Consider the following 54,711-nt stretch of genomic DNA (forward strand, 5'->3'; position numbering starts at 1 on the left):
TGCGGGTGTTTCGTCCGCTATCCGGTAACGGGTTGCCCGGCCCTGCCCCTCGCGCAGTATCGCGCCGGCTTTGCGCAGGTTTTCCAATTGGCGCTTCACCGTGGACCAACTGACGCCGGTTCGGTAGGCCAGTTCGCTGGAACTTACCCAGGGGAGATTCTCGCGCTGCTGAGCGCGCAGAAACTGAAGGATGTCTTCGCGGATGGTCATGGCAAGAGCCGAAGGTGTTGAATCAGCTCAATTTAGCAGTAATCAGCTCAAGAAATGAGCTGATTTGGTCTGGTTTTGAGCTGATTCCCAATCCGTCCGCCCGAGGAAATCGATTGCCACGATTTTGTCACTCACACATCAACGCCCAAACGAGTACTTTGCCGCCAACAGAGATGATCGCCACATTCCGACGTGGTTGTTATCCGAGGTGAGGCTGGTCCGATACGCCACCACGGCGTCCCAACGGCTGTAGCCGGGGCGGAGCACGTTGTATGCGGGCAAGCGAGTGCTATGCGCGTATGGCTCCGCCGATGCGCGAAGCATTCAGCGAGCCGGCGGAAAATTGTAGTCTGACACTGAGGTTTCCCCACGAATTCACCGGCATCCTCCGATGGATTCGGCGGTGTCGTGAGGTGCTTGCAATAGCCCAAGCATTGACGGTTGAGTTAAAGCCAGAGCCCTCTCGGTATAGATCATGGCACCTAGCGTAAGCAACGAGATGGTCGGCCGGTCTTTGCGGTTGTTGGATTCATAGGCCGGCCTTAGTTGCCGGCTCTCAGCCAGCTTGCCGACCAGCCACAGCATGAACGTGGCCAACGGGTGGATCAACAACAGGATCTGCAGACGCGCAGCGCCTGCGCTTTGACTGTCCTCGAAGGAGAACCCGAACTGATGGGATTTCAAACTTCGGAAGGTGCATTCAATGCTCATGCGCTTGCGGTAGACCTCGACGATCTCGCGCGCATCCGTGTCGACCAACCCCGGCGAGGCGCACAGCAACCAGGGTTCGCTTTCTCGCCTGGCGCAGACCTCGCTGTGGCTGCTGCGTTTGCGTTGTTTGAACTGAGTCAGGGCCTGGCGCTGTTGAGGCGGCTTTCGATACAGCACAAGCCTAGTTTGCACCGGGCAGGAACGTACCATTTGCTGTTCGCCCAGATCCTTGGGACGCGAGTTGGCGTACGCATAATCAGTTGTGCAGCGCCGCCATGGCCCATCGCCCGACCGAAGAAACGTGCGGCCGCGGATGCGTCCTACCCAGTACCAGCCCAGTTGATTCAGATAGGTAAACCACGGACCGCGGAACCCCGCGTCGGTCACCACAATCGGCCGCAGGCCTTCGGGCAATATCGATTTGAGCTTGGTCAGAAATGTCTGCTCAACGCCCGGCGAGTTCTGGTCGCGCAAGGGATGAACACTCTCGTAAATGGGCACCGCAGCACCGCGTATCCATAGGGTTGCGCGCAAGACCAACCAACTCCGATCCGCCTTCAAATCGGACCAATCCACCAAGATAACGGGGCGCTTGGACCCCGCCATGAACTGCCGGCACAGGAGTTGATAGAACATGGGCCGCTCGTTATGCAGATGACGGTTGCCCAGCAGCCGGTCCACACGTTTGATGCGATGCCTGATTGCCTGCCCCACGGGCAAGCCCCGCGCCAGTCCACTGAGCGTCAGCCGTCGTGTTGTCATTGCACTTCGCACCGTGCATATCAAGGCTTTGAGCCGGTTCACATGTAGGCTGGGGATCGAATCCTGGAGCAGTTTCTGCAATACTCCGACTGCGTGCATGGCCTGTCTTCCTTCAAACGGTTTGGTCGCCTGATGAAGGGTATAAGACGGGCGCCATGCACGCCCTGATCACCTGCAAGCTAAAAGCTTGCCCCGTCCTGCGCGACAAGCTATTGATTCAGAATGAGTTTCCCTGGGAATTCGTGGGGAAACCTCAGAGTCTGACACCATTATTAATTGGATATTCTTGTGGCGGTCGCCGATCTCCTCGGCGACGTGATCGTCTATTGCCGTTCTGAAGCGCTAAAGTATGGCATTCCGCTTGAAGAGGTTTTGGCGATTATTATGGATAGCAATGAGAACAGGCTCGGCGCAGATGGTAAGCCGATCTATGATGAGAACGGTAAGTTTCTGAAGGGATCGAATTACTGGAAGCCCGAACCTAAGATCAAGGAACTCCTGCAAACTGAAATGGCTCAAGCGGTTACGGCGGGACCCGAGGCCGCCGACATGTTATCGCGCTCAATCATTACCGTGAATCGGTGCCATACGTCGACACCGGACGACCGCTTTTTCTTTCGACGCGGGTGATCAAACAGTAAGCCTACCTGCTCGGGATAGACACTTGCAAAAATCGCAGCCGCGATACCGCAGGGCTTCGGACCGATAGGCGCAACGAACATCCGTTTGTCGAGACCGAGTGTGTCCCGAGTGCGTTCGAGGCATTCGAACGCCGCCTCGGGGTCATTGGCTGAACAGTAGTCGGGCTGAAGCTTGTGTCCCTCCAACGCTGCGAGGTGCGGAATAATGGCATCGAGCTCCCAGCCAGGGCGAAAGGCAGGGATTCCGAATACTACCTTTACGTCCTTGGACGCAATCATCTGATATTCCTCGAGCGCACGGTCTAGTCGCTCAGGCTCGAAGCCGAGAAAGAAGACACCAGCCTCCACCTCCTCGCTTGCAAGGTCTACGATAGCATTCGGAATAGCTACATAGCCGCGGGTCGGTTCTGATAGCGCGAACAGGTCCGCGCCCTTGCCCTCACGCGTGTACTCAGCCGGCTCTACGTAGATGATATTGATCGATGTGGCGCCGGTCGCAAGCAGCGCGTTCGTAGCGCAGAAGAGTTCGGCGAAACCAAGTGTGGTCGCTTCCAGTACGACATTGCGCCAGTCATATTCCGCCAGCAGCTCCACAGCCAAATCGCCGGATTCCTTCCGTGTGCCGACAGTCAAAGACATGTCGTCCACATCGAAGTGGAGAGGAATCCGGGCATCTTCCCGGGCGCTCTTGCATGCCGATACCCCTCTATCATCGAGCTCTTCACCGTGCAGCAGAATCATGTTCTGTGGCAGCCGAAGGTCCGCAGCACTGTTTCCTTTTTCCGAGAAAAATTTTACTCTCATGACAATTGGAGGCCCAGTTGCTGCACGTCGGTATCCGACAGTTGCCGTGCAAGCCCACGCGCCAATGCTTTGTATTCGTTCTCGTTTCCTAAGACGAGAATGTGGAACTGTTCCACCGACAGTTCAATTTTGCGTTTGCGCCTATAGCTGATTTGAAAATAAGGCGAGTAAATTGGGTTGAGCTGGTAGTCGACGATATCCTGGCCAACGCCCGATTTCGATTTGGTTTCCAACTGCTCTACCAAGATGCCATAGCGCAAAGCCTCCGCGATGAAAGCCAACTCTTCTTCATCGAGGGCGCGTCCGCCAGAATTTATCGTGAACTGATTCTGTTCGGGCTCGCTCATGGTTAGGCTAGCCTGCATAGCGCGGAAGATATTGCCCAGCCTCAATACGAACATTCGCAGCGGCTCTCCAAACCGTCCAAAGGTTCGAATTTCTTTGATCAACTGCTCTGAAGCGTCGTAGGCCGCGCGGCATTGGATTTCTACCGCGTAAGGCGGATCGGGCTCGTCTCGCAATTCCGCAACCTCGAGGGTCTTGTAGCAGAGAATCAGGAAGTTTCGAAGGTTGTTGTTGGACATCGTGCATAGGGTTTCGAAGCCGCTGTACAGTGGACACTCCCGCCCGAAAGGCCGATACAACTCTAGCAGAGCTCCGAACAAGTTGTTGTGCACCCAACTCGTGTTGAACTGGCCTTTCTGATGGACAGCAAAACCCTTGAGCTCGGCTAAGACCTTGGCGGGCTGAAGTGTCTCCCGGTTCAAGAGCGCCGGCAATGCCACAATGGCTTCTGCCGGGGCTCCTTCAAACAGAAAATCATCAACAGTCAGCGCGCTTTTGCGGTCTTTCAGCGCCTTGCTTATTCGCTCGTGAATGCTCTTGCGCAACGGGGCCTGCTGCAAGGCTTGAACTGCGATCTCTTTGTCCGTCATGTGTGGAAAACGCTGACGCATTTCCGCGAGCACAGCCTTTTGATACGCTTGAGTCTGGCGCTCCGCCAGCTGCGCAGGTGACCTGACGATTCCCAGGCGCTCACTGTCCGGATGGCCAGCGGCAATGTCTACGTTGCCGAGGAAGACCTCGGCAAAAAAAGGCATTGCCGCTCCGCTCAGAGTGAGGAGGTAATCTAAATCTATCAATCGATAGTCGTGAGTCGCGCTGATTGATTCGGCTCCCGTCGTATCGTTGTTCGAAGGGTGTTCCTTCGAAGTGAAACTTACAACCAAGGGGCGCTGGCTGTGTTTCAAGAATGAATTTAGTACGTGACGCTGGTAGGGCACCAAATTTTCGACTTCATCGACGTACACGAATACTGCAAGTGTCGAAAGCGCTTCGTTGGTCTGCAAGTCGGCGATTAAAGACTGAATGAACTCACGCCCAGGCGGCAGCGTCGGGCAGCTCATAGTTGTCACGTTGGATACCCATGTCGTGAACCTGCGACGCAGCGACTCGAGGAATTTGGCAAGCTCGCGAACGCCGGTGGGTGCCTCTACCAGATAGTCCGAAGCGCTAAGTAATTTCAGGGCAGCAAGATCCTCATACGTGAATCCCGGAAAGGCGCTTTCGGCAATGGTTTCGATGGAATGCAGCAACTCGGTAGCGATTACCAAGCCGAAATAGCTTTCGAATACCACACTCCATTCATTGTCCTCGATACCTCGGGACCTAAGTGAACTGCAGAACTGTGTGTCGACTCGCCAGTAGATGCCCACATGGTTAATTGCATCAGGCGGAATCTCTGTGCGACGCTTGGAAAACGCGGTGTGATAATCGAAGTACTTCAACAGCATGGTCTTGCCGCACCCGCGCTTTCCGGTAATGTAGACCGAGCGTGTGGCTGACGTGAGCGCCAGCCGATCAAAGTAGGGAGGAATAAAGAACTCGCCCCACACATCAGCGCTGAGTTCCTCTGCGCGAGTGCGCGCAAGCATGGAAGCATCAATATGCATAGTTAAGCCTATCGTTCTATCAGAGGTTTCCAAGCTGCTGAAACGCCCCAGAGCAATTGAATTGAGTCATCTGGGACACCATGACTAAATGCGACTAATGCTCCGATGTCTCCGTAGCCATTGCCTCCGTCGCCTTCATCAAATGGTTGCGCCCGCTCATGAATCTCAGCGTAGACTTGAAGTGGAGTCTTGTCGTATTGCCACTGCCCTGTTTCGATCCATTTTTGGGAAAGAGCAGTAAAGCAGGTCTCTGGTGTCAGTAGCTCACCACGGAACAATTTCACCTGGGGAAACTGGTCTTGCAAGTAAGTACAAGCATCTTGGTGGGCGATACCGACGGCGATGGCGACGCGGCCGCTGGAATAGTTCACGTCCCAACTCCGAAGGAAGGTCGCGAGTTGCGTGCCGGTGTAGGTGCCGTCGTCGACGACGATGAACCGCTCCTTATCGCTTAGCACGTTGACGCCCGATGGAAACTGCTTCTTGATACCGTAGCGCTGGTTGACCGCCCGTGCGATCAGGTCACCGCTTTTGCCGGGTTGGCCCATGCCGTACTGGACGAGCGACGGCGGGCCACACAAGAAATCGAGGCCTGCGGCTCCTCTCAACGCATCCGTCCAGGCTACCTCCTCCCGCTTGCCAATTTCGTCGAGGAAGTGAAGCGCAGCCTGCTTCAACGCCTGTCGCATGGATGACTGAAGTTGTTCGTTCGTACGGTAGATCAGGTTGCGTAGAATCAACCAAGCTAAAGTCTTTTCTTGGTCTCCAGTAAACTGCTTGACCCAAACCTTGATGCGCTCAACGGACAGGGGATTGCGCACATTCGAACGGCTAAGCGCATGGACTGCTCGTTCTACGCCAAGTTGATCGAAACCTCCGTATTGGGGAATTTGCGACATCGTCTGGTTCGTTTAGAATTGAATTTCGGAGAGATTAGCTTTCGACAAAAAGCGGGCAGCAACGCCGTGGGCGGATGTTGCTCGAGCATGCTGGCCAGCTTTGCTTTCAAAGAAGCGATAGAGCCTTTCTCGATACTTGTCGCTAGTGCGCAGCGCAAAAATGCAATCACTAATGACGCATGGCCCGTGCACCACGAGTGCGAGTCGGTTCTCGAGTCCCCGCCCAATCCGCGCCAGCAAGATGTCGCCCGGTTGCGCAAGGCGCGCAACGCGCTGAGCGATCTTGGCGGCGCGCTCACTTAGGGCGAAGTGCTTTGGGACGATGCGGACGGCGAGTTCGCCAGTCGGCGCCGAAAAATCGCCGAGGTGGAACACAGGAGCAGCGAAATTCGCGATTTCTGACGAACAAATCGTCCCACGGACGATCTCCTTTACCACTGTGCCTACGGAGATCAGTTGGTCGTCTCGGATGCTGGTATGCGCGTGAAAGCTGTAGTCAAGCCGTTTAGTCGCCAAATCCTGGGGGACCTCAATGGGCTCGCTCAGGCTACCGTCATTTGCCATCTGCCGTAGCTTCACGTAGTCGGTCTCGCCAGCCAACTTAGAGAGCATAACGAGATAGGTTTGGGCTTCCGTGCCTCTGAACACACGACGCGGAAGCTGCACAACTTGCTCGACGATGTGTTGGCGCAGTAGAGCTTGGCGTACGCCACGGTAGCACTCGGCGGCAATTAGGCCGTCAGGTAAGATCAAGCCCAGCTTTCCGTTGCGGCGCAGTAGACGTAGATTTTGGGCTAAGAAGAGCAGGTCGGCGCCTGCGTCATGGATTGAGGTCAGTACACCTGAAAGACCAGCATCCTCTAGAATTTTGCCAAAGTCGGAGCGCCATCGGGGCCGGATGTAGGGAGGGTTGCAGACGGCCACATCCACTGTGCCCATGCGCAACCCGATCTTCTCAGAGAGAGTAGCATCAAGCGCGTCATGAACGAAGTGGCTGTGCCTTAGCCTGGACCCAAACCGTTTCACATCTAGTTGGTCTGGCGCTTGCCGATCAACGTCTACCGTGACAAGTCGGGCATTCTGCCATCGGGCTGCGGCAGCAGAACATAGGGATCCCGAACCGGAACCGAGTTCGACCACTAGCCTCGGCTTATGCGCGTCAATATGCTCAATCAACGAGCGGCTCACGTCCGACGATGTGTAGTATCGCCCCCATGGGTCAGAGTGCTGCCCAGGTCGGGTTAAGTGCTGTCTAGGCTCACTTGCTAACACCATCATTTTCCTCACCTGGCGCGGCGCCTCTTTTTGAAGCGGCCTGGACCTATTTTGAGTTGCGCCGCACATGGAGTGTATCTCAGGCGGAACCTGCGAACGCACCGCAAAGTGCGGTCCCAGGCCAGCTATATGCAATGCCGACGACTGCTTTGCGGGCACCGTTTTCTGAGACGAGAGATCGCTCAGGGCATCCCCCGTGGCGAGGTCAAGTAGTCAAATAATGGCGCCAGACTACAATTTTGTCGGCTATATGCAGCGAAATTGTAGTCTGGCGCCATTATTTGCTAAAAATTGCGAAATTAACGAACTTAAAAAAAGCAATTGCCGGATCTTGCTGTTGGCTATTCTAAGAAAATTGAAACCCTCAATTCCGGGGGCTTTCATCATTTTTGGTCTTTATAATTTTCATGCCATAGCCGGCGGTTTTGGCGGGAAGTAAGGTTGAAACTCTTAATCGAACGTGTCAAGTGCAATTAAATAAGTGGATTGCGGTTTCAGGATGAAATTTCACAACAATTGCTCGACGAAATTGCAGTCTAAAACCTTTATTTGCAGCGGGCCGCGCAAAATTGTAGTCTGGCACCATAATTCGATTTGACTGATCGCCAAGAGCTTCCAGGCTAGATCATCAAACCGGTGCGACCAGACTGCCATCAACCCTAATCGAACTTACATGATGTGCGAGCACGATCTCACCAAGCGCGTTCGTCGCGTTATAGACGACTCCGATAATATGCCACGAGAAAATTCCGCTCTCCGATTCGTTCAGGAGGAACATTGGCCCACCACTGACTCCGCCTAAGTCGTAGTCCTCAGCAGGAATGCCATGCCCCAGAGTGTCGATCCAGTTCTCTCGCTCGAAGGCGCAACCGAAATGACGTTGGCTCGAAGACGAGACTGGTGTCAGTGCGACGTAGAATCCTTGACTAATCGTGTCTTCCGCGATCTGTCTGCGTTCGACGCCAGGAAATCCGCCAAAAAATACGGCATCGTGTTCAGCAGCATTTCTTGGCGGCCACTGAGCCGGGCCAACACAAATTTGCTTTTCGAGCGCTGCGATCTCATCAGGCTCGATCCTAAACGTCGCGATGTCAAGCACCCTCTGTCCGAGCGTGCAGATTAGCCGTTCCTCAAGACGAAACTCCAGCATGCCAAGCTGACAGTGCAGGGCTGGATGTTGTTCTCGCGCTTCAAGATACCCCTCGTAAACGTGCGCGGCGGTAACGAGAAAAGGGCCTTGGCCGCAGTCAAGAATAAACGCTGTACCGTTTGAAAGTATCTTCCACTCGCCCCTCTCTTCGATGCCCCATGCCAACGGTATTGCATAATTCCGCACGTTATGGAGGAGTTCCTTGCCAAAGTCGCCTTTCAACAACGTGGTTGCTTGTTCCAGATTCATGGTGATTTGATTTGCGCGTGGAGTTGTAGGAAAACCCTATACGGTGATTATCATAGCTTTTCCAAGTAAGAAACCCGGCTCGACCGGAACTGGCATGTACAGCGCAGAGGTCGGCTTGCCGAATGACCGCTGGCGAGAATCGTGACGGTCCGTTTTGGGTCGAAAACAGACGTCTGAGCTGAGTATGAGTCATATTGGTCTGTGGCGAAATTGTCATTCACCCCCCGCAGATTGCATCAGACGTCTACCGTATACTCCTCCCACTACCGGCACCACCGGTAGCCGGTTTGGAAGCCGGTAAATTCGTCGGTGCTGACTCCCCAGTCAGCACGCCTTCGCACGCCCCAATGGGCGGGCCTTGGCAAGGGTGCGCTAGCCGCACGCCGGTTCCGACGATCCGGTCTTCCAACCTTGTCCTGTGCCCGCCCGCCTCATTTGGAAGTGGGGTAGCGGGATTTCCCATATCGTCGGAGGAAGTCCATGCAATCCCACCCCCTTACCCAAAACCCCTGGTCTGTCGAATCCGACCCCGAACTCGGCCCAGTCCCCCTCTCCCATCTTCACCACATCGACCGAGCCCGCCACGCCATCGAGGCTATCGCCCGCATGGTCGGCAACAGCGCCTCCGAACTCGACGCAACTGGCGGACAGCCGTTGGACGCCTGGACGGTGGCGGCGTTGATGGGTGGAGTGGAAGGCTTGTGCGATCACCTGGGCACCTTGACCGATGCCATGCTGGCGCAGGCGCGCTTTTGCGAGGTGGATGCAGATCTCGGCGGCATCACGCACGGCACACCGTCGTCGATCCAGTAGCCAAACTAGGCAACCAGAGGCGCGGCGCTCGCGCGCCCGCCTTATTCAGCAATCGACCGAATCACCTTGGCCGGATTCCCGCCCACCAGCGTATTCGCAGGCACATCCTTGGTAACCACCGAACCCGCCGCGACCACCGAGTTCTCCCCCACAGTCACGCCACCAATAACGGTCGCACTCGCCGCGATCCAGACATTCCTCTCGATCACGATGGGCTTCGCGGTGACAGACTCACGACGCCGCGAAGGTTCGATCGGATGGCCAGACGTAATGAGGCTGACGTTCGGCCCGATCATCACATCATCGGCAATGCTCAGCCCGCCCAAGTCATAGAAAGTGCAGTTCTGATTGACGAAGACGTTGCGCCCGACGCTGATGTCGGGACCTCCGGTCGTATAGAACGGCGGTATCAACAGAAAGCTTTCATCGACCGTCTTGCCGATCAGTTCGCTGAACAAGGCTCGGACTTCGGCGGCGTCGTTGAAGGTCAGGCGGTTGAGGGCGGCGGTGATCGTCATCGCGCGTTTGACGTTGGCCGTCATGGCCGCTGATTCTGGCGTTCTTCTGGGGATACTCAGACTGCGGTTGTCATTTGCCATTTGCGGCTTTCCTTTGGGGGGCGACGTAACGGGCGGTTTGCCGGCGCAAGAGTAACTTTCTGGAAGGATAGGAACGAAAAGCCCGCTGGCGCAAGCCGCGGGCTTTTGGTTTTGAAGGGCGGAGCTACTGCGTTGTTCTTCGCCGATTGGCCGGCGGAAAGGGGGGGGCGCGAGCCACCATTGGATAAGTTGATTTTGGTCAAGCTCTCTGGCGGTGGTCGGCCTACGCTGATTCGGTACTCCCGATCAACGCGTTGAAATCGTTGAGGGTTACGAACCATCGGAGATCCACCATGAATATGCGTCCCCTCGGCGTGCTTGCAATCGTTGCCTCGCTGGCTCCTGCCTTGGCTAGTCCCGCGCAACAGGCGGGCCAAGCCGCTCCTGCTCAGCAAGCCGCGCAGCCTGCCCCAAGCGTTGAACAATTTGACAAGACGGCCGCGGAGGTCAAGAAGAACCTGGAGGAAATGCAGGGAAAGATGGACCAGCTTCAAAAGACCACCGACCCGGCCGAACGCCAGAAACTCCTTGCTGAGCATCAAGCGTTGATGCAAAAAAACATGGGAATGATGAGCCAAATGTGGAACGGCGGCATGATGGGATGCTGTGGATCCGCTGATGGTGGGGGACGCCATAGAGGAGGCGGCATGATGGGTTGGAGCCAGATGCGGGGAAACTACTCGAACGCAAATCCCGAACGGGCCAGGGAACACCAATACATGAGGGACCAGTACATGGGTATGCAGCAAGGGATGATGGAGCAAATGCTGCAGCAGCAACTCAATAGAGGCGTACCGCAGCGTTGACGGGGATTCCTGGCCGAGTCGGTCCCGGATCCGGCGCTATGCGCGGGGGAAACCCGCGCATCAGGCCGGGGCACGGTATCCATTTCCGGTCCGGCATCTCGCGGTGCGATGTTTGATGACTATCGTCAATTCTCAATCTGGCGGCCAAGCCAGAATGAATACGAAGCCAAGTACGCCGTTTCAACCACCAGGGGATATCCATGTCTTCCGCACAATCGCCCGGCGAACATGCCGGCAGCAATCATAGCCAAGCCGTTCAGAACGCCGCCGCGCAGGAGCAAGGCATGCTGCAGCGTCTGGTCGACAGCGCGGTCCATCGATCTGAAACGATCGGGTCGAAAGCGCAGAATGCTTTGGACAACTTCCGCGAAATCGAGCAGAACGCGGCTGCCAGGCTTCAAGCGTCTGGCCAGCATGCACAGCAATTTGTCCACGAGAAGCCTTGGGTGGCTATCGCCGCCGTGGCGGTGGCGGCCTTTGCGCTCGGGACCCTGGCTCGCATACGCCGCTAGCTGCGTCAAAACACGTCAAGGGCCGCCGGAGTTCAACGGCAAGGTAGGGCCGCATTGAATTGTCCGTGACACCCATGTTCCCGTGATCCTAATCCATCAGGCCAATGGCGCATGAGCACGCACGACCCCGGGAATCGGACGCTTTGGGTGATCAGCCTTGACCTGATCAAGGACCCCATGTTCGCCCTGCTCTTGTCGGGCGGATTGCTGTACCTTGCTCTGGGAGCATGGCATGAAGCCGTATTGCTGCTCATTTTTGTAGTTGTCATCTTCGCGCTGACGGCCGGTCAATCGCTGCGTACTTCGCATGCCCTGAAAGCGCTCGGCGAGCTTGCTGCGCCTCGATCCATGACGCTGAGAAACGGCAAGCGTATCTGGCTGCCCTCTGCCGACCTGATTGTTGGCGACGTTGTCTTTCTATCGGAAGGAATCCGCATCCCGGCAGATGGCAGTTTGGTGGACGGCATGGGACTGATGGTCGATGAGTCCGTGCTGACCGGGGAGTTTCAGCCGGTATTCAAGCGCGCGGCGATACCGAAGAGCGGCCCTGGCGATCCCTCTGGCGCATTGTTTTGCGGCTCTCTGGTGATCTCGGGCACGGGCACAATGCGCGTGGACCTGACGGGAGACGCGACGCGCCTGGGGCAAATCGGCATGTCCATGCGCGAAATAGCGCCAGAACGGGCGCCGCTTGAGAAACAGACCCGTCACTTCATCCTGCGGTTCATGTGGCTAGGCTTCGCGCTTTCGCTTCTGACCTGGGCGTTGTATGTCTATCTGCGAGGCGGATGGCTTGACGGCATGCTCGCCGCAGTGACGTTGGCGATGGGCCTCCTGCCTCAAGACTTCCCGGTGGTCGTAACGATCTTTTCGGCGCTGGAAGCCCGCAGACTTGCGAGCCAGGGCGTTTTGATCCGAAAACTGAGCGCGGTTGAAACGCTGGGCAAGACGACGGTTTTGTGCGCGGATAAAACGGGAACGCTGACCTGCGCGACCATGGCGGTGCGCCGCATATACGCCGCATCGACGCGCATCGAGGTATCCGCATCGAACTTGGTCGATTGGCCGCAGGCCTCAGACGACGCACGGATGCTGGCGAATACGGCGTTGCTCGCGAGCGTGCCCGACTCGGGAGACGCAATGGACGACGCATTCCGAACGCTTGCGTCCGCCCTGCGCGGCCCCCTTCCCGCCGGGACGCCGGCGGAAATGACGCTGGTAAAGACCTACCCGTTTTCCACGGACTTGCCGGCGGTCACGCAGGTTTGGCGCCTGCCGGACGACGCGCGGATGATCGTTGCCTGCAAGGGCGCGCCAGAAGCCGTTTTCCGGCTTTGCGGACTCGACATCCCGCGGACTTCCGAACAGGAACGCGAAGTGCGGTCCATGGCCGGGGACGGACTGCGGGTTCTTGCCGTCGCGCAGGGGAGCTTGCCCGATGGGCCGTTGCCCGACAAGCCGGATGGCTTTGCGCTCACATTTGTTGGACTGGTGGCCCTGGAAAACCCGCTCAAGCCAAACGTGCGTGAGTCCGTGTTGGCCTGCCGGAGCGCAGGGATCAGAGTGTTGATGTTGACCGGCGATCACCCCGCGACAGCGAAGGCTCTCGCCGGTCAGGCAGGCATCCGGGACGATGCCGTGATACTGGGAGACGCTCTGGAGAAAGAAAGCGACGACCAATTGCTGTCGTTGACCCGCCGCGTATCGGTATATGCAAGAGTAAAGCCGGAACAGAAGCTTCGGCTGGTGCAGATCCTGAAGCAGGACGGCGCGATCGTCGCAATGACTGGAGACGGGGTAAACGACGCACCCGCCCTGCGCGCCGCCCATGTCGGCATCGCCATGGGCGCCCGCGGCACGGACGTCGCGCGCGAAGCCGCCGACATCGTGCTGACCGAAGATGATTTTTCAGACATCCTGGGAGCAATCACCCAAAGCCGCAGGTTGTTCGACAACCTGACGAAAGCGATTGTCTACATCGTCGCCGCACACGTTCCTCTTGCCGGTCTTGTGATCGTGCCCCTGATCGCCGGCTGGCCCGAGATCCTGCGCCCAGCTCACGTCGCGTTCCTGGAGATCGTAATAGGTCCGCTCTGCTCCCTGGCGTTCGAATCTCTCGCTGCCGAACCCGATCTGATGCGCCGTCCCCCGCTTCCTGCTGTCCGGCCACTGGTCTCGCTAAGATCATTCCTCTTGGGTTTCACTCAAGGCGCGATATTGTTGGTCGGCACGCTACTGCTGTTTGCCTGGAGCCACCAGGTCGGGTTGCCGGACAGCGGCGGACGCGCCCTAGCTTTCTGCGCGCTTATCATGGGAAATCTCGCGCTCGTGCTCGCCAACAGCGGCGCCGCGGTTGCAAGGACGTCGGCTCCTGCAAGGTCCATTTTTCTGGCCGCCGCAACTACGTTGGCGATGTTGTTGCTGGCACTGGAATGGCCGGTCTTGCGGCGGCTTTTTGCATTCTCGGCGTTGGGGGCGCGGGAATGGCTACTGGCTCTTGCGGTGACCTGGACGTTGTGGCTGGCCGCCCGTGCGCTTCTGCGCTGGAATCCATGGCCCCGTCCCTCACGCATCATCGAGCCGGGAGAGGCGCCATGACTCCCCTCTGCGCAGGGCAAGGGACCGCTGCCGTGGCCTGGCTCCTAGTACGCCGTGCGCGGTTCGTCGACGGGGGCGGCGAGGATTGCGGAACGCTTGGCTAGCGCCGGCGAATGCGAAGCGCGCACTCAATGCGGCTTCCAGTTCACCCCATCCTTGGACCGATACTCCGGCGTCCCCGTGCAACACCCGCCCGCGCCAAACGCTTGCCGCCCCAGGAACGCAGTCACCACCCCTTTGCTCTCGGTCAGCCGCTGCTGGACGCAGAGGGTCGGCAGCAGAGAGAAGTCGCCTTCAAGCACCAGCGTCCACTTCACGTTCTCGCCTTCGGCTGGCTCGACCCTGTACACCTTGCATTCATGCACCAGCAGATGCACGGGCTGCCCGGCCAGCATGCCCTTGAACTGCAGCTCCGGCGGCGTGTCGCGCGTGGCGATGGTTTCGGCGTTGAGTTTTGATCCGGGCGGCGCGGGTTTCAAGGACGAGGAATCGCAGCCGGCCATCGCACCCATGGCGGCCATGGTGATGAAAAGCAGGCGAGCCAGGCGGGTCATGCCCATGCGCTCCCGTCAGGCCACGCCGGCGAAGCGTTGTTCGAGGTAGGCGATGATGTCGCTGGACTCGTACATCCAGCGCGTGCCCGTGGCGTCGTCGATGCGCAGGCACGGCACTTTCACTTTGCCGCCGCCTGCCTGCAGTTGCGCGCGCGCTTCGGGATCGCCCTTGGCGTCGCGCAGCGCGATGGGCGCGTTCAGTTTGTGGATGGCGCGCCGCGTCTTGACGCAGAACGGGCAGGCGTGGAATTGGTAAAGCGACAGCTGGGCCGCTTCGGCGTTGACCGCGGCCTGGCCTTGCGCGGAGCGCTGTTGCGGACGCGGGCGCGTGAGGGCATCGCCCAGCACGATGATTTGACCCAGGCCGACACGCAGGGCTTTGACTAGCATGGAGTAGGACTCGATAGGGATGGACAGATGGCGAGTCTACCCTGCGCGATGCGTTCCGGCATTGCGTATGCCGTCAGCCATGACGGCCGGCTGTCGTCCTGCGTGACGTGGCGACTATCCTGTGTCACGTCACGATCAGGAATTCGCAGCCGGTGCGTTACTGAATCCGTACCGGATAGCTGCAGCCGGTATAGAAGGTCTTGCAGCTCGTACCGGTGCCCTTCTCGCAAGTCTCGATGGCCAGGGATTGCGCCAGCTCCTTGGTCTCGGCGCTGGCGGAATTCATCAACACTCCCTCGCCTTTGGGCGAAGGGCCATACACCACCGCTACGCACTGGTTGTAGTACGTGATGTTGGTCTCGCAACCTTTACCGCCTTTGGACGCGCAATGTTCTAGCGCGGCTTTCTCGGCCTTGGCTTTACTGGTCTTGTCGGCTGCGATGCCGACGGAGCCGGACGGCGGGTCGTAGGCGATTGCGCCCCAGCGCGTGGTCCAGCGGGGCTGGTCGGGCGCGGTTTGCGCGCCGGTGCCGCCCTGTGGGCGGGTCTGGCCGGGGATCGGCACGCATTGCTGGCCCGGCGTGCCGGCGGCGTTGGGCATGAAGCCGTCGGGGCAGCCTTGTTCGGCTTGCGCCAGGCCTGGGATGCCGAGATGCAGCATTGCCAGCAGGAAAACCAGTTTCAAAGCACGCATGTGTCGTCTCGCAGTTGTCGTGTTCTTCAATCCGGAGGCCGCGCGCCCCGCGGGCCTAGCCCGGGCAGGCAGAGCGCCCGAGGCAAGGCGTCAGGCTGTGGATTCGCCCCGGGGAAGTGTAGTCTGACTTCTTGGTTCTCGATCCGGTCTGCACGATGGACTCGATCACCTTGACGCACCTGCCCGCGAGCCTGGAGGATTTCCGCCGGGCGCCGGCGGTTTCAAGCTACCCAAGCTGAATGAGGCAGTGCGCGACCTGGTGTACCGTGCGCCCACGCTGTACTACAAGCCGGAATCCGCGGCCGAACCGAACTTGATTCGGGCCGTGGGAGTGGAATAGCCGAATTTGGCGCGAATTCTGTCTCCGGATGGCCCTTGGCGGCTTGACTGCATGTCAGACTACGAGCGGGCAAAGCCGAAGAGTTGCAGATACTGGGTACGAGACATCGTTTCTCCACATGAACGTCAGAGACCGCCTCAAAGTCTGGGCCAAGCGCATCAAGCGCGACGGCCTGACGCTATGGTTTGCCGGCAAGCATGTCCGTACGCCCTGGTACGCCAAGGCGCTGGGCCTGTTCGTGGTGGCCTACGCGCTCAGTCCCATTGACCTGATTCCCGATTTCATCCCCGTGCTGGGTTACGTCGATGACGTGCTGCTATTGCCCGGCCTGATCTGGTTGACCATCAAGCTGTTGCCGCCCGATGTGCTGCAGGAATGCAGGAGCCAGGCGGACGCCTGGATGCGGTTGCAAGGCGAGAAGCCGCGCAGCCTGGTGGGCGCGGTGATGATCGTGGCATTATGGCTGGGGATAAGTATTGCAGCGTGGTTCTGGCTTGCGCCGTATTTTCGGTAGTCCCCGAGGCCGGCGGGCTTTCGCGCAAGACTACGCCGATTCTTCTTCCACAAACCCCAAGGTTCGGAGTTCCGCGATCGCACCCTTTTCTTCGTCTCGCCGCGCCTTGGGCGCCGCCAGCGATGCGGTCAGCAGCATGGACGGGTTGGGCGATTCGTCAAAAGAGTGCAGCATGCTGGCGATGCCGGGGAACGCCTGGACGAAGTCCGCTCCCAGCGCCTGATACCCCGGATAACGCCCCTGCTTGTCGACGATGATCTGCGTCTGCGGATCGCGCCGGATCAGGTGTAGCGGCACCCCCTCGCAGCGCAGGCCGAGCAGCTTGGCTTCGCTGATGTCCAAGGCCCAATCCGTCTTGGCGTAGAAGGCGGCGCGCGCGGTTGCGAACTGATCGAGCAGGCGCTCGTCCGTGCAGAACGCGGTGGGTGTCAGGTTGAGGTTGAGCTTGCCGATCTTGCCAACCAGCTTGACCCTGCGAAAGAACGAGGCCCACACCAGCAGGATGGGGTTGGTGGACAGGTCCTCGACCAGCACGTCCTCGAACATGCAGGGTTGGATCATCGAATTGACGGCGCGGCACTTGGAGAGGCGCACGTTCTGCACGCGCGACATGCGCTGCGGGGTCTTCACCATGGACAGGGCGCCGTTGTCGAAGGTGCAGTCGTGGAAGTGCAGATCGCTGAAGTGCGAGTTGCCTTTGTCGTACGCCATCTGGAAGGTCGCGCCTTCGGTTTTCTGCATGGAAGAATGTGTTGCGTGGGATGGGTTGTTGGTCTGTACCCTGGCGGAGGGATCGCTTCAATAGCTGCCCGCAGGCATTACATCCGCCAAATAAGCGGCGGTATCCGGATCCTCGCGCAACACATGCCGCATCCATGCCCTGCGCTCATGCGCGGTCACTTCCAGTTCCCACACGCATGCAATGAACGGCCCCTGCACCGGCTGGAATTGTTCGGGCTGGCCCAGCGGCGCGGAGTACATGCGCTGGCACAGGATGCCTCCCGATATCCACCAGTCCACCAGCAGCCAGACGGCTTCCTCCCCCACGTGCACGATGCAGAAGCCCAGCCCCGTGGCGCGCGGGTCGCGGGCGCTGTCTTGCAAGCCGGTCATCGCCGTGCGGCGCGCGGCTGCGACCACTTCGTCGGATAGCAGCGCAACGGCCGGATCGGGATTGCGCTGTATCGCGTAGGCCTTGATGGCCAGGCCGTCTTCGCGCCAGTGGTCGATGAACGCCATGCGGCGAGGCGCGTAGGGTTCTGCGGGTACGGTTTGGAGAGACATGATGGGATGCGTGGGCTGACGTCCAGGGCCTGAAGGCAGATATTCTTCCAGCAGTCCGCTAGGCCAGCAAGGACAAGGCATGGTCCAGCGACAGCACGGTGGTGCGCGATTCAAACGCCGTCGCAAACAAATGCTCATGCACGACCGGGTCTGGGTCGTAGCAGCAGTCCTTGACCGTCAACAAGCGATAGTCCGCGTCGCTGGCATGCGCAATCGATGACAGCATCACGCCGGTGGAGGCGACGCCGGCCATGATCAGCGTGTCTATGCCCTGCGCCGAAAGCCGTACCTGCAGATCAGTGCCGAAGAACACGCTGGCGCGGTGGGCGATGATGATGGGCTCGTCTTCGCGGCGGCCGAGTTCGGGTGAGATGCGGTCGTGGACGAATAGGCCCAGCTGCTTGATACCCTGCCCGTTCTTGTTCAAGGGGCTGACTTCCGGATAGCCGGGGCTGAAGTGGATCTTGGCGAAGTAGACGCTGACGCCTGCATGCCGCGCCGCGTCGCATAGTTGGCGGGTGTTGCCGAGCAAGGCGGGGGCGACCGACGGGAACAGTTCCATGATGTCGGTCTGGTAGTGCATGACCAGCAAGGCGGTACGCGCCGGGGTGATGGCTGGGTTCTGGGTGTTCATGCTCCGCTCCGCAAGGGGTTTACCACGCGCGCCTTGCGGGTTGGCCTGTTGCCGGATCGGCCGGCCAGGGTGTGATGCTTGGCGACGTGATGGGGTGCGACAGGAAGGACGCACGACTCTACCACGGCCGCCATGGCGCAACGGTGTCTGGCAAGCGGATGGACGTTCCGGCGCTACCCGACACGAAACCCCAGGAACTACGCCACCGGCAACTGATTCGTCACGCAATGAATCCCGCCGCCGCCCGAGGCGATGGCGTCGATGTTCAGCTGCACGATCTGGCGTCCCGGATACAGGCGAGCCAGCAGGTCGCGCGCCTTGCCGTCCGCTTCCACGTCGCCGAATTCGGGCGCGATGACTGCGCCGTTGATGACGAAGTAGTTGATGTAGCCGGCGGCGAAGTCTGGGTTGTCGTCCATGAATTCGCTGTGCCGCGGCTTGAGCGGCGGGCTCATGGTGTGGATTTCCAGCGGCTTGCCGTCGGCATCCGTCGCGCGGCGCAGGATCTCCAGGTGCTTGCGGGTCAGCGCGTAGTCGTAGGAATCCGGGTCCATGTCGAGGTTGGCCACGACGACGCCGGGGCGGGCGAAGCGGGCGTAGAAGTCGACGTGGGCGTCGGTGATGTCGCGGCCCTTGATGCCGGGCAGCCAGATGATCTTGCGCAGGCCCAGGCAGCGCTTCAGTTCTTCCTCGACTTCCGCCTTGGTCCAGCCGGGATTGCGGTTGGCGTTGATCCAGCTGCTTTCGGTCATGATGCCGGTGCCGCGGCCGTCGACTTCGATGCCGCCGCCCTCGCCCACCAGTTCGCTTTGCAGATAGTCGGCGTCGACGATCTCGGTGGTTTCGGCGGCGATCCCGGCGTCGGCGGCGTGGCGCTGCTTGTTGCCCCAGCCGTTGAAGTTGAAGTCCACGCCCGTGACGGAGCCTTGCCCGTTGAGCAGGAAGTTGGCGCCGATGTCGCGCATCCAGATGTCGTCCAGCCGGGTTTCAACAAAGCTGACGTTGGCGCCGCCGCAGTGGCGCTGGGCTTGGTGGCGTTCGCTGGCGCGGCAGAACACGGTGACGGGCTGGTGCGCGGCGATGGCGCGGGCGATGCGGCCCAGGGCGGCCTGGACGTCGGCGGTGAAGTCTTCCCAGATGGCGTCCTGAGCGCCGAAGGCGATGAAGGCGCGGGCCTGGGGCGCGCCTTCGTCGGGCATGTGCGACTGCGGCGCGGGCGCGGCCTGCGCGCCGGACGCGAGCAGGCTCAGCCCCAGCGAGGCGGCGGCATGGGCGCCCATGAGCGCGGAGGCGTGTTGGATGAGTTGGCGGCGGGTGGGCACTCTGGGCTCCTGGAATTCGGACTGAATTGATAAATAATGGTTATGTGGGAGTAAAGGTGCGCACCTCTTGAATAGCAGTGTATTTCCCGCCAAATCACGCGGACAAGCGATATATTTAGCGGAATTATGATTAGCAGGGCTTATCTATATGCTTAAGCAATGGCCTCCGCTGAATGTGTTGCGCGGCTTCGAGGCAGCCGCCCGGCTGGGCAGTTTCCACAAGGCAGCCGATGAGCTACATCTGACGCAATCGGCGATCAGCCAGCAGGTGCGCAGCCTGGAGGACTATCTGGGCCAGCCGCTGTTCTTCCGCCAGGGGCGCGCGGTGTCCTTGACCGATGCGGGCTGGGATTTGTTGGGCACCACGCAGGCCATGCTGCAGCAGTTGGCGGCCGGCATCCGCAGGCTGGACCAGTACCGCAAGCCGAACCAGCTGATCGTGAACACCAGCCCGGCGTTTTCGCGGCACTGGCTGCTGGCCCGGCTGGAGGCTTTCCGCGCCCTGCATCCCGAGGCTGACCTGTGGCTCTACACCAGCGATGCCGCGCCGGACATGGCCACGCAGACCATCGACATCGCCTTGCGCGACGATCTGGGCCCGCAGGCGGATTGCGCCTTCCGCGTGCTGGTCGAGGACCGCCTGTATCCGGCTTGCCATCCGCGCCTGCTGGCGGCGGATGGGCGCGCCACGCTGCATGGCGAGCGCGAGATGGATTGGAGCCATTGGGAAACGCAGGGCGGCGCCGACGTGGGCCAGCGCGGCGTAGGCATGAATTTCTCCGACCCCGGCCAGTTGCTGGATGCTGCCCGCGAGGGGCTGGGCATGGCGCTGGTGAGCGGCCTGCTGGCCGAGCGTTGGCGCGGCGACGGCTCGCTGGCGGCGTTGACGGAGCGGACGGTGCGAGGCCCGAAGTGGGCTTGGCTGGTGCATCGGGACAGTCAGGACGATCCCTTGACGCGCGCGTTCTGCGAATGGGTGTCGGGCGAGCTGGGCGCGTCGCGAGAGGACGGCGGCGCGGCAGCCTAGCTATTGCCTCGCCGTCAGGCTGCGGTTGTCATGGCGATGTTAAGTTGTAGCCTCTGCGCCTGCGGCGCATTCCAGAACAAGCGATTCCTCGATGTCCAATCTTCAATCTTCGCGTCCCGTTGCGCTGGTCACGGGTTCGACCTCCGGCATCGGCGAGGCCGTTGCCCGCCGCCTGTCGCGCGACGGCTATGCGGTGGTCGTGCATTCACGGCGTTCTGCCGAGGCCGGCCACGCCTTGGCGCGTGAGTTGGGCGAGGCGGTCTACGTGCAGGCGGATCTGGCGAACGATGCCGACCGGGTGCGGCTGGTCCGCGAAGCCGTCGCGGCATGGGGACGGCTGGACGTGCTGGTCAACAACGCCGGCATCAGCTGCGTGATTCCCCACGCGGATCTGGCCGCAGCCACGCCGGACATCTGGCATGAATTGCATGAGGTCAACGTGGTCGCGCCGTTTCGCCTGGTGGCCGAGGCGCAGGCCGCGTTGAAACAGGCGACGGCGCAAGGCCGGCCCGCCTGCGTGGTCAACGTCAGTTCGCACGCGGGCATCCGGCCCAAGGGCGCGTCCATTCCCTATGCGGCGACCAAGGCGGCGCTGAATCACGTGACGCGCTTGTTGGCGTTGTCGCTGGCGCCAGAGATCCGGGTGAATGCGGTGGCGCCGGGCCTGGTGGATACGCCGCTGACGGCCGATTGGAAGCAGGCCCAGGAGCTGTGGCGCGACAAGTCGCCGATGCGCCGGGCGGCCAGTCCCGAGGATATTGCGCAGGCGGTCTCAATGCTGGTTGCGTCGGACTATCTGACCGGCGAGATCCTGCTGTCCGATGGCGGATTGAATCTCACGTAGCGGCAGGGACGGGCATCAACGCAGGCCTTACTTCTCCGCGTATTTCTTGCTGCCCGCGTCGTAGACGTAGGTGACCGCGTCGCCCGCGCCCAGCTGGCGGGTCTTGTCTGGTCCGGAGATCTCGGTGCCGCTGCGTTTGACGGTCACGCGGGGCATGTCGCTGCCGCCGTGCGCCGAGAACACCAGTTCGCCCGAGCTGGCCACGCAGGGCATGACGTCGCCCTCGGCGCAGGCCGCGCTGTTGTCTTCGCCGGTGTTGACGCTGCCCACGTAGGTCCAGCCCGCGCCTTCGTCCGGGCCCGCCGGATTGAAGATCAGCAGGGCGTAGCCGGTGAAGCTGATGCCGTTGTCGAAGCCTTCGGTGGGCACGGCCAGCATCAGCTTGCCGCTGGGCGTGCGGTATTCCAGCGGCTTGCGGCGGGTGTCCACGTCTTCCGGCTTTTCGAAGGCGCCGAAGGTGCCGATGGTGTTCTTCATGCCGCGGAACTGCCAGGGCCGATCGGGCGAGCCGCCGGTCAGCGTGTAGGTGGCTTCGGCCATATTGACCTGGGTGTCCGGGCCGACCTCGTCTTCGCCGGGCTTGCCGTATTTTTCGCGGGTGTCCCAGGTGAAGCCCGTGTAGTAGCGGGTGCCGCCCAGCTCGAAGGCGTGGCCGAACCAGAAGGTGGCGATGCTGCCGTTTGCCACTTCGTAGGAGTCCGCGCCCTTGCCGTCGACCTGGTAGATCGAATACAGCACGGTGGGCGCATCGGGCGGCGCAATGGCGGCGGCCTGGGCGGTAGGCGGCAGCGCAGTGGCGCCGGCCGCCTCGGCGGCCATGGCGGCCGGGCTGAAGACGGCAGCCAGGGTGGAAGCAAGCAGGCCGGCCATGGCCGTGCGGAGCAGGGAGTCGAGGCTGAAGTGGGAGCTGGCTTTCAGAGTGGTTTTCATGGGTTGGACAACTTCTTGTGGGCTCGTGGCCGGATTTCGTTCTTGGTCCTGATGGCGGCATGCCGCTGCTTTGCGGCGTCATGCTAATGGGCCGCCGTTGCCTGCGCCGGACAACTATTTGCCAATTGTGTCGGACTGCAATGGCGCTATGCTGTAGCGCAGCCTGACAGCAGCTTGCCACGCCCGAGTCCCGCACGGCAACTTCCGCCGTGACGCGCGACGCCGCCCAGGAGCCGTCCCGCATGCCATCCCTAGCTGAAAGCACCATGGCGCCGGCCCAGGCTGGCGACGGCTTGCCGGTACGGCAGAGGCTGTGGGCCGTCTCCACGCTGATCCTGGGCAGCGCCATCGCCACGCTGGACACCTCCATCGCGAATACCGCCTTGCCCACCATCGCGGCGGACCTGGATGCCACGCCGGGCGCGTCCATCTGGATCATCAACGCCTACCAGATCGCCATGGTCGCCACGCTGCTGCCGTTCGCGGCGCTGGGTGACATCGTGGGGCACCGCAGGGTCTATCTGTACGGATTGCTGGTGTTCACGCTGGCCTCGGCGGCCTGCGGGCTGGCGGATTCCTTGCCGATGCTGATAGCCGCGCGCGCGCTGCAGGGCGTGGGCGCGTCGGGCATCCTGGGCGTGGCGGCGGCGCTGATACGGCTGACCTTTCCCAGCAGCCAGATCGGCCGAGCCCAGGGGATCAATGCGCTGACGGTGGCGGTCTTCTATGTCGTTGGGCCCTCGGCGGCTTCGGCCATTCTTGCCGTCAGCACGTGGCACTGGCTGTTCCTGATCAACATCCCGCTGGGTGCGCTGGGCATGGCCATGGCGTGGCGCACCTTGCCGCAAAACACGTCGCACAACGCACCGCGCCGGACGCCGCCGCGTTTCGATGGCGTGGCGGCGCTGCTGCTGGGCGCGACCTTTGCGCTGGCCGTGCTGGCGCTGGGCGACGCGGCGCATCGCGCGGCGTGGCCGCGCATCCTGCTGGAGGCGGGTGCGGCCGTGGCCTGCTGCGCGCTGTTGCTGCGCCGGCAGCGCGGGCATCCCGCGCCCATGCTGCCGGTGGATCTGTTGCGCCGGCCGCTCTTCGCCATGTCGGTGCTGACTTCGATCTTGTCCTACGCGTCGCAGGGGCTGGCGCTGGTTGCGCTGCCGTTTCTTTTGCAGATGAGCCTGGGCCGCACGGACGTGGCGACGGGCCTGCTGCTGACGCCCTGGCCGCTGCTTGTCGCCTTTACCGCGCCCATTGCGGGTTACCTGTCGGAAAGGCACTCCGTGGCGCTCTTGGGCGGAAGCGGGCTGTTGGTGCTGTGCGTCGGCATGCTGCTGGTGGCGCAGTTGCCGGAGCATGCCTCGGACGCGGACATCATCTGGCGCCTGGCGCTGTGCGGCGCGGGCTTCGGCTTCTTTCAGGCGCCCAACCTGAAGGCGCTGACCATGAGCGCGCCCGCGGAACGCAGCGGCGCGGCCAGCGGCGTGATTCCGACGGCGCGGCTGATCGGCCAGGCGGCGGGCGCGGCGCTGGTGGCCGCATGCTTCGCTGTCGTGGGGCAAGACGGCGCGGGCGTCGCGCTATGGATAGGCGCGTTGATCGCGGGCGTGGCGTGCGCGGTGAGTTTCCTCAGGGTGCTGGCGCGGGACTAAGGCAGTCCGGACAGACGGAACGCAGGACGGCGCGGGATGGCGCCGGTGGGCTGCGCAAGGCGAGCGCCCGCTCAAGGCGCATGCAAGCTCCTGAGCTTCCTCAGCTCCGGAAACCACCGCATCCACAGCCCGGCCACGGCGATGGTGCCGACTCCGCCGATCACCACCGCAGGCACGGCGCCGAAGGCCGCGGCCATGACGCCGGATTCGAATTCGCCAAGCTGGTTCGAGGTGCCGACGAATAGCGTGTTCACCGCGCTGACGCGCCCCAGCATATGGTCCGGCGTGTTCAGCTGCACCAGCGACGAACGCACCACCACGCTGACCGCGTCCGCCGCGCCCAGCAGCACCAGCGCGCCGATGGACAGCGGGATCGAGGTGGACAGGCCGAATACCGTAGTGGCCAGCCCGAACACGAACAGCGCGCCGAACAGCAGGCGGCCGACGTGCTCGCCCAGGCTCAGGCGAGCCAGCGTCAGCGACATCAGGGCCGCGCCGCAGGCGGGGGCGGCCCGCAGCGCGCCCAGCGCCCAGGGGCCGGCGTTGAGGATGTCCTTGGCGAAGATGGGCAGAAGCGCCGTGGCGCCGCCCAGCAGCACGGCGAACAGGTCTAGCGACAAGGTGCCCAGCAGCAGGCGCCGCTGGAAGATGAAGGTGATGCCGGCGAACAGCGTGCGCCAGGTGGTCGGTTCCTTGCGCGGCGGGGCGCGTTCGATGACCAGCGTGGCGATGGAGGCGAAGGCGGACAGGTACAGGGCCGCGGCCACGCAATAGATCCACCCTGCTCCCAACCCGTAGCCGACGCCACCCAGCGCCGGGCCGGCGATCTGCGCGATCTGGCCGCCGGACGAGGCCAGCGCGGTCGCGCGCGGCAGCCATTCGCGCGGCACCACCGCCGGGATCAGTGTTGCCAGCGTGGGCGCTTCAAAGGCGCGCGCCGAGCTCATGATGATGATGGTGGCGTAGATCAGAGTCTTGCCGCCCACGCCGTGCAGGGCCGCGATCGCCAGCACCAGCGTGGCTAGCGCTTCCAGCGCCATGCATACCGCCACGATCTTGCGGCGGTCGTAGCGGTCGGCCACGTGACCCACTACCAGGGTCAGCGCCGCCATGGGCAGGAACTGCGCCAGGCCGATCAGGCCCAGGTCCAGGGCGCTGCCGCTCAATGCATAGATCTGCCAGCCCACCGCGACCGAGACGATCTGGAAGGCCAGGGACGCGCCGATGCGCGCGAACAGGTAATGCAGGAAGGCGGGACGTTGCAGCGGACTGGGGGAATCGGGGGCGGGCATCGGGCGAAGGCGCGTGGGGCGCGCGACGGGCGCCGGACCCAGCATTCTAGGGACAAGTCGCTGACGGGAAACTAAGAGCGTTCCGGCAGACGGGCTTCGGAACCCAGGGCTGTCCTGGAAGACCGGGCTCTCATTCATGCGCAACACGGATACCTGAAATCTATAATTCCGCTTCCGGCATAAATCGACCGCACAGGGAAATTCCCCCATGGCCACGCTACCCGACCTGAGTTCGCGCGAATTGCAGGCGATCAGCACCGTCGCCGAATGCGGCAGTTTCGTCGCCGCCGCGCTTACGCTGAACATCTCGCAGCCCGCGCTCACGCGCACGGTACAGCGTGTGGAGAAGGCTCTGGGCGTGGAGCTGTTCCATCGCTCCACGCGCCGCGTGGAGACCACGCCAGCGGGCCAGGAGTTCGTGTCGCTGGCGAACCGCATGCTGTCCGACCTGCGCATTTCCTACGAGAACATGCGCGAGATCTCGGACGAGCAGCGCGGCCGCAGCATCGTGTCGGCGGTGATGTCGGTGGCCTATACACAGTTGCCCCGGATCGTCGCGCGCTACCGCGAATCGCGACCCCGCATCGAGTTGCAGATCCGCGAAGGCGTGCACGGCACGGTGCTGGACGATGTGCGCAGCGGCGTGGCCGATATGGGGATTACCTATATCGACGGCGTGCCGGGCGAATTCTCGGTCGTGGCTTTGGGCCGCGAGGCCTTTCATGTCGTCATGCCGCGCCAGCATCCGCTGTCCGCGAACGCCGGCGTGACGCTTGAGCAGCTGGCGCCCTATGCGCAGGTGTCGTTGCCCAAGGAGTCGCAGACGCGCCGGCTGATCGACAGCCACGCCTCGGTCGCGGGCGTATCGCTGCGGCACGCGGTGACGGTCAGCCAGTTCGCCACGGTGATGCAATGCGTCTGGGCCGGCGTGGGCGTTGCCATCGTGCCGGGCGGAGCCGTGCCGGCCGCGCTGGGCGCCGACCTGGTGGCGCGGCCGTTGACCAAGCCCGCGCTGAGCCAGGCCATCGGCGTGGTGTTCCTGAAGGAGCGTGGCCTTACCCCCAGCGCCAGCGGCTTCCTGGCGCAATTGCGCAGCGACTGGGTGCAAGCCGCCGTGCCCGCAAGCCGCCGCCGCGGCGTCCGCTAGTCCATTACAGCCGGATGCCGGCCCGCTGGACGATTTCGGCGTAGCGCTTGGCCTCGCTGCGGCAAAAGGCGTCGAAGTGTTCCGGCGTATCGCCCACCGGCATGGCCTGCGCTTCGATCAGGCGCGCGCGCACGTCGGGCCGTTCCAGCACATTGCTGACGCTGCGGTACAGGCTTGCGATGAGTTCGGATGGCGTGTTCGCCGGCGCCCACATGCCGTACCAGGAGGTCAGGTTGACGTTCGGATAGCCCAGCTCGGCAAAGGTAGGCACGTCGGGCAATGCGGCCACGCGCTGCTCCGAGGTGACCGCCAGCGCGCGCAGCCGGCCGCCCTTGACGAGGCTGATGGACGAAGGCATCGAATCCAGCATGTAGGTGACCTGTCCGCCCATCACGTCCGTCAGCGCGGGCGCGCTGCCTTTGTACGGAATGTGCGTGACATCCAGCTTCGCGGCCGCCTTGAACACTTCGCCGGCCAGATGGCCGGGCGCACCGTTGCTGGATGATGCAAAGTTGTGCCGGCCCGGTTCGGCCCGCAGCAGCGCCACCAGATCCGCCACCGAGCGCACCGGGGAATTGCTGCTTACCACCAGCTGGATCGGCGTGGACGCCAGGTTGGTGATGCCGCGGAAGTCCTTGAGCGGGTCATGCGCCATGTTGGGGTACAGCGCTGGATTGACCAGCTGGCCCGAGACATTGACGAGCAGCACATAGCCGTCCGGCGCTGCCTTGGCCACGGTGTCGGCGCCTATCATGCCGCTGGCGCCCGGCCGGTTGTCGACCACCACCGATTGCCCCAATTTCTCCGCCAGCGTGGCCGCGACGATGCGGCCGACGATGTCGGTCGGACCACCGGGCGGATAGGGGATGACGATGCGCAAGGGCTTGGACGGGTAGCCGGCGGCAGCCAGCGCCCTGGCGCCGCCGAGCACGCTCAGGGCGGCGCCCGCTGCGCCGATCAGCAACCGCCGCCGGGCGGGCCGGAGCGGATCTTCCGCTTGGATGGAGGATGGTTCCATGGTGGGTCTCCCTTGTCGCTTCGTGTGGTGTGCACAGCTCTGGATCCGGCGGCGATCGCGCCAGTGCGTCGCAGTTCGGCCAGCGCCTGCGGCGCCAGTCCCAGCATCTCGCGCAGTACCGGTTCCGTATGGGCGCCCAGCGCTGGCGGGGCGCTGCGGTATTCGACGGGCGTCGCCGACAAATGCAGGGGATTGCCGACCAGTTCCGCTCCGCCTGCCTGCGCGCCGGGCATCGGCACGCGCATGCCGCGTTGCAGGACCTGCGGATCCGCGAAGACGTCGGCCAGGCCATTGATGGGACCGCAAGGAACCGCCAGCGCTTCCAGCGTTTGCAGCCAGTGCGCGCTGGCATGCCGCGCCATGGCCGCCTGGATCTGCGGGATCAGCGACTCGCGCGCCGCCAGGCGGGCGGTATTGGTTTCGTAGCGCGGATCGTCCGCCAGGTCGGGGCGGCCGATGGCGCCGCAGAACCGGCGGAATTGCGCGTCATTGCCGATGGTGACGATGATGTGGCCGTCAAGGGTGGCGAAGTCCTGGTAGGGCACGATGTTGGGATGGGCGTTGCCCAGGCGCGAGGGCTCGCGGCCGCTGGCCAGGAAGTTCATGGCCTGGTTTGCCAGCGCGGCCACCTGCACGTCCAGCAGCGCCACGTCGACGTGCTGGCCCACGCCGCTGCGGTCGCGATGCGCCAGCGCTGCCTGGATGCCCGCGGTGGCGTACAGTCCCGTCAGGATGTCCGTCAATGCCACGCCGACCTTCAGCGGCCCCGCGCCGGGTTCGCCATCGCTTCTGCCGGTGATGCTCATCAGGCCGCCCATGCCCTGGACCAGGAAGTCATAGCCCGGCCTGCCGGCATAGGGGCCGTCCTGGCCGAAGCCGGTGATGGAGCAGTACACCAGGCCAGGGTGGCTGCGTTTCAGCGTGTCGTAGTCCAGGCCGTAGGCGCGCAGCCCACCCACCTTGAAGTTCTCGATCAGCACGTCGCATTGCACCGCCAGCGCGGCCACCAGCCGCTGTCCGTCGGGCGTGGCGATATCGACGGCCACGGATTTCTTGTTGCGGTTGACGCCGGCGAAGTAGGCCGACTGCGCCACGTCGCCCCATTGCGGATCGTCGATCCACGGCGGCCCCCAGCCGCGGGTATCGTCGCCCAGGCCGGGGCGCTCGATCTTGATCACCTCCGCGCCCAGGTCCGCCAGCAGCTGGCTGGCCCAGGGGCCGGCCAGCACGCGCGAAAGGTCCAGCACCCGCAAGTGCGATAGTGCGCCCATGCTCTCTCCCTTTCCTTTTTCGCGGCGGCGCCGCGGGCCGCGGCCCTACCGCGCTGCCGTCACTGCAATTCCACGCGCACCTGCATCGGCGCCTTCGTGCCCAGCCACACCTGCTGCGCCTGTTCCTTGATCTGGACGACGCGCTGCGCCACTTCCTCGGCGGTGATGGAGCTGACCGGATGGGTGATCACCACGGGTTCCAAGGCCTTCATGCCGATGGCCTGCCTCGTCAGCTCGGTCTCGCGCGCGAACTCGGTCGTGATGATGACCGCGCTGGGTATGCCCAGCCGCTCCAGCGCGATGGAGTCGCGCACACAGGCCGAGCAGCAGGAGCCGCAATCGCCGATGGCGGTCAGCACCAGATCGTTTTCCGCCGCGATGCGCGCGATCAGTTCGGGCGCGGCATCCTTGGAGAAGCTGTGCTTGACGTAGTAGTTCACCTCGGCGAACTCGATGTCCTCGCCTAATGCCGCCAGCGCGCCGCGCAGCAGCTTGTTGGCGTTCCACTTCGAGTTGTCGAGGATGCCCAGCCGCAGTCCGGCCAGGCTCCGCTTGCGCGCCGATACCGGCGTATCGTCGAAGCGCAAGGCGCCGCGCGGGTCGTACACCGCGACTTTTTTCCCGTCGTTCATCAACATTTCCGATCTCCTGGTTGTCGTGTCAGATGGCGCAGGCGCCGCTGGTGCAATCACCGCCGTCGGCGCTTGCGCCATCGATTGCGCGCAGCACCGGCGTGCTCATGCTGCCCCAGCCCGGTATCAGCACGGAAAAGCGGCCGGCCTCGCCGCCCATCACGAACAGGTGGATGTGGTCCGGGCTGTGCACGATGGGAATGCGGGTGTCGTCGTTGCGCTTGTAGTACTTGGGCAGATTGCGGTTGTAGACCTTGCCGTAGCGGTGGCCGTAAGCCAGGTCGATGAAGCGGTTGCCGTGGTTCACGTACAGGTAGTTGCGCACGTCGGCGCGCGACCAGCCGTGCTTGCCGATGGTCTGCGCGTGCTCCAGGCCCAGCACCACCGCGATATGGCCGCCCAGCACCGCGCTGTTGGACGCGATGGTGCTCATGGCCGAACACATCGTGTCGAGGATGCCCTCTGGGTCGTTCGAGATGTGGTTGGTGACGCTGTGCGGCGCCTCGGCCGCCATCGCGAACACGGTGGAGTCCTCGGCCTTGTAGCCGTGTTCCACGTGGTACGGCGCCAGTGGGCTTTGCAGTTCGTTCTCGCAAACGCAGTAGGTGTATTTGCCCGGATGCCCCAGCGTGCTCTTGTCCAGGTCTCCCGGCCAGCCGCCGCCCACGTTCAGCATGATCAGGCGCAGCGCCCGGCCGATGGTGGCGTTGGCGCGGTTGCCGGAGCCGAACGCGTTGACGCCGCCATTCATGCCGATCTCGCGGGCAATCGGCCCATTCACCACCAGCAGCGGCGCGGCCACGTGCGTGGTGGCTTGCACGCCGTTCAGGTTGAAGGCCTGGTCGGTGACGGCCTTTACCGCCGCCAGCACCACCGGCGCGTACTCGGGCTTGCAGCCGGCCATCACCATGTTGATGGCCAGCACCTCGCGCGTCAGTTCGCCCCAGCGCGGCGCCACGCGCGCCTCGACGAAGCCGGGGTCGCCGCCCAGCCGCGCCACGATCTCGTCGATCTTCTCGGGCGTTGGCGGCACCACCGGCAGCCCGTCGCTGAAGCCGCGCTCGTAGTAGTACTCCACCAGGTCCACGCCGGCCGGCACCATGTTGGCCGGCGACGCCTTCGCTTGCAGAACCGCACTCATCAGAATCTCCTCGTGGCTGTCGGATGACGTTGCGAGGAGCATAGGAGTGCCTGCTTATCTATAACAAGAACAATCTATTTCGATAGATGATTGCGAAATACGCATAAATCGCGCGCCACGGCCCGGCGCCGGCCGTTCCTTCCCAGACAGTTTTTCCTGCGCTCTGGTACAAGCCAGCGCGCCGCCCGCTCATTAACTTTGCTGCAAAGCCGTCCGCGACGATGGCATTGTTCAAGGGGAACATGATGGAAGCGAAATCCGCAGCCGGATCGGTCGATCCGATCACGCTGGCCGTGGTGCGCGGGGCCTTGGAGACCGCGCAGCGCGAAATGACGCTGACGCTGGAGAAGACCGGACGCTCCAGCGTCTTCAACCTGGCGCACGATTACAGCAATGCCTTGTTCGACCACTATCCGGAGATGATCCTGCAGGGCCAGGACATTCCGATCCACCTGGGGTCGCTGATACCCGCCATGAAGGCCGTCGCCGAGTTCTTCGGCGACGACATCCATGAAGGCGACATCATCTATCACAACGATCCGGTCTATCAGGGCAGCCATATCCTGGACTGCTGCATGTACAAGCCGGTGTTCCATGAAGGCAAGCTGGTGTTCTGGGCGGTCTGCAAAGGACACCTGACCGATATCGGCGGCCCGGTGCCCGCGGGCTACAACCCGGACGCGCGCGACCTGTACGCGGAGGGACTGCGGATTCCGCCGGTCAAGCTATGGGACCGCGGCGTGCGGCGCGACGACGTGGTCAACCTGCTGTTGTGCAATATGCGGGCGCGGCGCGACCAGGAAGGCGACCTGAACGCGCAGTACGGCGCTTGCCGCGTCGGCGAGCGCCATTTGCAGGCTCTGCTGGCCAAGTACGGCCTGCCCACGGTGCAGGCGGCCATCGCCGAACTGAAGGACATGGCGGACCGCCACATGCGGTCGCTGATCGCGTCGATTCCCGACGGCACCTATTCGGGCCGGGCGCGGCTGGAAGACGCGGGCCATGGCCATGGCGACATGACCATATCCGCCAGCGTGCAGGTCCAGGGCGACAGCGTGCACATCAGCATCGAGAGTCCGCCGCAGGTGCCCTATTTCATCAATTCGTACGCCGGCAATTCCATGTCCGGCATCTACCTGGGCCTGATGATGTTCGCGCAGGTGCCGCCGCCGTATAACGCCGGCCTCTACCGTTGCGTCACGGTGGACCTGGGGCCGCAAGGCACCTTGTGCAACGCGCGCGAACCGGCGCCGCACGTCAACTGCACCACCACGCCGATGGAGACGCTGACCGATGCGGTGCGGCAGGCCTTCGAGGCGGCCGCGCCGGAACGCGTGACGGCTTCGTGGGGCCACGCCAGCGGCGTCAACATCGCGGGCATAGATCCCAAGACGGGCGAGCAGTACGTGACGATGGTGCTGGCTTCGATCATCTCGGGCGCCGGCGCTACCCGCCAGATGGACGGCTGGCACGCCTGCGGTCCGCTGTGCTGCTTCGGCGCGCTCAGTTCCGGCGATATCGAACTTCTGGAATACGCCTATCCCATCATCATCCACCGCTATGGCCTGCAAGAGGACAGCGGCGGCGCCGGCCAGCGGCGCGGCGGCAGCGGCACGGTGTGGGAGGTGGAGCCCATCGGCCATGAGATGACGGTGGTCGCCTTCGGCGAAGGGCGCCAGATTCCGACCGGCGGCGCGGCGGGCGCATACAACTCGCTGCCGGACCGCAAGCTGGGGCGGCTGGAGCAGCATCACGCCGGCGGCAAGGTCACGGTGCATCGCAAGAACACCATCTTGAGCCTGAAGCCGGGCGAGCGCGCTCGCAACGTCAATCCCGGCGGAGGCGGTTATGGCGATCCCTTCCACCGCGATCCCCGCGACGTGGCCGCGGACGTCAGGAACGGGCTGGTATCGCGCGAGGCCGCGCATGCCGAGTACGGCGTCGTGGTGGACGCCAGCGGCCAGGCCGACATCTCCGCCACCAACGCAGCGCGCGTGCGCGATCCCCGCTGAGGAGCACATCATGCAAGGACAATATCGCCTCGGCGTAGACGCCGGCGGCACCTTCACCGACTTCGTCCTGGCCGGCCGCGACGGCCGGATCAGGCTGTTCAAGAGCGCATCCACGCCGCAGGACGGCACCCGCGCCATCGCCGCCGGGCTGGCGCAGATGGCGCAGGAGCTGGGACGCCCGGTCGAGGACATCGTGCGCGACTGCGATCTGTGCATCAACGGCACCACCGTGGCGCTGAACGCGCTGATCGAGCTGAAGGGCGTCAAGGTCGGCCTGCTGTGCACGGCGGGCCATGAGGACAGCATCGAGATCCGCCTGGGACACAAGGAAGAAGGCTATCGCTACGACGCCGACTATCCGCCCGCGCCGCAGTTGGTGCCGCGGCATTTGCGCCGGCCGGTGCGCGAGCGCGTGCTGGCGGACGGCTCGGTGCACCAGCCGCTGAACGAGGACGACGTGCGCGCCGCCATCGAGGTCTTCAAGCGCGAAGGCGTGCAGGCGGTCGCGGTCTCGTTCGTGTGGGCGCCGGCCAACTCGGCGCACGAGCAGCGCGCGCGGGAGATGGTCGCGGCAGCCATGCCCGATGTCTTCGTCTGCGCCGGGCACGAGGTCTATCCGCAGGTGCGCGAGTACACGCGCACCTCCACGACCATCGTCAACGCCTATCTGAGTCCGGTGATGGCGCGCTACGTGGCGCGCATCGACGACTATTTCCGCAGCCTGGGCGCCAGGGGCGCGGTGCGCTACTTCCAGTCCAACGGCGGGCTGGCGGTTGGGGACATCATGCGGCGGCGCGCGGTCAACGCGATCAATTCCGGTCCGGCATCCGCGCCGCAGGCCGGCCTGTACGTGGCGGCCCCGTTCGGCATCGACAACATCATCACCGTGGACATGGGTGGGACCTCGTTCGACATCACCATGGCGCGCGGCGGCCAGACCAATCTGAACCGCAACATCGATTTCCTGCGGCATCGCATCGGCGTGCCGATGATCCATGTCGAAACCCTGGGCGCGGGCGGCGGCTCGATCGCGCATCTGAACGCCTTCGGCATGCTGGAAGTCGGTCCGCGCAGCGCCGGCGCGGTGCCGGGACCCGCCTGCTACGGCCTGGGCGGCAAGGAGCCGACCGTCACCGACGCCAACATGGTGCTGGGATACCTGCGCCCCGACGCCGTGCTGGGCGGCGCGATCCGGCTGGACCGCGAGCGCGCCCGCGACGCGGTCGAACAGCATGTGGCCAGGCCGCTGGGACTGAGCCTGGAGCGCGCTGCCTACGGCATCGGCACGCTGGTGAATCTGAACATGGCCAACGGCATACGCCGCATCTCGATCGAGAACGGCTACGACCCGCGCGACTTCGCGCTGGTCTGCGCGGGCGGCGCCGCCGGCATGCATATCGCCGCGCTGGCCGAGGAGATCGGCAGCCGAACGGTGCTGGTGCCCAAGATCGCTTCCTGCCTGTGCGCCTTTGGCCAGGTGATCTCCGACGTCAAGTATCACTTCCTGGCCAGCGCCGTGATGCGCCTGGACCAAAGCGCCGACATCGGCAAGCTGGACACGCTGTTTCGCGACATGGAAGCGCGCGGCCGCGAACTGCTGACGGCCGACGGCTTCGCCGTGGATCGCATCAGCCTGGCCCGCAAGGTGGAAATGCGCTATCAGGGCCAGATCCACGAATGCCAGGTGGACGTGCCGCCGGGTCCGGTCACCGCCGACACGCTGGCCCAGCTGCTGCGCGACTTCCATGCGCGCCACGAGCAGCTCTACACCTATTCCGAGCCGCACAATGTGGTGGAGCTGGTGAACCTGGAAGTCATGGCCTCGGGCGCGGTCGACAAGCCCGCGCTGCCGGAGCTGGAGGCGGGCAGCGGCGATCCGGCGGCGGCGCTGGACAGCTGGCGCGCCATGCTGTTCGACGATGCGGGCCTGCGGGTCGATACGCCGGTCTACGACGGCGCGCGCTTGCTGGCTGGCGACCGCATCGCCGGTCCGGCCGTGATCGAGGAGCCCACGACCACCATCGTGGTGCGCCCGGGCTGGAACGCCTTGTTGCATGGCTCGGGTACGTACTTATTGACCCGGGACCAGGGCTGATCCAGATTAGCGGTTGTTATGCGCGCGGAGGCGGCAACGTGGACACCCGCTACGACACCACAGGACTGGCCGCCGGCGACCGTGCCCGCCATTGGGAAGCCGCGGTCGGCAACACCTACTTCAGCCTGCAATTGCGGTTCCAGGACGCGGCGCGCTTCGAGGGCGCGCTCAACTCCTGGCGCCTGGGCGCGCTGTCGCTGTCGCGGCTGGCGTCCTCGCCGCTTTGCTACAACCGCCTGAAGACGCATTTGCGGGATGTTTCCGACGAGCAATACCTGGTGACGGTGCCGCGGCTGAGCGCCATCCGCTTCGCCCAGGGCGGGCGCGAAACCTTCTGCCACCCGGGCGCGTTCCTGCTGGAACACGGCCACAGCCCCTACGAATTCTCCTACGGGCAGGACAACGAGCTGTGGGTGCTGAAGGTACCGGGCGCGCTGCTCCGCGGGCATCTGCGCGCTCCTGACCGCTATTGCGCGTTGTCCTTCGATGCGACGCAGGGCGCGGGCTGGCTGTTCGCCTCGTATGTCGACCTCATCGGCCGGCAGCTCAATCGCGGCGATGGCGCGCAGCGCGAATTGCTGGCGCAGCAGCTGGTGGATTTGCTGGTTTGTTCGGTGCAGGCCGACGACCGCGTGCTGACGTCGAACGATTCCGCGGTGCGCGCGGCGCATCTGGGCCGCATCGAAGCCTATGCGCGCCAGCACCTGGCGGACCGCGACCTGGGGCCGGAGCGCGTGGCGCAGGCCTGCGGCATTTCGGTCCGCTACCTGCACGCCCTGTATCGGGACGTGGGCCAGACCTTCATCCAGTGGCTGCACGAGCAAAGACTGGACCGCGCCGACCAGGCGCTGCGCGCCTCGGACCAGCGGGTTTCGGTGGCGGGCGTGGCGCACCAATGGGGCTTTGCCGACCAGTCGCATTTCTCGCGGCTGTTCAAGCGCCGCTTCGGCCGCACGCCGGGCCAGTCGCGCCGCCTGCCCGCTTAGGCGGGCGGCGCCTGCCGGGTCATTCCCCGATCGCCACCAGCTCCGCGCCTTCCGTCACCTGGTCGCCCACGCCATAGAACACCTCCGTGACCTTGCCGTCGGCAGGCGCGGAAATGGTGTGTTCCATCTTCATGGCTTCCATCACCAGCAGCGGCTGGCCCTTTTCCACGGCGTCGCCGGCCTTGACCGAGATCGAGATGATCTTGCCGGGCATGGGGGCCGTGAGGCCGCCGCCGTGCTCGCCCTGCGTGTCCTGCGAATGCGCCAGGGGATCGTACAGGTCCAGCACGTGCACGCCGCCTTCGCCGAAGACGTGGGCGCGGTCGGCGTGCAGCACGACCGTGCCGGCGCTTTCGTGGCCGTCCAGCGTGACGCGCAGGCCGTAGGCCAGGTTGGGATTGGCGCTGGCGTGGGCGCGCCACAGGAAAGCCTGCGGGCCGGCGCCGCTGTCCAGGGTCCAGGCGCCGCCCTGGCGGGCGACGGTGACGTGGCGGGTCTCGCCGTTGTCCACCCATTGCAGCCGGCGCTGGTAGCGGCCGCCCAGGCGCCAGCCGTCGCGCGCGTCCCAGGGATCGGCGGGCTGCTTGCCGCCGGTGGCCTGCGGCTGCGCCAGGCCCTGGCGCACCAGCACGGCGGCGCAGGCCAGCGCCAGCGTCGCGGCGCTGGCGGCCTGGGGTTCGGGCAGCAGCGTGGCGCGCTGGCGTTCGATCAGGCCGGTGTCCAGGTCCGCCGCGGCGAAGGCGCTGTCCTGCATCAGGCGCGACAGGAAGGCCACGTTGGTCTGCACGCCCACGGCCTGGGTCTGGGCCAGCGCTTGCAGCATGCGGGCGCGGGCCTGGTCGCGGTCGGCGCCGTGCACGATCAGCTTGGCGATCATGGGGTCGTAGAACGGCGTGATGGTGTCGCCCATGCGCACGCCGCCGTCGACCCGGATGTCGCCATTGGCGAAGGCCGTGTGCGCCGGCAGGCCCAGGTAGGCCAGGGTGCCGATGGACGGCAGGAAGCCCTTCTCGGGGTTCTCGGCGTAGATGCGGGCCTCGATGGCGTGGCCCTGGATGCGCAGGTCTTCCTGGCGCGCGGGCAGCGGCTGGCCGGCGGCCACGCGCAGCTGCCATTCGACCAGGTCGTGGCCGGTGATCATTTCGGTGACCGGGTGTTCGACTTGCAGGCGCGTGTTCATTTCCATGAAGTAGAAGCGGCCGTCGGGCTCGGCGATGAACTCCACCGTGCCCGCGCCCACGTAGCCCACGGCGCGCGCGGCGGCCACGGCGGCTTCGCCCATGGCGCGGCGGCGCTCTTCGGTCATGCCGGGGGCCGGGGCTTCCTCGATCACCTTCTGGTGGCGGCGCTGCACCGAGCAGTCGCGTTCGAACAGGTAGACGCAGTTGCCGTGGGTGTCGGCGAACACCTGGATCTCGATGTGGCGCGGCTTTTGCAGATAGCGTTCGATCAGCACGCGGTCGTCGCCGAAGCTGGACGCGGCCTCGCGCTGGCACGAGGCCAGCGCGTCCAGGAACGCGCCCGACGATTCGACCACGCGCATGCCCTTGCCGCCGCCGCCGGCGCTGGCCTTGATCAGCACGGGGTAGCCGATGGCGTCGGCCTGGGTCTTGAGGAATTGCGGGTCCTGGTTGTCGCCGTGGTAGCCGGGCACCAGCGGCACGCCGGCTTTTTCCATCAGCGTCTTGGCGGCGGACTTGCTGCCCATGGCGGCGATGGCGGAGGCTGGCGGGCCGACGAAGGCGATGCCGGCCTTTTCGGCGGCTTCGGCGAAGGCTTCGTTCTCGGACAGGAAGCCGTAGCCGGGGTGGATGGCGCCCGCGCCCGTATCGCGCGCGGCCTGCAGGATTGCATCGGCGCGCAGGTAGCTGGCGCGCGGCTCGGCGCCGCCGATGTACACGGCCTGGTCGCAGGCGGCGACGTGGCGGGCGTTGGCGTCGGCGTCGGAATACACCGCGACGGTGCGGATGCCCATGCGGCGGGCGGTGGCGGCCACGCGGCAGGCGATTTCACCGCGGTTGGCAATCAGCAAAGTATCGAACATGGATGTCATCCAGGCTGGAATTATTCTTGGGCGGCAGCGGGGTCGGCTACGCCGGCCTACATGCGGAACACGCCGAACTTGGTGTCTTCGATGGGCGCGTTCAACGCCGCCGACAAGGCCAGGCCCAGCACGCGCCGCGTGTCGGCCGGCGCGATGATGCCGTCGTCCCACAGGCGCGCGGTGGCGTAGTAGGGATGGCCTTCGCGCTCGTACTGTTCGCGGATGGGCGCCTTGAAGGCGGTTTCCTCTTCCGCCGACCACTGGCCGCCGCGGGCCTCGATGCCGTCGCGCTTGACCGTGGCCAGGACGCTGGCGGCCTGTTCGCCGCCCATGACCGAGATGCGGGCATTGGGCCACATGAACAACATGCGCGGCGAGTAGGCACGGCCGCACATGCCGTAGTTGCCGGCGCCGAAGGAGCCGCCGATCAGCACGGTGAACTTGGGCACGTTGGCCGTGGCCACCGCCGTCACCATCTTGGCGCCGTGGCGGGCGATGCCTTCGTTTTCGTACTTGCGGCCGACCATGAAGCCGGTGATGTTCTGCAGGAACACCAGCGGGATCTTGCGCTGCGCGCACAGTTCGATGAAGTGCGCGCCCTTCTGCGCGGATTCCGAGAACAGGATGCCGTTGTTGGCGACGATGCCGACGGGCATGCCGTGGATGTGCGCGAAGCCGGTGACCAGAGTGGGGCCGAAGCGCGCCTTGAATTCGTCGAACTCGGAGCCGTCCACGATGCGCGCGATGACTTCGCGCACGTCATAGGGCTTGCGGGTGTCGGCGGGAATGATGCCGTTCAGTTCGCTCGGGTCGTAGCGCGGCTCGCGCACCGGGATGGTGGCCAGCGGCTGCGGCTTCTTGCGGTTCAGGCGCGCGACGGCGTTGCGCGCCAGTTGCAGCGCGTGCATGTCGTTGGCGGCCAGGTGGTCGGCCACGCCGGACAGGCGCGTGTGCACGTCGCCGCCGCCCAGGTCCTCGGCGCTGACTTCTTCGCCCGTGGCGGCCTTCACCAGCGGCGGGCCGCCCAGGAAGATGGTGCCCTGGTTCTTGACGATGATGGACTCGTCGCTCATGGCGGGCACGTAGGCGCCGCCGGCGGTGCAGGAGCCCATCACCACGGCGATCTGCGAAATGCCCTGCGCCGACATCTGCGCCTGGTTGTAGAAGATGCGGCCGAAGTGCTCGCGGTCGGGGAAGACCTCGTCTTGCTGCGGCAGGTTGGCGCCGCCGGAATCCACCAGGTAGACGCAGGGCAGATGGTTCTGCGCGGCGATTTCCTGCGCGCGCAGATGCTTCTTGACCGTCATCGGGTAGTAGGTGCCGCCCTTGACCGTGGCGTCGTTGCAGACGATCACGCATTCCGTGCCGGCCACGCGGCCGATGCCGGTGATGACGCCGGCCCCGGGGGCTTCGCCGCCGTACATGCCGTGCGCCGCCATCGGCGACAGCTCAAGGAACGGCGTGCCCGGGTCGATCAGCTGTTCGACGCGGTCGCGCGGCAGCAGCTTGCCGCGCGCCACGTGCTTGGCGCGCGCGGCTTCGCTGCCGCCCAGCGCCGTGTGGGCCAGCTGCTGATCCAGATCGTCCAGCTGCGCCTGCATGGCCTGCGCGTTGTCGGTGTAGTCCTGCGACCGCGGATTGATGCGGGATTCGATGATGGGCATGGGGTTCCACCCGTCCTGCTTGTTGGAAATTTGAAGGCGCTCGTGGAGCGGTTTGTCTCGCTGCCCGGTGGGCCGGGCATTCTTGTCGGCTAGGGGTACCGAAGAGGGATTTCGTTGCGCCTTTCCCGCACGGCGCGCGACCGACCCGTCGCGCTACGACGCCATGCAGGAAAGGCGCAGCGGAATCCATCGAAAGCCGGGAGGCCGAAGCCTCCCAGCGTTGCGTCAGATCATTTCGATCGCCATCGCGACGGCTTCGCCGCCGCCGATGCACAGCGTGGCCACGCCGCGCTTGCCGCCGGTCTTGCGCAGCGCGCCGACCAGGGTGGCCATCAGGCGGGCGCCGGACGCGCCGATCGGGTGGCCCAGGGCGGTGGCGCCGCCGTGGACGTTGACCTTGTCATGCGGCAGCTTGAAGTCGGCCATGGCGGCCATGGTGACCACCGCGAAGGCTTCGTTGATTTCGTACAGGTCCACGTCCTCGGCCTTCCAGCCGGTCTTGGCGAACAGGTTCTTCAGCGCGCCCACGGGCGCGGTGGTGAACCAGTTCGGCTCTTGCGAGTGCTGGCTGTGGGCGACGATGCGTGCCAGCGGCTTCACGCCGAGCTTCTCGGCGGTGGAGGAGCGCATCAGCACCATGGCGGCGGCGCCGTCGGAGATCGACGAGGAGTTGGCGGCGGTGACGGTGCCGTCCTTCTTGAAGGCGGGTTTGAGCGTCGGGATCTTTTCCGGCATGGCCTTGGTGGGGGCTTCGTCGGTGTCGATCACGGTGTCGCCCTTGCGGCCGGCCACGGTCACGGGGGCGATTTCCCACTTGAAGCTGCCGTCTTCCGAGGCGGCGCGGGCGCGGCGCAGCGATTCCAGCGAGAACGCGTCCTGCTGTTCGCGCGTGAAGGAATACTTGGCGGCGCAATCCTCGGCGAACACGCCCATCGCCTTGCCCTTGTCGTAGGCGTCTTCCAGGCCGTCCAGCGCCATGTGGTCGTACACGGTGTTGTGGCCGTAGCGGTAGCCCTGGCGGCCCTTGAGCAGCAGGTAGGGCGCGTTGCTCATGCTTTCCTGGCCGCCGGCGACGACGATGTTGGCGCTGCCCGCGGCCAGCAGGTCATGGCCGAACATGGCGGCCTTCAGGCCCGAACCGCAGACCTTGTGGATGGTGGTGCAAGCCACGCCCAGCGGCAGGCCGGCGCCCAGCGCGGCCTGGCGCGCCGGGGCCTGGCCCTGGCCGGCCTGCAGCACGTTGCCCATGATGACTTCTTCGACCTGCTCGGGCTTGATGCCCGCGCGTTCGACGGCGGCCTTGATGGCGATCGAGCCCAGCTCGTGCGCGGCCAGGCCGGACAAGGCGCCCAGCATGCCGCCCATGGGCGTGCGGGCGACGGAAACGATGACGATGGGATCTGACATGGCTAGCTCCTGTGAGGGTCGGGACAGCTCTGGGGTTACGAGGCCGCGCGGGCGCCTGAAGGGCGTTCCGGACGCAGGCGTCTGTCCGTATCGTAAGGGAAAAATTCTTCAATCCTGCCTTGCGCAACATGGTTGCGGCAGGCCTGCCACCACTCCGGTTCCAGCAGGTCGGCATGGTGACGCATGAAGGCGCCGCGCACGCGCGGGTCGCCCAGCAGAAAGCGTCCGAATTCCTCGGGGAAGACATCATTCGGACCAATCGCATACCAGGGCTCGGACGCCAGCTCCGCCTCTTCGTTGGGAGCGGGCGGGATGCGCCGGAAATTCATCTCGGTCATGCGCTGGATTTCGTCGTAGTCGTAGAAAACGACGCGGCCCAGGCGCGTGACGCCGAAGTTCTTGTAAAGCATGTCGCCGGGGAAGATATTGGCGGCGGCCAGCTGCCGGATGGCGTCCCCGTATTCGCGCACGGCCGGATCCAGCAGCGCGTCCGGCGCCTGGCGCAGATAGATGTTCAGCGGCGTCATGCGCCGTTCGATGTAGACATGGCGGATGACCACCGTGTCCCCGGTTTCCTCTATCAGGCTGGGCACCAGGCGGCGCAGCTCTTCCAGCAGCGCCGGCGCGAAGCGCGCGCGCGGCAGCGCCACCTGTGAGTATTCCCAGGTGTCAGCCATGCGGCCGACGCGGTCGTGCAGCTTCACCATCTGGTACTTGCGGCGCACGGTGGCATGGTCCATGCCGTCCTTGTCGATGCGGTCCTTGATCAGCTTGAACACGTAGGGATAGGACGGCAGCGTGAACACGCACATCACCATGCCCTTGATGCCGGGGGCGATGTCGAAGGCGTCGCGCGAATGCGCCAGATGGTGCAGGAAGTCGCGGTAGAACAGCGTCTTGCCCTGCTTCTGCAGGCCGATCATGGTGTAGAGCTCGGCCTTGGGCTTGCGCGGCAGCAGGCTGGACAGGAAGTTCACCACCGCGGCCGGCGTTTCCATGTCCACCAGGAAATAGGCGCGCGTGAAGCTGAACAGCGTGCTCAGGTCGTCGGCGCCCAACAGCAGCGCGTCCAGCACGACCTGGCCCGCCGGGTTGCGCATCAGCGCCACCGCGAAGGGATACACCGTGCCCTGGTTGATCAGGCGGCCGACGATGTAGGCGCCCTTGTTGCGGAAGAACAGCGAGCCCAGCGCGTGGATCTGGCAGTCGCTGGCGATGCGGCGGCCGACGTGGCGCGGCAGGATGGCGCGCAGTTGCTTGACCGCGGCGCGCGCCAGCAGCCGCGTGTCGCGCGGCAGGTCCTCGAAGGGCAGCGCCAGGCCGAAGTCCGCCACCATGCGGATCAGGCTTTTTTCCAGCCCGTCCGTGGCCGGGTAGTACACCCGGTACGAGGGGATGCTGCTGTCCAGGTAATCGGTGGCAATGGCCGGACGCACGAACAGGAAGGCGTTGTGGAAATAGTCGCGATGCAGGATGCGGCAGGACACCGAGTTGAAGAAGGTCTCGGCGCATTCGGGCTGGCGGTGATCCGCCAGCAGGCTCACGAACTCCTGCTTGATCTGCTGCCAGAACGCGGTCTGCTCGTCGCTCAAGGCGGGCGCGGCGCTGCCGTTGGCGCCGACCGCGCCTTCCGGGCGGCCGCGCAGCACGCCTTCGAGCTGGGTGGCGCATTCGCGCACCCGCATGTCGTAGTACTCGATGCGCTCGCGCGACAGGCGCTGGATGCCGTGCCAGTCGCCGGATTCGTACAGCGCCTTGGCGCGCTGGGCGCTGTAGCGGAATAGCGCGTAGTGGCGGTCGAAGCCCGCCAGGATCAGCCGCGCGACGTCCAGCGGCGAGGGGCCCGGGGCGGGCGCCTGTTCGATGTGCTGGACGTCGGACATGCGGATCATGGCGGCGTCGCTCAGGCGGTTTCGTTGAAGAGTTCGCGGCCGATCAGCATGCGGCGGATTTCGCTGGTGCCGGCGCCGATCTCGTAGAGCTTGGCGTCGCGCCAAAGGCGGCCCACCGGGTACTCGTTGATGTAGCCGTTGCCGCCCAGGATCTGCACGCCCTCGCCTGCCATCCAGGTGGCTTTCTCGGCGGTGTACAGGATCAGCGCGGCGCAGTCCTTGCGCACCTGGCGCACGTGCTCGGCGCCCAGGCGGTCCAGGTTCTTGCCGACCTGGTAGCAGAAGGCGCGGCTGGCCTGCAGCGTGGTGTACAGGTCCGCGACCTTGCCCTGGATCAGCTGGAATTCGCCGATGGCCTGGCCGAACTGCTTGCGGTCATGGATATAGGGGACGACCACGTCCATCACGGCCTGCATGATGCCGACCGGGCCGCCGGACAGCACGGCGCGCTCGTAGTCCAGGCCGCTCATCAGCACCTTGACGCCGCCGTTGACCTGGCCCAGCACGTTCTCTTCGGGAATCTCGCAGTCCTGGAACACCAGCTCGCCGGTGTGGCTGCCGCGCATGCCCAGCTTGTCCAGCTTCTGCGCCACGGAAAAGCCCTTGAAGCCCTTTTCCACCAGGAAGGCGGTGATGCCGCGCTGGTGGGCCTCGGGGTCGGTCTTGGCGTAGACCACCAGGGTGTCGGCGTCGGGGCCGTTGGTGATCCACATCTTGGTGCCGTTCAGCACGTAGCGGTCGCCCTTCTTGTCGGCACGCAGCTTCATGCTGACCACGTCGGAACCGGCGCCCGGCTCGCTCATGGCCAGGGCGCCCACGTGTTCGCCGGAAATCAGCTTGGGCAGGTATTTGGCCTTCTGGGCGGCGGTGCCGTTGCGGTTGATCTGGTTCACGCACAGATTGGAGTGCGCGCCGTAGGACAGACCGATGGACGCGCTGGCGCGGGAGATTTCCTCCATCACGACCATGTGGGCCAGATAGCCCATTTTTGCGCCGCCGTATTCCTCGTCGGCCGTCATGCCCAGCACGCCGAGGTCGCCGAATTTGCGCCAGAGATCCATGGGGAACTGGTCGCTGCGGTCGACTTCTGCGGCGCGCGGCGCGATCTCGGCCAGTGCGAAATTACGCACCGCGTCGCGCAGCATGTCCAGATCTTCGCCCAGGTCGAAGTTCAGGCCGGGAAGGTTCATCGCTGTCTCCGTGATAGTAGGTACTTACTATTTTTTGGGCGCCTGTGTCCGGCGCCAGCTTGCCGCGCGTGGCTCATGATGCGCCGATCGGCCATCGCTGCGCAATGATGCACTGCAAATATTACGTTTACGTAAACGTAAATTGGAGTCGGGTTATCCCTAGGTAATTCCGGGTTGCCTGGGGAGTTGCGCTGGGTAACATGCCAGCCGATCCTTGAATCCTGAATCATTGCGACGGAGTCTGCCGTGCTCGAACTATCCAATCTGGACGAAATTGTGGCGCTGCGGCGCGATATCCACATGCACCCGGAGCTTTGCTACGAAGAGCACCGCACGGCCAAGGTCGTGGCGGACACGCTGCGCGGCTGGGGCATCGAAACCCACACCGGCATCGCCAAGACCGGCGTGGTCGGCGTGATCAAGCGTGGCGCCTCGGACCGCGCCATCATGCTGCGCGCCGACATGGACGCGCTGCCCATGCAGGAAGAAAACCAGTTCGAGCACCGCTCGCGCCACGACGGCAAGATGCACGGCTGCGGCCATGACGGCCACACCGCCATGCTGCTGGCCGCCGCGCGCCACCTTCAGACCGAAGGCGGCTTCGACGGCACCGTATACCTGTGCTTCCAGCCGGCCGAGGAAGGCGGCGCGGGCGCTCGCGCCATGATCCAGGACGGGTTGTTCGAGCGCTTCCCCTGCGAGGCCGTGTTCGGCATGCACAATTGGCCGGGCTTGCCCGCCGGGTCCTTCGGCGTCTGTGCCGGCCCGATGATGGCGGCGGCCAACGGCTTCAAGATCACCGTCCGCGGCAAGGGCGGCCACGCCGCCGCGCCGCAGGATTGCAGCGACCCGGTGCCGGCGCTGTTCGCCATCGGCCAGTCGCTGCAGACCATCCTCACGCGCAGCAAGCGCCCGCTGGACGCGGCCGTGCTGTCGATCACGCAGGTGCAGGCCGGCGGCAGCGTCATCAACGTCATTCCGGACAGCGCCTGGCTGGGCGGCTCGGTGCGGGCCTACAGCACGGCGGTGGTCGACCTGATCGAGCGCCGCATGAAGGAGATCGCCGGCAGCATCGCCGCGGCGCACGGCTGCGAGGCCGACGTGTTCTTCGAGCGCCGCTACCCGGCGCTGGTGAATACCGTGGCCGAGACCGAGTTCTGCATGGGAGTCATGCGCGAGGTCGTGGGCGAGGACAAGGCACTGGTGATCGAGCCGGCCATGGCTTCGGAAGACTTCGCCTTCCTGTTGCAGGAAAAGCCCGGCTGCTACGTGTTCCTGGGCAACGGCGACGGCGAGCACCGCCTGGCGGGTCACGGCCTGGGCCCCTGCATGCTGCACAACGCCAGCTATGACTTCAATGATTCCCTGATTCCGGCAGGAGCGTCGTACTGGGTACGCCTGGCGCAACGCTATTTGGCCTGAAGTGCTTCACGCTTTTCGTTTTATCTGATGCAGTGCCACGCAACATAACTAGGACGATATGAAAAAGAAGACATTGCTGATCAAGGCCGCGGGGGCGGCCTTGGCGATCATGGCCAGCGGCGCGATGGCGCAAGGCTGGCCGACCAAGACGGTCACGCTGGTCGTGCCCTACACCGCGGGCGGCAGCGCCGACGCGATCGGGCGCCGCCTGGGCGACGTCCTGCGCAAGGAAAGCAACGCCACCGTCATCGTCGAGAACAAGCCGGGCGCCGGCGCCTCCGTGGGCACGGACTTCGTGGCGCGCGCGCAGCCGGACGGCGCGACCCTGCTGCTGGCCTCCACCAGCCCGCTGACGATCTTCCCGCACCTGGCCAAGACCAATTATGACCCGATGAAGGATCTGACGCCGGTGGCCAGCGTGGCCGTCGCGCCGGTCGCCATCGTCGCCACCAAGGCGCTGCCGGTGAAGGACTTCGCGGGCCTGATCGACTACGCCAAATCGCATCCCGACGGCGTGCGCTACGGCACGCCGGGCCAGGGCACCGTGGCCCACATCGGCATGTCGGCCGTGACGGCGCAGACCGGCACCCAGATGCTGCACGTGCCTTACCGCGGCAACAGCCAGGCGCTGACCGACGGCCTGGGCGGCGTGGTCGAGCTGCTGGTGGTCAATAGCGACGTGGTGCTGCCGCACGTCGCCAGCGGCGCGCTCAAGCCGCTGGCCGTGATGGCCCCGGAGCGCCTGGCCGCATGGCCCGACGTGCCGACCATGGCCGAGCTCAAGATGCCGCAGGCGCAGTACTACTCGAACTTCGGCATCTTCGCGCCGGCCAAGCTGCCGGACACCGTCGCGCAGCCGCTGCAGGCCGCCCTGGCCAAGGCGATGGCCAGCGCCGAGTTCCAGGAGCTGCTGGCCAAGTCCTACCTGCAGCCGGGCACCGGCGCGGGCGAGCCCTTCGCCAAGCAGGTGCAGGCGGAATTCGCGAACAACGCCCGCGTCATCAAGGAAGGCAACATCAAGGCTGAATAAGCTCTGCCTGACTGGAAGCAGGAAGCGCGCGATCCTTTGGGGTACGCGCGCTTTTTTTCGGGTCGGGCAGGACTGTGGAGCTTTTCTTGCGGAGGCTGGTCGCAGCCTACGCGCTGCGCGGGCCGAACATGATCACCAGCATGCCGGCCAGGCACAGGCCCACGCCCAGCCAATCGCTCATGCTGGGACGCACGCCGTCCACGGCCCACAGCCACAGCAGCGCCATGCCGATATAGACGCCGCCATAGGCCGCGTACACGCGGCCCGAGGCCGTGGGGTGCAGGGTGAGCAGCCAGGCGAACAGCGCCAGGCTGGCCGCGGCGGGCGCAAGCAGCCAGATGGAGTGGCCTTTGCGCAGCCACAGGTACGGCAGGTAGCAGCCGACGATCTCGGCCAGCGCGGTCAGGATGAACAGCGCGAGGGTCTGCAGGGCGCCCATGCGCGCGCGCCTAGGGCTTTTGCGCGAGCAGCTCGCGGCATTGCTGTTCCTGCTGCGCGATTTCGCGCAGCGTATCCTCGATGTCGCGGCGCTGCTGTTCCAGCGTGGCGCGGTGCTGTTCCAGCACGCTCAGGTACTGGCGCAGCTGGACCTCGGTGTCGCCCGGCCCGTCGTACATGTCGATCAGGGTCAGGATCTCGGACAGTTGCAGGCCCAGCCGCTTGCCGCGCAGGGCCAGCTTCAGGCGCGTGCGATCGCGCGGCCCGAAGATGCGGTTGCGGCCTTCGCGCGCCGGGCTGACGATCCCCTGGTCTTCATAGAAGCGGATCGTGCGGGGCGTGACGTCGAACTCGCGGGAGAGCTCTGAGATGGTCCAGGTTGACGGGGACATGCGACGTGTGGCAGTTTACGTAAACGTAAATTATGATGACTTGACCCGATCGTCAAGCGTGGAGGAGAGGCAATGAACCCCAACGAACAAAAACTGCAGTATCCCTGGACAGATTTCCAGCCTGAAGCCGGTCGTTCGCACGTGGTGGCGGACGGGGTTAAATGGATACGGATGCCTCTGCCTTTCGCGCTGGATCATATCAACCTCTGGCTGCTGCGCGACAACATCGACGGCCGCGACGGCTGGACCATCGTCGACTGCGGCATCACGCGCGACGAAGTGAAGACGCTGTGGGAAGACGTGTTCGAGAACGAACTCGACGGCCTGCCCGTGCTGCGCGTGATCGTCACGCACATGCACCCCGACCACATCGGCCTGGCGCACTGGCTGTGCGAACGCTGGAACGCCCCGCTGTGGATGACGATGACGGACTTCATGGTGGCATCGCTGTGGTCCTCGCGCCGCGGTGAAAGCGGCGGCGGCCCGGGCGGCCAGTCGGCGGTCGAGCACTTTGCCCGCCACGGCCTGACCGATCCGGACGCGCAAGAGCAGATCCGCCAGCGCGCCAGCTACTACCCCAACCTGGTGCCGGCCGTGCCGGCGCGCTACACCCGCATCATGCACGGCGACATGGTGCGCATCGGCGGGCGCGACTGGCGCGTGATCGTGGGCTACGGCCATGCGCCGGAACATGCCTCGCTGTACTCGCCGGACCTGCGCGTGCTGATCTCGGGCGACATGGTGCTGCCGCGCATTTCCACCAACGTCAGCGTGTTCGACTACGAACCCGACGCCAATCCCCTGCCCCTGTATCTGCGTTCGCTCGACGGCTATGCCGACCTGCCCGAGGACACGCTGGTGCTGCCCTCGCACGGCCGCCCCTTCAAGGGCTTGCACGAGCGCATCACGCAGCAGCATGAACACCACCGCGACCGCCTGGCGGAAGTGCTGGAAGCCTGTGCCGCCCAGCCGCAATCGACCACGGACATCGTGCCGGTGCTGTTCAAGCGCAAGCTCGACCTGCACCAGCTGACCTTCGCCATGGGCGAGGCGCTGGCGCATCTGCATGCGTTGTATTTCGAAGGCAAGCTCAAGCGCGCGCAAGGCGCGGACGGCATCGTGCGGTTCACGGCGGTCTGAGCGCGCCGGTCGCGGCGCGCCGCGAATCGGCCGCTGCCTCGCGCTTAGCGCGAGGCAGTCGCCAGGCGCACCGCCAGGCCGACGAAAACCAGCGCGGCGATGCGGTTCAGCCAGCGCTTGGCGGTCACCGAGCGTTGCAGCAGTTCGCCGAACGCGCCCGAGAAGAACGCGATGGCGCCGAACACCAGCAGCGTCGACACCATGAAGACCGCGCCCAGCTGCATGGTCTGCACGCCCACGCGGCCCAGCGCCGGCGAGGTGAACTGCGGCAGGAAGGCGAAGAAGAACAGCAGCACCTTCGGATTGGTCAGATTCATGACGATGCCGCGGCGGTACAACGCGCCGGGCTTCATGGGCTCAGGCCGCTTGCCGTCCTCGGCGTCGACCGGCGCGCGCAGGATCTGCCACGCCAGGTAGGCCAGATAGGCCGCGCCCGCCAGCTTGAGCACGGTGAAAGCCATGGGCGAGGCCGCGAACACGGCGGCCAGTCCCACGGCCACGGCGGCCGTGTGTCCCAGCAGCCCCGTGCATAGCCCCAGCACCACGAACATGCCGGCCTTGCGGCCCCAGATGGCGGACTGCATCAGCACGAACAGATTGTCCGGCCCCGGGGTCAGGGCCAGCAGGACGGCAATGCCGAAGAATGCGATCAGGGTGTCGATGGGCAGCATGAGGGGGTCGCCTGGAACGGGTCGGCCGGCTCCGGGAGGCCGGAAGTGGCATCATAAAGGCAAAGACGTGCCCAACATGCATGCCCGATGCGTCCCCGGCGGGACGCTTGCGGGCCGACCAGGAGAGACGACAGCCATGCCCCCCAACGCCATGCCGCAAGCCCCGCAACCCTTGCAGGACGCCGGCGCGCGCCCCGACGCCGCGCTCGAAGCCTGGCTGCACGCGCGCCACAGCTGCCGCGCGTTCCTGCCCGAGCCGGTCGCGCGCGGCACCATCGAACGCATCCTGGCCCTGGCGCAGCGCGCCGCGTCCTGGTGCAACTGCCAGCCCTGGCAGGTGACGATCACCGAAGGCGCGGGCACGGAGCGCCTGCGCGGCGCATTGCAGCGCAGGGCGGAACAATCCGGCTTTACCCCGGACTTCCCGTTTCCGCGCGAGTACCAGGGCGAGTACCTGGCGCGCCGGCGCGAATCGGGCTTCCAGCTCTACGGCGCGGTCGGCGTGGCGCGCGGCGACCGCGAGGCCTACCGCCGCCAGGAAATGCGCAACTTCCAGCTGTTCGACGCGCCGCACGTGGCCATCGTCACCACCGACGAGACGCTGGGCGAATACGGCGCGATGGATTGCGGCGGCTATGTCGCGAATTTCCTGCTGGCGGCCCAGGCCAACGGCGTGGCGACCGTCGCGCAGGCGTCCCTGGCCATGTACCCGGAAGTGTTGCGCGAGGAGCTCGGCATTGCCGCCGACCGTCGCGTGGTCTGCGGCATTTCCTTCGGCTATGCGGACACGGCGCATCCCGCCAACAGCTACCGCACCAACCGCGCCGCGCAGTCCGAGACCGTTACCTGGGTCGGCGAATAGGGACAGGCCGCGCCTGGCCTGATATGGTTCACCCTGATCGCCGTTTTTTCGCTCCTGTCCATCCGCAAGCAGTCCACTGAAGATGCCCACCAAACACATCGATACGCTTCTGCAGCACGCAGGCACCGCCCCGTTCAATCCAGAAACCGGCACCGCGCCGGTGCCCCTGCCGCCGATGCGGGCCAGCACGGTGCGCTTCGAGAACCTCGCCGCGCTTGAAAAGGCCCAGCGCAGCAAGGCCGCAGGCGGCCGGGCCTCCACCTACGGGCGCATGGGCATGGACACGCATGCGGCGCTGGAGGAAGTCTTTACCCAGCTCGAAGGCGGCACCCATTGCTACCTGGCTCCCTCGGGCCTGTCGGCCATGACCATGGTCATGATGGCTCTGTGCTCGGCCGGCGACCACGCGCTGATCTCGGACTGCGTCTACGGCCCGATGCGCGAGCTGGACGACGCCGTGCTCAAGCGCATGAACATCGAGATCACGTATTTCGCGGCCGGCGAAGACCTGGAAGAGCTGGTGCGTCCCAACACCAAGCTGCTGTATGTGGAGTCGCCGGGCTCCCTGCTGTTCGAGATGCTGGACATGGGCGCCATGGCCGCCTTCGCGCAGAGCCGCGGGCTGGTGCTGGCGACCGACAACACCTGGGGTTCGGGCTATATCTACCGTCCGCTGACGCTGGGCGCGCAGGTGTCCGTCATCGCCGGCACCAAGTACGTGGGCGGGCATTCCGACCTGATGCTGGGGGCGGTCGTCACCAATGACGAACAGATCGCCCGCAAGCTCAACCGCACCCAGTACGCCATGGGCTATTCCATCAGCGCGGACGACGCCTGGCTGGCGCTGCGCGGCGTGCGCACCATGCCCATCCGCATGGCCCAGCACGCGCGCCACGCCATGCAGGTGTGCGAATTCTTCAAGAGCCGCCCCGAGACGGTGCGCCTGTTCCACCCGGCCTGGCCGCAGGATCCGGGCCACGCGCTGTGGCAGCGCGACTGCACCGGCTCCAACGGCATGCTGTCGGTCGAATTGCGTTTGTCGCCGGCCGCCGCGCGCGTGTTCGTCGATTCGCTGACGCTCTTCGGCATCGGCTTTTCCTGGGGCGGCTATGAAAGCCTGGTGCAGCTGGTGTCGGGCAAGGACCTGGCCAAGCACCGCTACTGGGGCGAAGGCGACAACGCCCTGGTGCGCCTGCACATCGGCCTGGAGTCGCCCGAGGACGTCATCGCCGACCTGACCCAGGCGCTGGAAAAGGCCGCGGCCGTCCAAGGTTGAACCTCGGGCAGAAACCCGGGTTGAACCCGTCCGGCGCGGCGCCTTCAGGCGGCCGCGCCGCGTATCCAGTCACCGATGCGGGCGGCGATGTCGTCGCTGTTGTCGTCCATCATGGGCATGTGCGAATTGCCGGCGATGCCCATGTCGGCCAGGCGCCAGGTCTGCACGCGGGCGCCGTGGGACGCCAGCGCATCGGCATAGGCCTGGCCGGTGGCGCACAGCTGCACCCATAGCGGCGTCGCGTCCAGATAGTCGCCATAGACGAACAGGAAGGGCTTGTCCGCCACGGCTTCGGCCGCGACCTCGGGCGAGAAGCCCGAGGGCTCGATGCCGATGACGCCGCGCACCAGGTCCGGCCGCGCATGCAGCGCGCGGTAGGCGACCTCGCCGCCGTGGCTGTGCGCCATTACGAGGCAAGGCCCCACGCGCTCCAGCACCGCGCAGAAGCCGCGCAGCGCCGCATCGTTGTTGCCCAGCCAGCGCGGCACCGCGTGGCGGATGAAGGCGTCGAAGGCTGCGACCGGAAAGCGCTGCCCTTCGAAGGCGCGCCTCGCTGCGTAGTCCTCGGCGCGGCCAAAGCGGAACAGCGTCCAGCTTTCCTCGGCATTGCGGATGATGGGCGGCTCCGGCCAGACTTCCTTGAAAGGCGCCCAGCCCGCGCGGCCGCGCTCGACGTTGTCCACCACATAGACGGCATGGCCCTGGCGCAGGAAGTGCTGCATCCAGCCGGGCCGGCCGTCCGGCGTCTGCTCCCACATCGCGCCCGTCATGCCGCCGCCATGCAGCAGCACGACGGGCAGCGGATGAGACAGCCGCGCGGGGATGAAGTACTGCACGTAGGCCTGCTCGAAGTGATACAGGCCGTTGGGGTCGTAGGCCAGCGATGCGCTCTGCGTGAACGCGATGTCGCGCCGCGGCAGGCCGTCGATGCGCACCTGCCGGCCGCCCGCGTAAAAGCTGCCGAAGTCGGCCAGGGTCACTGTTGGGGGCACTGCCTGGGTCATGGCTTCTTGATCAGCGGGCATTGGCTTTCCGACAGCGGCCAGGCCAGCGTGGCGCCGGGGATGTTGCGCACGATGTTGTAGTAGTCCCAGGGCGCCTTGGATTGTTCCGGCGTCTTGACCTGCGCCAGCATCATGTCGCGCACCACCAGGCCGTCTTCGCGGATGCGCGCGTTCAGGCTGAAGGGATCGTCGATGGGCAGCGACTTCATCTTCGCCATCACGGCGTCCGCGTCCACCGTGCCGGCGGCCTTCACGGCCTGCAGGTAATGGCGCACCGAACCGTAGACGCCGGCCTGCAAGAAGGTGGGCGGCCGCCCCACGCGGGCCTCGAACTTCTTGGCGAAGGCGCGCGTGCCGTCGTTCATGTCCCAATAGGACGGCACCGTCAGATAGGTCTTCTGCGCGGCTTGCAGGCCCAGGCTGTGCACGTCGGTGATCAGCAGCAGCATGGCCGCCAGCTGCTGCGCGCCGCCGATGCCGAATTCCGCCGCCTGCTTGATGGCCGAGATGGTGTCGCCGCCCGCGTTGGCGATGGCGATGATCTGCGCCTTGGAAGCCTGCGCCTGCAACAGGAAGGACGCGAAATCCGATGCATTGAGCGGGTGGAAGACGGTGCCGACGACCTCGCCGCCATTGGCCTTGACCACGGCCTCGGTGTCCGCCGCCAGCTGCTTGCCGAAGGCGTAGTCGGACGCCAGGATGAACCAGCGCTTGTTGCCCTCGTTGACCACCGCGGTCGCGGTGCCGCGCGACAGCGCGTAGGTGGTGTAGGTCCATTGCACGCCGTAGGGCGAGCACTGCGCCTGGGTCAGCGCGGTGGTGCCGGGGCTGGAGAACAGCACCAGCTTCTTCTTGTCGCGCGCGATGCCCTGCACCGCCAGCGCCACCGAGGAATTGGGCACGTCCACGATCACGTCCACGCCGTCGGTGTCGTACCACTTGCGCGCCATGCCGCTGCCGATGTCGGGCCGGTGCTGGTGGTCGCCCGAGACCAGGGAAATGGGCTTGCCCAACAGGGTGCCGCCCATTTCCTCGATGGCCAGGCGGGCCGCTTCGACCGAACCCTTGCCGGTGGCGTCGGCGGTGACGCCCGCCATGTCCGTGAGTACGCCGATCTTCACGCCATCGGCTTCATTGGCCTGAGCCAGGCCGGCGGCCAGCGCCAGGCACAGGCCCAGCATCGCGCGGCTGCGCGGGAATCGCTGCTTCATTTGTCTTCCACCCATTGTGTGCCGCTGTCGCGGCGATTTGTTGTGGGGAAAGTGTAGCGCGGGCGCCTGCGGCGGACCCAAAGAAAAACGCCCCGGCCTGGCGGCTCGGGGCGTTGCGGATTCCGGCTGGGGCGTATCAGTTGCGCGCCATGGGGATCAGGCGGGTGACTTCCTTCAGCGCGCCTTCGTAGCTGTTGCCCGCCATGACCGGCGAGGTCATGAACTTGCCGCCGACGGCGAACGACGGCGTGCCGTCGATGCGGTAGGCGTCGGCCAGCTGGTTGGCGCGCTGCACCTGCGTCTGCACGCTGAACGAATCGAAGACCGAGTCGAACTTGGCGCGGTCCACGCCCTGGGTCGCGATCCATTCGCCCATGGCCTTCTTGTCGAAGAGGCGCTTGTGTTCGCCGTGGATGGCGGCGAAGACCTTCGGGTGCAGGTCCGGGCGGTCCAGGGCCAGCAGCGTGTAGTAGAGCTGCTGCAGCGGCTTCATGCCGGCGTTGAACGCGATCGGGACTTGCTTGAGCACCACGTCCGGGGGCGCGGTCTTGGCCCAGTCTTCAACCATGGGCTCCATGGCGGCGCAGTGCGGGCAGGTGTAGGCGAAGAATTCCAGGACCTCGATCTTGCCCGGGGTATCCGACGGCAGCGGCGGATTGATGGGCACGTACTGCTGCGCGCCTTGCGCGTGGCTCGCGGGGCTGAAGAATGCCGTGGCGGTCAGCGCGGCCGCGGCCAGGATGCGAATAATCTTGGGGGACAGCATGGATGAGAGGTTCCTGAGTAAAAAGTTACAGACAGGGCCAGGGCCGGATAAGTTCAATGGCCGCGGCAGTGACGCGCATTACTGGCGCACCACCGCGGTTTCGATCTTGTTCTCGCCCAGCCTGCCGCGGGCGCGGTTCATGTCGTCCAGGCGGGCAAAGGGGCCCACCCGTACCCGGTTGATGGGCTTGCCGTTCACTTCGGCCTTGTGCACCGCCACCGGCAGGCCCAGCAGGATGATGCGGGCCTTGAGGGATTCGGCGTCGTTTTCGCCGCGGAACGCGCCAGCCTGCAGGTAGTACGTGCCGGTAGCCGCGGACGCGGTGGCGGCCGGCTTGGGGGCCGGCGCGGGCGCGGCGGGGGCGGGCTTGGAGATGGGCGTGGGCGCCTGGCTGGGGGCGGCGGACGCCACGGCGGCAGGCGCCTTGGAGGTCGGCAGCGTGGCAATCAGCGCGCCCAGGTCGTCCAGCTTGGCGGGGGTGTCGTCGCCCTTGGAGGGGGCCGTACCCGTGGCCGGGCCGGTGGCCGTGCCGGCGCCCGGCAGCGGCG

At 64.8% G+C, this 54,711-nt stretch carries 50 protein-coding genes (1 of these 50 only partly in view); 17 read left to right on the forward strand and 33 right to left on the reverse strand.

All coding sequences use genetic code 11. The annotated features are described in order from the left end of the window. From HWY37_RS21215 to HWY37_RS21245, 7 genes are all read right to left on the reverse strand, one after another. Positions 1-210: the 5' end (the start) of a Fic family protein gene (locus tag HWY37_RS21215; RefSeq protein WP_176089763.1), read on the reverse strand. It extends 1,158 nt beyond the left edge of the window; only the first 210 of its 1,368 coding nucleotides appear in the window; it begins with the start codon at positions 208-210; its stop codon lies off the left edge, out of view. Between the two features lie 375 nt (positions 211-585). Then, positions 586-1,782 (reverse strand): IS4 family transposase, encoded by a 1,197-nt coding sequence (locus tag HWY37_RS21220; RefSeq protein ID WP_176089764.1) that lies wholly within the window; start codon positions 1,780-1,782, stop codon positions 586-588. Between the two features lie 416 nt (positions 1,783-2,198). Next, positions 2,199-3,065, reverse strand: coding sequence for a hypothetical protein (locus HWY37_RS21225; protein ID WP_176089765.1), 867 nt, complete (start codon positions 3,063-3,065; stop codon positions 2,199-2,201). 59 nt (positions 3,066-3,124) lie between these two features. Continuing rightward, complete coding sequence (locus HWY37_RS21230; protein WP_176089766.1) at positions 3,125-5,080, reverse strand: ORC-CDC6 family AAA ATPase; 1,956 nt, start codon at positions 5,078-5,080, stop codon at positions 3,125-3,127. 8 nt (positions 5,081-5,088) lie between these two features. Further along, positions 5,089-5,979 carry a phosphoribosyltransferase-like protein gene (locus HWY37_RS21235; protein WP_176089767.1) on the reverse strand — a complete coding sequence of 297 codons (891 nt, stop codon included), beginning with the start codon at positions 5,977-5,979 and terminating at the stop codon, positions 5,089-5,091. Between the two features lie 12 nt (positions 5,980-5,991). Beyond that, positions 5,992-7,323, reverse strand: coding sequence for an N-6 DNA methylase (locus HWY37_RS21240; RefSeq protein WP_343061040.1), 1,332 nt, complete (start codon positions 7,321-7,323; stop codon positions 5,992-5,994). 559 nt (positions 7,324-7,882) lie between these two features. Continuing rightward, positions 7,883-8,653 carry a hypothetical protein gene (locus HWY37_RS21245; RefSeq protein WP_176089769.1) on the reverse strand — a complete coding sequence of 257 codons (771 nt, stop codon included), beginning with the start codon at positions 8,651-8,653 and terminating at the stop codon, positions 7,883-7,885. A 480-nt stretch (positions 8,654-9,133) separates the two neighbouring features. On the opposite strand from HWY37_RS21245, the gene HWY37_RS21250 reads away from it, so the two are divergent. Continuing rightward, positions 9,134-9,466, forward strand: coding sequence for a hypothetical protein (locus HWY37_RS21250; protein WP_176089770.1), 333 nt, complete (start codon positions 9,134-9,136; stop codon positions 9,464-9,466). A gap of 41 nt (positions 9,467-9,507) precedes the next feature. On the opposite strand, the gene HWY37_RS21255 is transcribed toward HWY37_RS21250, so the two are convergent. Then, positions 9,508-10,065 (reverse strand): sugar O-acetyltransferase, encoded by a 558-nt coding sequence (locus HWY37_RS21255; RefSeq protein WP_176089771.1) that lies wholly within the window; start codon positions 10,063-10,065, stop codon positions 9,508-9,510. A gap of 293 nt (positions 10,066-10,358) precedes the next feature. Here HWY37_RS21255 and HWY37_RS21260 point away from each other — a divergent pair, with 293 nt between their 5' ends. The 3 genes from HWY37_RS21260 (at position 10,359) to HWY37_RS21270 (ending at position 13,981) form a co-directional block, all read left to right on the forward strand. Continuing rightward, positions 10,359-10,871 carry a hypothetical protein gene (locus tag HWY37_RS21260; RefSeq protein WP_176089772.1) on the forward strand — a complete coding sequence of 171 codons (513 nt, stop codon included), beginning with the start codon at positions 10,359-10,361 and terminating at the stop codon, positions 10,869-10,871. 200 nt (positions 10,872-11,071) lie between these two features. Then, entirely contained in the window at positions 11,072-11,383 is a 312-nt protein-coding gene (locus tag HWY37_RS21265; RefSeq protein ID WP_175205301.1) for a glycine zipper domain-containing protein, read from the forward strand. A 111-nt stretch (positions 11,384-11,494) separates the two neighbouring features. Then, the gene (locus HWY37_RS21270) at positions 11,495-13,981 is read left to right on the forward strand and encodes a cation-translocating P-type ATPase (RefSeq protein WP_176089773.1); all 2,487 of its coding nucleotides are present in this window, start codon (positions 11,495-11,497) and stop codon (positions 13,979-13,981) included. Between the two features lie 128 nt (positions 13,982-14,109). Here HWY37_RS21270 and HWY37_RS21275 read toward each other — a convergent pair whose 3' ends face one another. The 3 genes from HWY37_RS21275 to HWY37_RS21285 all read right to left on the reverse strand — a co-directional run bounded on the left by HWY37_RS21275 (position 14,110) and on the right by HWY37_RS21285 (position 15,619). Beyond that, a complete protein-coding gene (locus tag HWY37_RS21275) occupies positions 14,110-14,535 on the reverse strand; it encodes a hypothetical protein (protein ID WP_176089774.1) in 426 nt (141 codons plus the stop codon). A 15-nt stretch (positions 14,536-14,550) separates the two neighbouring features. Further along, positions 14,551-14,925 (reverse strand): glutaredoxin family protein, encoded by a 375-nt coding sequence (locus HWY37_RS21280; RefSeq protein WP_176089775.1) that lies wholly within the window; start codon positions 14,923-14,925, stop codon positions 14,551-14,553. Between the two features lie 157 nt (positions 14,926-15,082). After that, positions 15,083-15,619 carry a DUF4189 domain-containing protein gene (locus tag HWY37_RS21285; protein ID WP_176089776.1) on the reverse strand — a complete coding sequence of 179 codons (537 nt, stop codon included), beginning with the start codon at positions 15,617-15,619 and terminating at the stop codon, positions 15,083-15,085. A 458-nt stretch (positions 15,620-16,077) separates the two neighbouring features. On the opposite strand from HWY37_RS21285, the gene HWY37_RS21290 reads away from it, so the two are divergent. Beyond that, the gene (locus HWY37_RS21290; protein WP_176089777.1) at positions 16,078-16,473 is read left to right on the forward strand and encodes a YkvA family protein; all 396 of its coding nucleotides are present in this window, start codon (positions 16,078-16,080) and stop codon (positions 16,471-16,473) included. A 30-nt stretch (positions 16,474-16,503) separates the two neighbouring features. On the opposite strand, the gene HWY37_RS21295 is transcribed toward HWY37_RS21290, so the two are convergent. The 4 genes from HWY37_RS21295 to HWY37_RS21310 all read right to left on the reverse strand — a co-directional run bounded on the left by HWY37_RS21295 (position 16,504) and on the right by HWY37_RS21310 (position 19,713). Further along, the gene (locus HWY37_RS21295; RefSeq protein ID WP_176089778.1) at positions 16,504-17,214 is read right to left on the reverse strand and encodes a hypothetical protein; all 711 of its coding nucleotides are present in this window, start codon (positions 17,212-17,214) and stop codon (positions 16,504-16,506) included. A gap of 57 nt (positions 17,215-17,271) precedes the next feature. Then, positions 17,272-17,757, reverse strand: coding sequence for a hypothetical protein (locus HWY37_RS21300; protein ID WP_246302358.1), 486 nt, complete (start codon positions 17,755-17,757; stop codon positions 17,272-17,274). Between the two features lie 58 nt (positions 17,758-17,815). Further along, positions 17,816-18,391: a cysteine hydrolase family protein gene (locus HWY37_RS21305; RefSeq protein ID WP_175205294.1), complete on the reverse strand. Its 576-nt coding sequence runs from the start codon at positions 18,389-18,391 to the stop codon at positions 17,816-17,818. Between the two features lie 197 nt (positions 18,392-18,588). Then, positions 18,589-19,713, reverse strand: a complete 1,125-nt coding sequence (locus tag HWY37_RS21310; RefSeq protein WP_176089779.1) for an agmatine deiminase family protein — start codon at positions 19,711-19,713, stop codon at positions 18,589-18,591. 148 nt (positions 19,714-19,861) lie between these two features. On the opposite strand from HWY37_RS21310, the gene HWY37_RS21315 reads away from it, so the two are divergent. Then, positions 19,862-20,740 (forward strand): LysR family transcriptional regulator, encoded by an 879-nt coding sequence (locus tag HWY37_RS21315; protein WP_176089780.1) that lies wholly within the window; start codon positions 19,862-19,864, stop codon positions 20,738-20,740. A gap of 91 nt (positions 20,741-20,831) precedes the next feature. After that, entirely contained in the window at positions 20,832-21,584 is a 753-nt protein-coding gene (locus tag HWY37_RS21320) for an SDR family NAD(P)-dependent oxidoreductase (RefSeq protein ID WP_176089781.1), read from the forward strand. A 27-nt stretch (positions 21,585-21,611) separates the two neighbouring features. On the opposite strand, the gene HWY37_RS21325 is transcribed toward HWY37_RS21320, so the two are convergent. Beyond that, positions 21,612-22,514, reverse strand: coding sequence for a hypothetical protein (locus tag HWY37_RS21325; RefSeq protein WP_176089782.1), 903 nt, complete (start codon positions 22,512-22,514; stop codon positions 21,612-21,614). Positions 22,515-22,756: 242 nt separating this feature from the next. Between HWY37_RS21325 and HWY37_RS21330 the strand changes: the two genes are divergently transcribed. Further along, complete coding sequence (locus tag HWY37_RS21330) at positions 22,757-24,160, forward strand: MFS transporter (RefSeq protein WP_175205289.1); 1,404 nt, start codon at positions 22,757-22,759, stop codon at positions 24,158-24,160. A gap of 71 nt (positions 24,161-24,231) precedes the next feature. On the opposite strand, the gene HWY37_RS21335 is transcribed toward HWY37_RS21330, so the two are convergent. Then, positions 24,232-25,452, reverse strand: a complete 1,221-nt coding sequence (locus HWY37_RS21335) for an MFS transporter (protein WP_175205288.1) — start codon at positions 25,450-25,452, stop codon at positions 24,232-24,234. A 208-nt stretch (positions 25,453-25,660) separates the two neighbouring features. Between HWY37_RS21335 and HWY37_RS21340 the strand changes: the two genes are divergently transcribed. After that, a complete protein-coding gene (locus tag HWY37_RS21340; RefSeq protein ID WP_176089783.1) occupies positions 25,661-26,599 on the forward strand; it encodes a LysR family transcriptional regulator in 939 nt (312 codons plus the stop codon). A gap of 4 nt (positions 26,600-26,603) precedes the next feature. On the opposite strand, the gene HWY37_RS21345 is transcribed toward HWY37_RS21340, so the two are convergent. Genes HWY37_RS21345 through HWY37_RS21360 form a run of 4 tightly spaced genes read right to left on the reverse strand, consistent with a single transcriptional unit; the run spans position 26,604 to position 30,661 of the window. Then, positions 26,604-27,617, reverse strand: a complete 1,014-nt coding sequence (locus HWY37_RS21345) for a Bug family tripartite tricarboxylate transporter substrate binding protein (protein WP_175205286.1) — start codon at positions 27,615-27,617, stop codon at positions 26,604-26,606. Next, positions 27,557-28,888: a CaiB/BaiF CoA transferase family protein gene (locus HWY37_RS21350; protein WP_246302359.1), complete on the reverse strand. Its 1,332-nt coding sequence runs from the start codon at positions 28,886-28,888 to the stop codon at positions 27,557-27,559. The genes HWY37_RS21345 and HWY37_RS21350 overlap by 61 nt, the downstream gene beginning before the upstream one ends. 59 nt (positions 28,889-28,947) lie before the next feature. After that, positions 28,948-29,526: a UGSC family (seleno)protein gene (locus tag HWY37_RS21355; protein ID WP_176089784.1), complete on the reverse strand. Its 579-nt coding sequence runs from the start codon at positions 29,524-29,526 to the stop codon at positions 28,948-28,950. A gap of 22 nt (positions 29,527-29,548) precedes the next feature. Then, entirely contained in the window at positions 29,549-30,661 is a 1,113-nt protein-coding gene (locus HWY37_RS21360) for a hypothetical protein (protein ID WP_176089785.1), read from the reverse strand. A 242-nt stretch (positions 30,662-30,903) separates the two neighbouring features. Between HWY37_RS21360 and capB the strand changes: the two genes are divergently transcribed. The 3 genes from capB to HWY37_RS21375 are packed head-to-tail and all read left to right on the forward strand — an operon-like array spanning position 30,904 to position 35,754. Next, entirely contained in the window at positions 30,904-32,673 is a 1,770-nt protein-coding gene (gene capB / locus HWY37_RS21365; protein WP_246302360.1) for a caprolactamase subunit beta, read from the forward strand. Positions 32,674-32,683: 10 nt separating this feature from the next. Next, complete coding sequence (gene capA / locus HWY37_RS21370) at positions 32,684-34,768, forward strand: caprolactamase subunit alpha (RefSeq protein ID WP_176089786.1); 2,085 nt, start codon at positions 32,684-32,686, stop codon at positions 34,766-34,768. 38 nt (positions 34,769-34,806) lie between these two features. Then, positions 34,807-35,754: an AraC-like ligand-binding domain-containing protein gene (locus HWY37_RS21375; RefSeq protein ID WP_059376617.1), complete on the forward strand. Its 948-nt coding sequence runs from the start codon at positions 34,807-34,809 to the stop codon at positions 35,752-35,754. Between the two features lie 19 nt (positions 35,755-35,773). On the opposite strand, the gene HWY37_RS21380 is transcribed toward HWY37_RS21375, so the two are convergent. The 5 genes from HWY37_RS21380 to HWY37_RS21400 all read right to left on the reverse strand — a co-directional run bounded on the left by HWY37_RS21380 (position 35,774) and on the right by HWY37_RS21400 (position 43,951). Then, positions 35,774-37,798, reverse strand: coding sequence for an acetyl/propionyl/methylcrotonyl-CoA carboxylase subunit alpha (locus tag HWY37_RS21380; RefSeq protein ID WP_176089787.1), 2,025 nt, complete (start codon positions 37,796-37,798; stop codon positions 35,774-35,776). A gap of 56 nt (positions 37,799-37,854) precedes the next feature. Further along, positions 37,855-39,462, reverse strand: coding sequence for a carboxyl transferase domain-containing protein (locus HWY37_RS21385; RefSeq protein WP_175205280.1), 1,608 nt, complete (start codon positions 39,460-39,462; stop codon positions 37,855-37,857). Positions 39,463-39,687: 225 nt separating this feature from the next. Continuing rightward, positions 39,688-40,869, reverse strand: a complete 1,182-nt coding sequence (locus tag HWY37_RS21390) for an acetyl-CoA C-acetyltransferase (protein ID WP_176089788.1) — start codon at positions 40,867-40,869, stop codon at positions 39,688-39,690. A 35-nt stretch (positions 40,870-40,904) separates the two neighbouring features. Continuing rightward, positions 40,905-42,761: a bifunctional isocitrate dehydrogenase kinase/phosphatase gene (gene aceK, locus HWY37_RS21395; protein ID WP_176089789.1), complete on the reverse strand. Its 1,857-nt coding sequence runs from the start codon at positions 42,759-42,761 to the stop codon at positions 40,905-40,907. Positions 42,762-42,772: 11 nt separating this feature from the next. Then, entirely contained in the window at positions 42,773-43,951 is a 1,179-nt protein-coding gene (locus HWY37_RS21400) for an isovaleryl-CoA dehydrogenase (protein ID WP_176089790.1), read from the reverse strand. 246 nt (positions 43,952-44,197) lie between these two features. Between HWY37_RS21400 and HWY37_RS21405 the strand changes: the two genes are divergently transcribed. Further along, positions 44,198-45,373, forward strand: coding sequence for a M20 aminoacylase family protein (locus HWY37_RS21405; protein ID WP_176089791.1), 1,176 nt, complete (start codon positions 44,198-44,200; stop codon positions 45,371-45,373). A 58-nt stretch (positions 45,374-45,431) separates the two neighbouring features. After that, a complete protein-coding gene (locus tag HWY37_RS21410) occupies positions 45,432-46,403 on the forward strand; it encodes a Bug family tripartite tricarboxylate transporter substrate binding protein (RefSeq protein WP_176089792.1) in 972 nt (323 codons plus the stop codon). 106 nt (positions 46,404-46,509) lie between these two features. Here the strand turns inward: HWY37_RS21410 and HWY37_RS21415 are convergent, their stop codons facing one another. Continuing rightward, positions 46,510-46,842 (reverse strand): YnfA family protein, encoded by a 333-nt coding sequence (locus HWY37_RS21415; RefSeq protein WP_175205275.1) that lies wholly within the window; start codon positions 46,840-46,842, stop codon positions 46,510-46,512. A 10-nt stretch (positions 46,843-46,852) separates the two neighbouring features. Then, positions 46,853-47,233: a MerR family transcriptional regulator gene (locus tag HWY37_RS21420; RefSeq protein WP_175205274.1), complete on the reverse strand. Its 381-nt coding sequence runs from the start codon at positions 47,231-47,233 to the stop codon at positions 46,853-46,855. A gap of 72 nt (positions 47,234-47,305) precedes the next feature. Between HWY37_RS21420 and HWY37_RS21425 the strand changes: the two genes are divergently transcribed. Further along, complete coding sequence (locus HWY37_RS21425) at positions 47,306-48,373, forward strand: MBL fold metallo-hydrolase (protein ID WP_176089793.1); 1,068 nt, start codon at positions 47,306-47,308, stop codon at positions 48,371-48,373. 44 nt (positions 48,374-48,417) lie between these two features. Here HWY37_RS21425 and HWY37_RS21430 read toward each other — a convergent pair whose 3' ends face one another. Further along, a complete protein-coding gene (locus tag HWY37_RS21430) occupies positions 48,418-49,044 on the reverse strand; it encodes a LysE family translocator (RefSeq protein WP_175205272.1) in 627 nt (208 codons plus the stop codon). A 136-nt stretch (positions 49,045-49,180) separates the two neighbouring features. On the opposite strand from HWY37_RS21430, the gene HWY37_RS21435 reads away from it, so the two are divergent. Both HWY37_RS21435 and metC read left to right on the forward strand, forming a co-directional pair. Further along, complete coding sequence (locus tag HWY37_RS21435) at positions 49,181-49,906, forward strand: nitroreductase (protein WP_175205271.1); 726 nt, start codon at positions 49,181-49,183, stop codon at positions 49,904-49,906. Between the two features lie 82 nt (positions 49,907-49,988). After that, the gene (metC, locus tag HWY37_RS21440; protein WP_373418150.1) at positions 49,989-51,182 is read left to right on the forward strand and encodes a cystathionine beta-lyase; all 1,194 of its coding nucleotides are present in this window, start codon (positions 49,989-49,991) and stop codon (positions 51,180-51,182) included. Positions 51,183-51,226: 44 nt separating this feature from the next. Here metC and HWY37_RS21445 read toward each other — a convergent pair whose 3' ends face one another. From HWY37_RS21445 to HWY37_RS21460, 4 genes are all read right to left on the reverse strand, one after another. Then, complete coding sequence (locus HWY37_RS21445; protein ID WP_176089794.1) at positions 51,227-52,207, reverse strand: alpha/beta hydrolase; 981 nt, start codon at positions 52,205-52,207, stop codon at positions 51,227-51,229. After that, positions 52,183-53,397, reverse strand: a complete 1,215-nt coding sequence (locus HWY37_RS21450) for an ABC transporter substrate-binding protein (RefSeq protein WP_175205269.1) — start codon at positions 53,395-53,397, stop codon at positions 52,183-52,185. Before HWY37_RS21450 ends, HWY37_RS21445 begins: the two co-directional genes overlap by 25 nt. A gap of 136 nt (positions 53,398-53,533) precedes the next feature. After that, positions 53,534-54,163: a thiol:disulfide interchange protein DsbA/DsbL gene (locus tag HWY37_RS21455; RefSeq protein ID WP_175205268.1), complete on the reverse strand. Its 630-nt coding sequence runs from the start codon at positions 54,161-54,163 to the stop codon at positions 53,534-53,536. 78 nt (positions 54,164-54,241) lie between these two features. Then, positions 54,242-54,711, reverse strand: a 470-nt coding sequence (locus tag HWY37_RS21460) for an SPOR domain-containing protein (RefSeq protein ID WP_246302361.1), incomplete at its 5' end; no start/stop codon positions are given.

This window comes from Achromobacter anxifer (assembly GCF_903652925.1).
Lineage (GTDB): Bacteria > Pseudomonadota > Gammaproteobacteria > Burkholderiales > Burkholderiaceae_B > Achromobacter > Achromobacter anxifer.

Excerpts from the sequence above, each read along its gene's own strand:
- HWY37_RS21220 (WP_176089764.1), bottom strand. The coding sequence starts at position 1,782 with ATGCACGCAGTCGGAGTATTGCAGAAACTGCTCCAGGATTCGATCCCC.
- HWY37_RS21225 (WP_176089765.1), bottom strand. The coding sequence starts at position 3,065 with ATGATTCTGCTGCACGGTGAAGAGCTCGATGATAGAGGGGTATCGGCA.
- HWY37_RS21230 (WP_176089766.1), bottom strand. The coding sequence starts at position 5,080 with ATGCATATTGATGCTTCCATGCTTGCGCGCACTCGCGCAGAGGAACTC.
- HWY37_RS21235 (WP_176089767.1), bottom strand. The coding sequence starts at position 5,979 with ATGTCGCAAATTCCCCAATACGGAGGTTTCGATCAACTTGGCGTAGAA.
- HWY37_RS21240 (WP_343061040.1), bottom strand. The coding sequence starts at position 7,323 with ATGTGCGGCGCAACTCAAAATAGGTCCAGGCCGCTTCAAAAAGAGGCG.
- HWY37_RS21245 (WP_176089769.1), bottom strand. The coding sequence starts at position 8,653 with ATGAATCTGGAACAAGCAACCACGTTGTTGAAAGGCGACTTTGGCAAG.
- HWY37_RS21250 (WP_176089770.1), top strand. The coding sequence starts at position 9,134 with ATGCAATCCCACCCCCTTACCCAAAACCCCTGGTCTGTCGAATCCGAC.
- HWY37_RS21255 (WP_176089771.1), bottom strand. The coding sequence starts at position 10,065 with ATGGCAAATGACAACCGCAGTCTGAGTATCCCCAGAAGAACGCCAGAA.
- HWY37_RS21260 (WP_176089772.1), top strand. The coding sequence starts at position 10,359 with ATGAATATGCGTCCCCTCGGCGTGCTTGCAATCGTTGCCTCGCTGGCT.
- HWY37_RS21265 (WP_175205301.1), top strand. The coding sequence starts at position 11,072 with ATGTCTTCCGCACAATCGCCCGGCGAACATGCCGGCAGCAATCATAGC.
- HWY37_RS21270 (WP_176089773.1), top strand. The coding sequence starts at position 11,495 with ATGAGCACGCACGACCCCGGGAATCGGACGCTTTGGGTGATCAGCCTT.
- HWY37_RS21275 (WP_176089774.1), bottom strand. The coding sequence starts at position 14,535 with ATGACCCGCCTGGCTCGCCTGCTTTTCATCACCATGGCCGCCATGGGT.
- HWY37_RS21280 (WP_176089775.1), bottom strand. The coding sequence starts at position 14,925 with ATGCTAGTCAAAGCCCTGCGTGTCGGCCTGGGTCAAATCATCGTGCTG.
- HWY37_RS21285 (WP_176089776.1), bottom strand. The coding sequence starts at position 15,619 with ATGCGTGCTTTGAAACTGGTTTTCCTGCTGGCAATGCTGCATCTCGGC.
- HWY37_RS21290 (WP_176089777.1), top strand. The coding sequence starts at position 16,078 with ATGAACGTCAGAGACCGCCTCAAAGTCTGGGCCAAGCGCATCAAGCGC.
- HWY37_RS21295 (WP_176089778.1), bottom strand. The coding sequence starts at position 17,214 with ATGCAGAAAACCGAAGGCGCGACCTTCCAGATGGCGTACGACAAAGGC.
- HWY37_RS21300 (WP_246302358.1), bottom strand. The coding sequence starts at position 17,757 with ATGTCTCTCCAAACCGTACCCGCAGAACCCTACGCGCCTCGCCGCATG.
- HWY37_RS21305 (WP_175205294.1), bottom strand. The coding sequence starts at position 18,391 with ATGAACACCCAGAACCCAGCCATCACCCCGGCGCGTACCGCCTTGCTG.
- HWY37_RS21315 (WP_176089780.1), top strand. The coding sequence starts at position 19,862 with ATGCTTAAGCAATGGCCTCCGCTGAATGTGTTGCGCGGCTTCGAGGCA.
- HWY37_RS21320 (WP_176089781.1), top strand. The coding sequence starts at position 20,832 with ATGTCCAATCTTCAATCTTCGCGTCCCGTTGCGCTGGTCACGGGTTCG.
- HWY37_RS21325 (WP_176089782.1), bottom strand. The coding sequence starts at position 22,514 with ATGAAAACCACTCTGAAAGCCAGCTCCCACTTCAGCCTCGACTCCCTG.
- HWY37_RS21330 (WP_175205289.1), top strand. The coding sequence starts at position 22,757 with ATGCCATCCCTAGCTGAAAGCACCATGGCGCCGGCCCAGGCTGGCGAC.
- HWY37_RS21335 (WP_175205288.1), bottom strand. The coding sequence starts at position 25,452 with ATGCCCGCCCCCGATTCCCCCAGTCCGCTGCAACGTCCCGCCTTCCTG.
- HWY37_RS21340 (WP_176089783.1), top strand. The coding sequence starts at position 25,661 with ATGGCCACGCTACCCGACCTGAGTTCGCGCGAATTGCAGGCGATCAGC.
- HWY37_RS21345 (WP_175205286.1), bottom strand. The coding sequence starts at position 27,617 with ATGGAACCATCCTCCATCCAAGCGGAAGATCCGCTCCGGCCCGCCCGG.
- HWY37_RS21350 (WP_246302359.1), bottom strand. The coding sequence starts at position 28,888 with ATGGGCGCACTATCGCACTTGCGGGTGCTGGACCTTTCGCGCGTGCTG.
- HWY37_RS21355 (WP_176089784.1), bottom strand. The coding sequence starts at position 29,526 with ATGTTGATGAACGACGGGAAAAAAGTCGCGGTGTACGACCCGCGCGGC.
- HWY37_RS21360 (WP_176089785.1), bottom strand. The coding sequence starts at position 30,661 with ATGAGTGCGGTTCTGCAAGCGAAGGCGTCGCCGGCCAACATGGTGCCG.
- capB (WP_246302360.1), top strand. The coding sequence starts at position 30,904 with ATGATGGAAGCGAAATCCGCAGCCGGATCGGTCGATCCGATCACGCTG.
- capA (WP_176089786.1), top strand. The coding sequence starts at position 32,684 with ATGCAAGGACAATATCGCCTCGGCGTAGACGCCGGCGGCACCTTCACC.
- HWY37_RS21380 (WP_176089787.1), bottom strand. The coding sequence starts at position 37,798 with ATGTTCGATACTTTGCTGATTGCCAACCGCGGTGAAATCGCCTGCCGC.
- HWY37_RS21385 (WP_175205280.1), bottom strand. The coding sequence starts at position 39,462 with ATGCCCATCATCGAATCCCGCATCAATCCGCGGTCGCAGGACTACACC.
- HWY37_RS21390 (WP_176089788.1), bottom strand. The coding sequence starts at position 40,869 with ATGTCAGATCCCATCGTCATCGTTTCCGTCGCCCGCACGCCCATGGGC.
- aceK (WP_176089789.1), bottom strand. The coding sequence starts at position 42,761 with ATGATCCGCATGTCCGACGTCCAGCACATCGAACAGGCGCCCGCCCCG.
- HWY37_RS21400 (WP_176089790.1), bottom strand. The coding sequence starts at position 43,951 with ATGAACCTTCCCGGCCTGAACTTCGACCTGGGCGAAGATCTGGACATG.
- HWY37_RS21410 (WP_176089792.1), top strand. The coding sequence starts at position 45,432 with ATGAAAAAGAAGACATTGCTGATCAAGGCCGCGGGGGCGGCCTTGGCG.
- HWY37_RS21415 (WP_175205275.1), bottom strand. The coding sequence starts at position 46,842 with ATGGGCGCCCTGCAGACCCTCGCGCTGTTCATCCTGACCGCGCTGGCC.
- HWY37_RS21420 (WP_175205274.1), bottom strand. The coding sequence starts at position 47,233 with ATGTCCCCGTCAACCTGGACCATCTCAGAGCTCTCCCGCGAGTTCGAC.
- HWY37_RS21425 (WP_176089793.1), top strand. The coding sequence starts at position 47,306 with ATGAACCCCAACGAACAAAAACTGCAGTATCCCTGGACAGATTTCCAG.
- HWY37_RS21430 (WP_175205272.1), bottom strand. The coding sequence starts at position 49,044 with ATGCTGCCCATCGACACCCTGATCGCATTCTTCGGCATTGCCGTCCTG.
- HWY37_RS21435 (WP_175205271.1), top strand. The coding sequence starts at position 49,181 with ATGCCCCCCAACGCCATGCCGCAAGCCCCGCAACCCTTGCAGGACGCC.
- metC (WP_373418150.1), top strand. The coding sequence starts at position 49,989 with ATGCCCACCAAACACATCGATACGCTTCTGCAGCACGCAGGCACCGCC.
- HWY37_RS21445 (WP_176089794.1), bottom strand. The coding sequence starts at position 52,207 with ATGCCCGCTGATCAAGAAGCCATGACCCAGGCAGTGCCCCCAACAGTG.
- HWY37_RS21450 (WP_175205269.1), bottom strand. The coding sequence starts at position 53,397 with ATGAAGCAGCGATTCCCGCGCAGCCGCGCGATGCTGGGCCTGTGCCTG.
- HWY37_RS21455 (WP_175205268.1), bottom strand. The coding sequence starts at position 54,163 with ATGCTGTCCCCCAAGATTATTCGCATCCTGGCCGCGGCCGCGCTGACC.